The sequence below is a fragment of the bacterium genome (assembly GCA_019912885.1).
Classification (GTDB): Bacteria; Lernaellota; Lernaellaia; order JACKCT01; family JACKCT01; genus JAIOHV01.
In genome coordinates this window covers 1-50,141 of sequence record JAIOHV010000091.1, presented here as the reverse complement: position 1 = coordinate 50,141, position 50,141 = coordinate 1, and the positions used below count along the sequence as shown (strand labels likewise).

The following is a 50,141-nucleotide window of genomic DNA, read 5'->3' as shown; positions in this document are numbered from 1 at the left end:
CTCTACGCCCGTGCCGACGCGTTTGTCATGGCGAGCCGTTCCGACGGCGACGACGTCGAAGGCTTCGGCATCGTGTTTGTCGAGGCGGGCGCGTTCGGCGTACCGGTCGTCGGCGGGCGATCCGGCGGCGTGCCGGAGGCCGTGCGCGACGGCGAAAGCGGATTTCTGGCCGATCCGCTCGACCCCGCGGATATCGCCGGCAAAATCGCGCGCATCCTCGACGATCGCGCCCTCGCGCGCCGCCTTGGCGACGAGGGCCGGCGCCTGGCATCGGAGGTTTTCACCTTCGAAGCCATGACGCGGGAGATCGCGGCGGCGCTGCACGTCGCCGAGCCAATGTAGCGTTCGCGATGTCAGGGCCGCAAACGAAGCCGCCGCAGGCGGCGGAGTGCGCGGTCGGCAACGGTCGCGAAGTCAGGGCCGCAAACAAAGCCGCCGCAGGCGGCGGAGTGCGCGGTCGGCAACGGTCGCGAAGTCAGGGCCGCAAACGAAGCCGCCGCAGGCGGTGGAGTGCGCGGTCGGCAACGGTCGCGATGTCAGGGCCGCAAACGAAGCCGCCGCAGGCGGTGGAGTGCGCGGTCGGCAACGGTCGCGATGTCAGGGCCGCAAATAAAGCCGCCGCAGGCGGTGGAGTGCGCGGTCGGCAACGGTCGCGATGTCAGGGCCGCAAACGAAGCCGCCGCAGGCGGTGGAGTGCGCGGTCGGCAACGCATCAGGCGGAACGGTATATTGATCGGCGATGCTGGGGCGGTATCGACCGCGCACTTCGCCGCCCCGCTGGCGCGGGGCGACTGCGTTTGCGGCCCTGACGCCTCAACCGTTCGCATGGACAAAACATCCGCCATGCACACAATGTCCGCGATGACCGATACGCGCCCGCACCATGGGGACTCCACTCAATCCTCAATCCTCGATCCTCAATCCTCCCTAAAAGGACACGACATCGTATGCGTCGCGTCCTCGAACTGGGATGGTCTCTGGGTGAACGCGCAGCATCTGATGTCGCGTTTGGCGGAACGCAATCGCGTGCTTTACGTCGAGAACATGGGCCTGCGCGCGCCGGCGGCCACCGGTGGCGATCTCGCCAAAATTGTCCGCCGCGTGCGCACGTGGATGGCGGGTGCGCGGCCGGTGACGCCCAATCTGCACGCGCTCGCGCCGATCGCGCTGCCGTTCCACCAGTTCAAAAGCGTGCGCGCGATAAACCGGTGGCTGCTCGTCCGCCGCATCCGCCGCCACGCGCGTCGCCTCGGCATGACGCGCCCAATCCTCTGGTCGTTCCTGCCGACGGCCGATTCGCTCGTCGGCGCATTGGGGGAAAAGCTCGTCGTGTATCAATGCGTCGACGATTACGCCGCCAATCCCGGAGCGCCGTTCGTGGCGATCCGCGAGGCCGAGGCGCGCATGGTCGATAAGGCCGATCTCGTCATCGCGACGAGCCCCGTGTTGTACGATCGCTTGAAGGATCGCGCGCGCCGCTGCCTGTATTCGCCGAACGCAGCGAACGCGGAGCACTTCGCGAATCCGCCGACGGCGCTTCCCGACGGCGTCGCGCATCTTGCGCGCGGGCGGCGTGTCATTGGATACGCGGGCAACATCAGCGCGTACAAGACGGACATCGCGCTTCTCACGAAGGTCGCCAGGGCCTTTCCCGACGACCTCGTTCTGCTCGTCGGTCCGATCGGCGTCGGCGACCCGACGACGAACGTAGGCGACCTGCTCGCGCAGCCCAACGTGCGTTCGCCCGGCCGCGCCGACTACGATGACCTGCCGGCGATCGTCTCCGCGTTCGATGTGGCGATTCTGCCGCTGGCCGACAACGAATCGACGCGGGCGAGCTTTCCGATGAAGTTCTACGAATACATGGCCGCGGGAAAGCCCATCGTCGCGACTGAACTGCCGAGCTTCGCCGACTACGCGGATCGGCCGGACCTCGTGCGCCTGGCGCGCGGGGCCGATGCGTTTGTCACCGCGGTTCGCGACGCGCTCGCCCATCCCGGCGATGAACGCGTCGTCCAGACGCGCCGCGAGGAGGCGCGCCGGCACGACTGGACGGCGCGCGTGTTGGCGATCGGCCGCGAGACGAACGATGCGCTCGCGAGACGCGCGCCGCGCGTCGCGCTCGTGCACGACTGGCTGACCGGTATGCGCGGCGGCGAAAAGGTGCTGGAGGTTTTCGGCGAGCTGTGGCCGAGCGCCGACCTGCTGACGCTGCTGCACATCCCCGGCAAGGTCTCGAAGACGATCGAGAATCGGCGCATCAAAACGAGCTTTGTGCAGCGCCTTCCGTTTTCCGAAAGCAAATACCGAAACTACCTGCCGCTGTTTCCGTTTGCGATCGAGCGGTTCGACATGTCGCCCTACGACGTGGTGATTTCGAGTTCGCACTGCGTCGCCAAGAGCGTGAAAGTGCGGCCCGGCGCGCTTCACATCAGCTACGTTCACACCCCGATGCGCTACGTGTGGGATATGTACGACGCCTACTTCGGCCCGGAGCGAATCCCATTCGCGCCCGCGCGTTGGGCGATCGGCCTTGTGGCGGCGTGGTTGCGCCGCTGGGACGCGACAACCGCCGATCGCGTGCATCACTTCGTCAGCAACAGCCGGCACGTCGCGGAACGCATCCGCCGTTGCTACGGCCGCGAGGCGACCGTCATCTGGCCGCCGGCGGACATCGCGCGATTCGCGATCCGTAAAACGCCGGGGCGTGACTATCTCATCGTTTCCGCGCTCGTTCCGTACAAGCGCATCGACCTGGCCGTGCGTGCGGCGGCGATTGCGGGATTCGGCCTGAAAATCGTCGGGACCGGGCCGGAGATGGAACGCCTCAAGGCGATGGCCGGGCCGAACGTCACGTTCCTGGGCTGGCAATCCGACGAGGCGCTGCCGGCGCTGTACGCGAATGGCCGCGCGTTCCTGTTTCCGGGCGAGGAGGATTTCGGCATCACCCCGCTCGAGGCGCAGGCGTCCGGCCGCCCCGTCATCGCCTACGCGCGCGGCGGCGCGCTCGAGACGGTGCGCGGCGTGCGCCCGGGCGAGGCGATTCCGAAAGATGCGACGGGCGTTTTCTTCGATGAGCCGAACGTGGAATCGCTCATCGGCGCGATCGCGTTTTTCGAGGCGAACGAGTCCGCGTTCGACCCCGAAGCGATTCGCGCCAACGCGTTGCCGTTTGCGCGCGACCGCTTCCGCGACCAGTTCCGCGCGTTTGTCGAGGCGAAAATGCACGAGCGCGGTATGATCGTGGATACCGCGGCCAGGGCGGCGTCATGACGATCGCGCGGCGCCGCACGTTCGTGCTTTCGCTGGCTGCGGTCGCGGATATCGCCATCGTCGTGGCGGCGTGGCTCGCCGCGTATCCGATTCGTTTCGACCTCGGCGTCATTCCGCTCTTTGTCGATCACGTCCCGCGCTTTTCGGAATACGCGTGGCTCGGTCTTCTTGTCGCGTTCATCTGGACGCTCGTGTTTTTCGGCTCGCGCCTGCACGCGCAAAAGACGATTCCGTCGCTGTTTCGCGAGGTCTATCGCGCCCTGCGCGCGCATGCGATCGCGTTTTCGCTGTTCGTCGTCGCCACGTTCTTCCTCGCGCAGTACAAACCGAGCCGCGTCGTGTACGCGATCTTCGCGCTGATCTCCACGATCGGCATCGCCGCCAATCGTGCCGCGTTTCGCCAGGCGCTTCTCGCGCGCCGCCGGCGCGGTATCGGCGTGCGCCGCGTGCTGGTCGTCGGCGCGGGCGATCTCGGGCGCGAGGTCGCCGCGCGCCTTGCGCGTCACCGGGAGCTTGGCCTTCTGCCGATCGGCTTTCTGTCAGACGAGTCGCCGGGCGCCCCGAGCATCGACGGTCTGCCGGTGTTCGGCGCGCCGACGGACGTGGAGCGCGTGATCGCCGCGCAAAACGTCGAGACCGTGTTCGTCGCGCTGCCTCTTTCGGCTTCCGACCGCCTGCGCGCGGTGCTCGATTGCCTGGGCGAGGAAATGGTCGATGTGAAGGTCGTGCCCGATCTGTATCAATACGTCACGCTGCGGGCCGGCGTGGAGGAGTTCGACGGCCTGCCGGTCATCAGCCTGAAGGAGTCGCCGCTCTACGGCTGGAAGGCGCTTCAAAAACGCGCGTTCGACCTCGTCGCGTCCGCGCTCGGTCTTATCGTCCTGTCGCCGCTGTTCGCGCTCGTGGCAATTCTCGTCAAACTCACAAGTCCCGGCCCCATATTCTACCGCCAGGAGCGCATGGGCCTGGATGGCCGCGTGTTCGACATCCTGAAATTCCGCTCGATGCGTCAGGACGCCGAGGCGCAGACCGGCGCCGTGTGGGCCAAAGAGGGCGACCCGCGGCGCACGCGCTTCGGCGCGTTTTTGAGAAAGACGAACATCGACGAGCTGCCACAGCTTCTCAACGTGCTCAGAGGCGAGATGAGCCTTGTCGGCCCGCGCCCGGAACGGCCCGTTTTCATCGAGCAATTCCGGCGCGAGATCCCCAAATATATGTTGAGGCACCGGGTGAAAGCTGGTATTACCGGCTGGGCGCAAGCAAACGGCTGGCGCGGCGATACGGACCTGCGGCGCCGGATCGAATGCGACATCTACTACATCGAAAACTGGTCGTTTGCCCTGGACCTGCGCATCATCTGGATGACGCTCGTTCGGGGCTTTTTCGATAAAAACGCGTATTGAGGCGCGTGGAAAAAGGACGCGATCGACATGGATATCTGCGTTGTGGGCACGGGTTACGTGGGGCTTGTCGCCGGCACCTGCTTTGCCGAAACCGGCAACGACGTGGTGTGCGTCGACGTGCGGGCCGACATCATCGACAAGCTCAATCAGGGCGAAATCCCCATCTTCGAGCCGGGGCTCGAGGAGCTGGTGCGGCGGAACGCCGATGACGGCCGGCTCTCCTTCACGACCGATCTGGCCGAGGGCGTCCGCAAGGCGAAGTTCATCTTCATCGCCGTTGGAACGCCGCAGGACGAGGACGGCCGAGCCGATCTGCGCTACGTCGTTGAGGTCGCCGGCGACATCGGACGCGCGATGAACGGCAAGGACGTCGAAGCGTTCCCGAAGATCGTCGTCGACAAAAGCACCGTGCCGATCGGCACCGCGGACATGGTGCGCGAGACGATCGCAAGGCACACCGACAAGCCGTTTCACGTCGTCTCGAACCCCGAGTTCATGAAGGAAGGCGCCGCGGTCGACGATTTCCTGAAGCCCGACCGCGTCGTCATCGGCACGGACGACGGCGAGGTCGGCGAGGCGATGAAGCTTCTCTACAAGCCCTTTGTACGCACCGAAAACCCCATCATCGTCATGGACATCCGCTCCGCGGAGATGACCAAATACGCCGCCAACGCGCTGCTCGCGACCAAGATCAGCTTCATGAACGAGATCGCCGGCCTGTGCGAAGAAGTCAACGCCGACGTGGACATGGTGCGCAAGGGCATCGGCCACGACCGGCGCATCGGCTTCCAGTTCCTGTTTCCCGGCGCGGGCTACGGCGGAAGCTGCTTCCCCAAGGACGTGAAGGCGCTCTTGCGCATCGGCGAGGAAAACGGCCGCGGCATGCACATCGTGCGCGCGGTGGATGACGTCAACGCCGAGCAGAAGGCCGTGCTGGTGCGCAAGGCGCATCGCGTTTTCGGCGAGGATCTCACCGGCAAGACGTTCGCGGTGTGGGGCCTCGCGTTCAAGCCGCAGACCGACGATATGCGCGAGGCGCCCTCGATCGTCACCATCCGCGGGCTCATCAAGGCCGGCGCGAAGGTGCGCGCGACGGACCCGCAGGCGCTCGAGGTGGCCGCCGGCATGTTCAGGGAAGAAATTGACGCGGGCGCCGTCACGCTCGTGGAAGACAACTACGCCGCGCTCGCCGGCGCCGACGCGCTCATCGTCGTGACCGAGTGGAACGAGTTCCGCCGCCCGAACTTCGCCAAAATGAAGTCCGCCATGAAAGGCGCCGTCGTCATCGACGGGCGCAACATCTACGAACCGGCGCTCATGCGCGAGGCCGGGTTCGAGTACCACAGCATCGGGCGGCCCTCCTGAACATGCCGCGCGTTCTCATCACCGGCTGCGCGGGCTTCATCGGCTCGCACCTGTGCGATCACTACACGGGCCTCGGTTTCGACGTAATCGGCATGGACAACCTGCTGACCGGCAACATGCAGAACATCGCGCACCTGTCGGGCCAGGAAAACTTCTCGTTCATCAAGCACGACGTGACGAACTACATCTTCGTCGACGGCCCCCTCGACTACATCCTGCACTTCGCCTCGCCGGCCTCGCCGATCGACTACCTGGAATTGCCGATCCAGACGCTGAAGGTCGGCGCGCTCGGAACGCACAAGGCGCTCGGCCTCGCCAAGGCGAAAAAGGCGCGCTTCCTGCTTGCCAGCACGAGCGAGGTCTACGGCGATCCGCTCGAGCATCCGCAAAACGAGTCGTATTGGGGCAACGTCAATCCCATCGGGCCGCGCGGCGTGTACGACGAGGCCAAGCGCTTCGCCGAGGCGATCACGATGGCGTATCACCGCTTCCACGGCGTCGAGACGCGCATCGTGCGCATCTTCAACACCTTCGGCCCGCGCATGCGCCTGCGCGACGGCCGCGTCGTGCCCGCCTTCGGAACGCAGGCCCTGCGCGGCGAGCCGCTCACCGTGTTCGGCGACGGCTCGCAGACGCGCTCGTTCTGCTACGTCTCCGACCTGGTCGACGGCATCCACCGCCTGCTGATGAGCGATTACGCCGAGCCGGTGAACGTCGGCAATCCGCGCGAGATGACCGTGCTGGAGTTCGCCAAACGCATCCTCGCCATCACGGGAAGTACGAGCGAAATCGTCTTCAAGCCGCTGCCCGAGGACGACCCCAAGGTGCGCCAGCCGGATATCGCGCTCGCGCGCAAGCTGCTCGGCTGGGAGCCCCGCGTCACGCTGGAAGATGGCCTCAAACGCACGCTCGATTACTTCGCCGAGGCGCTGAACGGCTCCGCGAAAAAGGGGCCCACCGCGTGAGCGTTCCTGTCACCTCTGGGTCCGCCGAACGCTGGGAGCGCAGGCGTCCCGCCTGCTTAGGGTCCGGGTCCGCCGAACCTCCCGCAACGCAACTTGCGACGGAAATTCCCAATACCACATTCCCCATTCCCAATTCGCGCGACCTTCCAGCCTTCGGGCCTTCCAGACTTTCCGTCTCCGTCCGCGGAGCCCTCCCATGAGCGTCCTTGTCGCCGGCGGCGCGGGATACATCGGGTCCGTCACCGCGAAGGTCCTGCTCGGCGCGGGCCACAAGGTCGTCGTCTACGACAACCTCTCGCGCGGGCATCGCGCCGCCGTTCCGCACGGCGCGGCGTTTGTCGAGGCCGATTTGGCAGACGCCGTCATCCTGGCGCGCACGATCCTGACGCACAAGGTCGAGGCGGTCATGCACTTCGCGGCGCACAGCCTCGTGCCCGAGTCGATGCAAAAGCCGGAGCTGTATTTCGGCAACAACGTCGCCACCGGCCTCGTCATCCTGGAGGCGATGCGCGCGGCCGGCTGCAAACGCATCGTCTTTTCGTCCACGTGCGCCACCTTCGGCGTGCCCGAGCGCGTGCCCATCGCCGAGAACGACCGAAAAAATCCCGAAAGCCCCTACGGCGAAAGCAAGCTGATGTTCGAGCGCATGCTGCACTGGTACGTGCGTATCCACGGGTTCTCCGCGGTGGTGCTGCGCTACTTCAACGCGGCCGGCGCGTTCGGCGAGACCGGCGAGGATCACCGGCCCGAAACGCACCTCATCCCGCTCGTGCTGCAGGTCGCGCTCGGCAAGCGCGAGGCGATCAGCGTCTACGGCACGGATTACGACACGCGCGACGGCGCCGCGATCCGCGACTACATCCACGTGCGCGACCTGGCCGAGGCGCACCGCCTCGCGCTCGAAAAGGCGGGGGAGGGCTTTGAGCACTACAACCTGGGCGCGGGCAAGGGCTACACCGTGCGCGAGGTGATCGACGCCGCGCGCCGCGTCACCGGCCACGCCATTCCGTCGATCGACGCGCCCCGCCGCGCGGGCGACCCGCCGGAACTCGTCGCCTCACTCGGCAAGATCCGCGACGCCTGGGGATTCGAACCCGCGCACCCGGAAATCGACGAGATCGTCACCTCCGCCTGGCAGTGGGCGAAGGCACACCCGGACGGCTACCCGGACTGACGCCGCCTTGTTGGGCACGCACCTTTGCTCCTCGTCATTCCTCGCGTCCTGTCATTCTGAGCGAAGCGAAGAATCTCGCTCCGCCTCCCTTGGGACCGTCTTGTCATTCTTCGCGTCTTGTCATTCTGAGCGTCCTGTCATTCTGAGCGAAGCGAAGAATCTCGCCCGACCGTCCTGTCATTCTGACCGTCTTGTCATTCTGAGCGAAGCGAAGAATCTCGCCCCGCCCTGGCACAGCCGCTCTCGGAACGGGGTCCCGCCTGTTTTTACCACCGCAATTTTGTTCACGCCCAGCTGCGGAGTGAGCGGAGCGCGTCGAACGGAGCCGCGCGCGCCCGCCGTGCCGAAGCTTCAGCGAAGGCGGGTAAGCAAGCGGTCGCCCCATTCGCCTGACAAGTCGGCTGTCGAAAGAGCCTCGCACTTCCCGAAAGCCCGGGAACGCCGAGTTCCAGCTCGGCATTTGTTCGCCCGGAAGCACCGTCAATTCGCGCGAAAAACGCCTATACCCGCAACTCGAGGATCCGTGTTATCGTCTGCTCCGACGAAAACACGAGGCTCGCGATGATGTGCGATGTGTGGCGCGACAATAACAACGCAATCACGGAAAGCAGCCCAACCAACGCGGCAGACCGGGAGCCGACCAAGACACGCGCGCCACTACCGACGGTTTTGCCTGCTTGAATTACGCCGGCATTGATGAAGTGACTCGCATTGAAGGGGTTTTTTCAATGTCCGACCAACTGTCAAGGCTTTTCGGCAAGGCCAATGAAGAAGAGTCGCCTCAATCTTCGCGGCTGGAGCGCCGCCCATCTGTTTCAAATAGGAATTCTGGACGGCGGGAGCCGCCAACCGAGCTTGATTGGTCAAAAGCAGAATACATCCCACTTCCGCCGTCCCCACCCCCCTGGGAAGTTGACGGTCGCGACGAATTCAACCGCGAATACGACGATCCGTTGATTGGCCCAGTGATTCGGGCAGGGTTTAATGGGGAGCATACGAAAGTCGTAAAGCTCGCCGCGAACTTGTCCCGCGAACAACGACAAGGTTATGTCGGCGACATAATTGGTAAGGCGTACCGCAAGCTCATCCTCCAGCGGATGCAGTCCGGAAAACTAATCGCTGCTGCGAAACAGTGCGTCGACCTATTTGAGCTGGTTCCCGATGACGTCAAAGATGTCGATCGCAACCGATTTAATAAGATCCTTGCGCAAATGGACAAGGCCGGAACAAAGCACGACTACACTCCCGTTGACGTTCTAGGCCGGTCGTCGTTGCCGCTATTCACGGTGTCGGAAGAATCACCTTGGAGTCTTGCGAGGGTACGAGCGCTCAATAAAGACGAGCGCCCCGACCCGGCGTTCGAGATCGCGGCAATCGACGAGGCTGGCACTTGGTTTCTCGATCGTTCGGGCTCGAGCGTAAAACGCCGAGCGGTAAAATGCGTCCTTCGCCGCGTTGACCGGCACGGGCGCGTCGTCGGGGAACTTGGGTTGCAACATGACGCGTATCGCACAGGGATTGGTGCTGCGGGTTCAAGTATCGCGATTATGGACTCGAGCGGATTCCTTCACGTTTACGACGCCGCGTTGAAAATCGTCGTCGAGACAAACCTTCGCGACGATCCGCGAGTCGTCGAGCATTTCCGGACGATTGATACGAATTATTGGGGGGAGTTCAAATCTCAGGTGCGAGCGGTTGACATCGCCCAAGAGGGCGACCGTTATCTATTCACGTTAGCTGACGAGGCGTGGTGTTGCACATTGGATGGTCGCGCCGTTTGGGGTTTGGTGACGCCGCTAAACGAGGGCTGGAAGCGGGTTGTCGGACGCAGCGAACGATTCGGAGTAGGTTGGGAAGTCGATGCGGCACTTCAGCTCCTTGGTTTATCGCTGCCTGTTAGTCCCGCGGAAATCAAGCGAAGATATCGCACTTTGGCTCTCACTTGCCATCCCGACCGGAATCCCGGCGATCCGGCGGCGGCAGAAAAAATGAAGGCGTTGAACAGAGCGTTCGAGGTTCTGACAGGTGTCGACCCGAAGTCACTCAGTTTCGACGAATCTGATGTCACGTACTTCGCTCGTACGGCGCCCGATTATGTTTGGGAAATCGATGGCGCCCGGTTGGAGTTTTTCTGTGGGACGCCTCAGGATTGGATTTACGAAGCCAGCTTCTCTGGTGACGATGGTGGAAGTTACTTGGCAACATATTCCGGCAAGGTGATTCTGGTTTCAAGAAAGGGCGAACCGATAATCGTATACGATGTTGGGACTTGTCCAACCGAAATTGTCGCCGTCGGACAGTTCACTTACTTCTTGACGCCGACCCGGCTATACGTCGTCGAGAACAAGACCAAACTCGCTGCTTTCCTCGACGTTTTCCATCAAGGACGAATGATCATTTCACGGACGGGGTTTGGGCTCCTTACAAGCAAACGATTGAGGTGGTTCACAAAGGCTGGCGAAAAGATAGGTGAGTTGAATACGCGTGACCCGATCCGGGCAATTTACGCTGTCGACGGAGGTGCGGTCGTGCAAACGCGCCAGCACCAAGTCGTCGTGAACGAATTGGCGTTATAAGCGGCCCGAGAACTTTGGATTACGAAAGTGAATCTGGATTCGAAAGCACATCATTCTTCCATTGTACTCGTAACCCACACATTGGTCTCGCCATTGGCACGCAATTCTACGTATGCCACGCGCACCGCGCCGGTCGGAAGCAAGGCATTAACAAAGTTCCGCTGTCTCGTCGTGAGCGGGGCCAGTGTTTCACCAGCAGCGCGATCGCCAACCAATACGAACAGATTGCCGTCGTTTGATTTCACCTCAAAATCGTGAACCGAGCGATCGGAGCGCGGAATGTGAAGTAACGACGTTACTCCAACCTTGTCCACGAAATACTTTTTTGCGGCCTCAACCAAATTGGTGCGAATAGTCGGCTCATTCGACCAGTCGTCTCGGATGGCAACGGTCTGCGGGTCGTCGTTGGACCCAGGCGCCTTCGGAGAAAACTCAATACCGGCCTCGCGAAACAGCTTTCTGTGGCCGAAGGTTTCGAGAATCAATTCAAAGGTTGGGAAATCAACGAGCGTTCGCTCCGGAACGGCCAGCCATCGTGTCAGTTTCATCAGGGCGTTGCGCATGCTCGGAATTATGCGGAAGTAGTCGCGCGGGTGAAGCGACGTCACGTCGTCATGCGTGACCGCGCGCACCATGGCCTCGCTTTTCCGGTTCATGGTCGTGTAGACATACGGGTTCACCATTACGAGGTACTGGGACATCATGGAGATTTCGAGTTGCGGGTTATCCGCGGCCAGTGCCTCGCAGATCGCGCGGTCGGCCACGCGCACGCTGCTTGCCCGTTCAAGGAGATTCAGTAACGCGCAACAAAACGCCGGATTCGCAGGCGCCATCTTGTTCGCGCTACGCCGCATTTGACCGTATCGCCCTCTTCGGTCCATCAGTTGCCGGTTCAAGGAATAACGATAGAGGTCTTGCAACTCGTCAACGAGAGCGGGCGGCAGCGGCGGATCGTAGGTGAACGTTAAATTGGCGACGGGCTGCTGAGTATCCGCTAGTTTAGCGAGGACGGGGACGATTGCCGAATCCAGCCACCGCTTCTCATGGCGCAGATGTCGCACCACCAAACGGAATGCCTCGGGCGTTGGGTCGAGTCGTCGATAGATCGCCTCAGGATTTGTTCGAAGAAAATTTAGCAAGTCTTCGCGTAATCTCGTCACGACGAAATTTCCTTTTGATCTACGTGCTCTCCGAATTCGAACGACTCGTTCCGGGTTCGGAACGGCCACCGGACGATCGCCTTTTGGCGTTTTCGATCGATGATCGTTGCAAAAAAAGCGGGGAGCCGCAACAGGCGCAGTTGGGGCGCGTAGTGGTTGGAGGCGCGTGCATTCATTTCTGCGCGTCGCGACGGAAGCGGGGTTGGGGTGTTCCGTGCGGATCGGCAGCGGCCCCGTGCCGAGGATACCGCGCGCCGGCAACCCCCTGTCGCGGAGTGTAGCCGTCGCGATTCGGACGAAGCGACGCGGTATTTGAAATCGGTATGCCGGGGCGGTGCGGACCGCGCACTCCGCTTCGCTGCGTTTGCGGCACTGACGTCGCAGCGTAGCAATCGCCTGGCAAGCTGTGAAGGCCGGTCGCTGGCGTTTACGGCACGACCATCGCCGCACGCCCCGCGCGTCTTGCATCCCCGCGCCGCATCGCTTAGGAATAGCCCGCCCGCGCGAAATGCGTTCGGGCGCTTCCTCGTATGCCTCAAGCCGCCGCCCACGAATCGTCCCCCGGCAAGACCGCTCGCGAAATCGCCGACGAGCGTCTCGCGCCCGCGCGCATCCCGCTGCTTCATCGCGGCGTGACGTGGATGCTCCTCGCGCAGTTCCTTTTCGCGATGATGAGCGTGTTCACCCGAGTGGGCGCGAACAGCGTGCCGTGGCCGGAGATCGCCGCGTCGCGTTTCGTCGTCGGCGCGCTGCTCGCGTGGGGCTTTGCCGTTTCGCGCAACCGCTCGCTTCGGATCGTCAATCACAAGGTCGCCTGGACGCGCAGCGTGTTCGGCACGCTTTCCGCGGTCACGGTGTTTTACGTGCTTTCCAACGCACGCATTCCGCTCGGCGACGCGGTGACCATCCACTCCACCGGCCCGATCTACGTCGCGCTGTTGTCCTGGCCGATCCTGAAAGAGCGCGTCGAACCGCGCGTGGCGTGGGCGATCCCGTTCGCGTTCCTGGGCATGGCGCTTGTCGTCAAGCCGACCTTTCAAGTGGCGATCGACCTCGCGCTCGTCGCCGCCGCCGGCGCCGTGGCGTATTCGGTCGCGATGGTGTCGCTGCGCATGCTCGGCCCCGGCGAGACGCGCGAGGCCATCGTGCTGCATTTTTCGATCTTCGCGTCCGTCGTGTTCTGCGTCGCGTCGGCGCTGACCTGGGAGACGCCGAGCGCCGAGGCCGCGGCCTATCTGCTTTTGACCGGCCTCACCGGCGGCCTCGGCCAGCTTGCCATGACGACGGCGTATTCGCTGGAGCGCGCGGCGAAAATCAGCTCGCTGTCTTACATCGGCGTCATCATGGTGCACCTCCTGGCGATCCCCGTTTTCGGCGAGCTGCCGGGCGCGTGGCAGATCGTCGGCACGCTCCTAGTCGTCGGCGCCGGCGCGATGGCCACTCTGAAGCTGGGATTCGAGCAGCAGGCGCGCAGCGGGTAAGCGAGAAAATGCGGATTGCGGATTGCGGATTGAATCGCATTTCAACACGAAGAAGACACTGAGAGCACGGCCTTGCCACCCTGAGCGAAGCGAAGGGTCTTCGCGGTCAAATGGCGAGATCCTTCGCTGCGCTCAGGATGACAGACACTCAATCCTCAATCCTCAATCCTCGATCCTCGATCCTCAATCCTCAATCCTCGATCCTCGATCCTCGTCCGATCGTTTGACACGCCAACGCTCGCGACTAAACTCCTTTCCGCCGCGCCGCCAAGGTGGCGAAACTGGTATACGCACGAGACTCAAAATCTCGCGTCCGCAAGGACATGCGGGTTCGATTCCCGCCCTTGGCATTGCATGCAAGAAGATTCCCATCGCGATCGGTCCGTCGATCGCACGGGGCGGCGTTTGTCCGCCGAACGTGACGCGGCCGGGCTCGGCGCGCCACCGGACGGGTTAGGGACCGCCGCGATCCCCTGGTGGCGATCCGATGCCGCGGGCCTTTCGCTCGTCGTCGTCGCCGCGCTGATCCTTCTCGCCCTGAGTTATACGACGCTTCAATCGTCGTCGTATCCGACCGGCAAGGACGTCTATGGGCATCTCATCAACGTCCGCCTCATCGAATATCGATTGAACGAAGGCGGCGAGGCCTACGAGCCTCCGCTGTTCGACATCCTTTTCAACCGGCACGTGCGCTATCCTCCGATCCGTTACGTGCTCGCGATCGCCGTTCGCGACCGACTTGCGGAAAAAGTCGGCTTTTACGTTTCGACCGTCGCCTCGCAATATCCCTTTTTCCTTCTGCTGATGTTGTCCGTATACGGACTCGCGCGCGCGTACGCGCCGCCGCTATACGCCGCGGGCGTTACGGCCGTCGTCGCCATGTTGCCGGAGACGCTTCCGGAGCTTTCCCAGTTCACGCCGGCCATGCCCCTGGCCGCGACGACGCTGGCGGCGCTTTTCGTGTTGCTGCGGATGGATGTATTCGTCCGGCGCCGCTCGACGCTCGCCTTCGCGGCCATCTGCGGCGGCGGAGCCATGACGTATTACCTCTTTGTCATTTACATATTTCCGATCACGGCGTTGACGTTTGCGCGTCGATGGCGAGCCTCGACCCCTGGGCTTCGCCGGAACATCGTTCGCAACGGCCTGCTTGCGTTTGCCATCGGTCTCATTATCGGCGCGCCGTATTACCTGAATCCCGACACGATCTACCCGCTTCTGGGCGAATACGGCCGCGAGGCATCCGACATCATCGACGACATCGAATTCGACGACGCGGACGACGCGCTCATCGCCACGAGGCCGTTTCGCGCGTTTTACCGATATGCGCGAATCCTCCTGGAGCGCAGTTGGCCGTTTTCGTTATGGCCGCTTCTCATCGTTTTTCTCCTCGCCCGGCGAAGGTGGCGCGACAACCACTTCGGCCCCTTCGTCGTCGTCGCCGCGTCGGGGATACTCGTTCTGCTCTTTTTTTATGGCACCTTCGAGGACTACCTCGCGCCGCTGTTTCCGTTGGGCGTCGTCGTCGCGGCGTCAGCCTTTCGCGGCATGAATCGGGTGCTGCGCCTCGTCCTGGTACTGGCGACCGTCGTCGGCGGCGGGCTCACGGCTTATCGAAATATCGAAGACGTGCCGAAGATCGGGCGCGGCACCTATCTGCGTGCCGCGAAAATCGTGTTTGCCGGCTGCGACGAGGAGCGGACGCGCCGCGTCATCTGGGGCAACTGCCGGTTCACCGACCGGGCTTACATGTTCGGCCGCGTCTGCGGATTCGATATCGAAACACTCGAGACCGCGGCGCTCGACGACAATCCGCGTTCACCCGACGAAATCGATTTTATCGTTGTGGATGGTTACAGCGTCTTCGAGCAGATCGTCCCGTGGAATCGGCTCTTGCCCGATTTGGCGGCCTGTCGTCTCGAAGTTCGCCACGATCGCGTGACTGATCGCATGTCGCTCTTCTTCAACGGCGTCAACGTGCGCGACCGTTTCGAGCGCGTGCCGATCTATGAGGCGCCGCGCCGTTTCGATCGCGTCCAGATGCGCGTCTACCGGCGCAAGGGATTCCGGCCATTCGGCCCGCGCGCCGCGAACGCGTGGGGCGCCGCTCAGCCGTCGTCGGCGCCGCCCGTGTTATCGGCCGCGCCCGAATCCTTGGCCGCGCCCACGCCATCGCCCGCCGGCGCGACCGCTCCCGAATCCGCCAAGCCACCGCCGGGCTCCACCTTGTAAACCGCGTATTTTTTGTCCGACGACCAGAACACGCGCTCGAACGCGATGCCCCGCCACGTGGCGAGCCGCGCCTGTTCCGGCAGGCGCATCAGCGGCGCGAAGTCGATGGGTGACCCGTATTGGTACGCGAGATAGATGGGTCCGCCTTCCGATAACCGGCGATGGACCTGGTCGCCGTCGAGCCTTCCGGTTGCGTCGCTGATGTCCGCGCCGATCGCGCGCTCGCCGCCAAGTTTGGCCTCGACTTGCAGATAACCCTTGTCGCTCGTCCCGATCATCACGCGGCCCTCGTCGATGCCGGACAGGAACGCCGCCTGCTCGGCCAGACCGCGCGCGGCGGCGAAGCGGCGATTGTCCTTCACCGTCACGGACAACGACCACACCGCGACAAGAGTCAGCGTCGCCGCCGCCGCGATACGCCCGCCGCGCGATCCGCGCGCGAGTCTTTCGAGCGCGCGCCCGGCCTGCGGAATCATCATCACCACCACCGGCATGACGTATTTGGTTTCGTTGGTTCCCATCGAACCGCCGGCCGTGCGCGCCATGAAAACCAGAATCGTGGCGATCCACGCAAAAAGGAGAGGGCGCGCCGCTCGCGAGCGCCACGCAAGCCCAATTGCCGCCAGCCCGAGTAGCAGCGTTGGCAACGGCGCGTAGCGGGCGAGGATGACCGGCCACTGGACGATCCGCTCGGCGACCGACAGATCGCCCATGTGCACTTCGGCGACGCGCCCGGCGACCGCGAGAAAATGGAACGGCCTGCCGCTGTAGTCGTAGTTGTACGCGAGCCAAGCCACCGGAAACGCCGCGGCGCATGCGTTGAAGACAAGGCCCGTCGACACGCGGCGCACAAGCGCAAACACGCCGGCGATGGGGAGCACGATCCATCCGTCGAAACGCGTCGCGGCGGCGAGCGTGAACAAAAGGCCGGCCGCGAGCGCGTCAAACGCGCGGCCGTCGCGCGTCTCGAAACGCGCGAGGGCGGCAAAGCCGGCCACCAGGAAAAACGCGTAGGGCATCATCTCCAGCCCTACGACGGAAAGCCGGATCCCATGCGGATGAAACGCGAGCAGCAGCGTCGCCGCGATCGCCGCGCCGGCGCCCCAAAGCCGCCGCGTCACGAGCCACACGACGATGAACAGGGCGATGGAAGAAACGAACGCCAATACGCGCGCGGCCAGAGTCGGGTCCGGCACAAACGCCATCGTCGCGGCGATGAGATAAAAGCTCGCCGGCCCGTACGTGATGTCCGGAACGATGCGTTCGCTTGTCACCCACTCGGCGACAAACAAGCCCCGGTCGTAAGCGTTGTGATGAAAGTCGATGCCGTTGTCGGACTGCGTGAAGGTCCAAACGCGCAGCACGACATACAACGCGAACACGCCCGCCGCGATGGCGCCCTCGCGCGTGCGTGTCATGCCGCGGGCGCTCGGAAGTACGTCATGACGATGACGCCAGGTAGTCCGCGAGCGCCGCGTCCCACGCGCGCGGGCGATATCCCGTCAGGCCGACGAGACGATCGCACGAGAGAACCGAATTCGCCGGGCGCCGCGCCTTTTGTGGATATTCGGCGGTGGTGCAAGGCGTCAGGCGCGCCGCGTGCGGCTCGAGTTCGAGAATGCGGCTCGCGAGCCCGAACCACGTCGTCGCGCCCGCGTTCGTCGCATGCACCGTGCCGCGCGCATGGCTCGCGACGCACGCGAGGATCGCGGCGGCCAGATCGCGGACCCACGTCGGCGAGCCGCGCTGATCGTTCACCACGCGCAACTCCTCGCGCTCGTCGGTAAGGCGCCGGATCGTGTCGACGAAATTCCGACCGCCCGCGCCGTAAAGCCATGCCGTGCGCACGATGAGATGCCCGTCCGGCAACTCGCGGCGCACCGCCTTTTCCCCCGCGAGCTTGCTGCGCCCGTAAGCCGATCGAGGATTCGCCGCGTCGTCTTCGATGTAGGGCTCCGCCTTCTCGCCGTCGAAAACGTAGTCCGTGGAAATATGCACGAGCCGCCGCCCGTTTTCGTGGCACGCGCGCGCCAGGTGTTCGGGAATCAGCACATTGCCCGCGCGAACGGCACCGGCGTTCGCGGGATCCTCGCAACCCTCCACGTCCGTGAACGCCGCGCAATTGATCACGACGCGCACCCCCGGAGCGCGGACAAGATCGTCGGCCGCGCCGCCTTCGGCGAGGTCGCCGTCCGCGTGCGTATGCGTTCGGGGCTCAAAGCCCGCGTCGCCGAGCGCGGCAACGACGGCGCGCCCCAGCATGCCCGTGGCGCCCGTCACAACGCACCCCGTTAGTCTCGTAGCCGGCATCCGTAAGCGCGATAATAGGTCACGCGCCGCGGCGCGCACAGGGGGCCGCCATGATCGATGGATTCCGCGAAGTCTCCCGGCATCGCTGGGAGATCCCGCGCGAGCCGGGCATGAACGTGCCCGGCATTCTCTACGCGTCCCGGGCGCTTCTCGACGCCGCGCGGAAGGACAAGGAGGTGCTGAACCAGATCCGCAACGTCGCTCGCCTGCCCGGCATCGTCGGCGCCAGCATGGCGATGCCCGACGCGCATTGGGGTTATGGCTTTCCGATCGGCGGCGTTGCCGCGTTCGACGCGAAGGACGGCATCATCAGCCCCGGCGGTGTGGGATACGACATCAACTGCGGCGTGCGCCTGGCCGCGACCGGCATCGACGCGAAGAACGTGCGCCCGATCCTCGAACGCGTCGTGCGCGGGCTGTTCAACGATGTCCCGTGCGGTTTGAACCAGCGCGGTCCCGTCCACCGCGCCGGAAAGCAGCTTGACCGCGTACTCGTCGAGGGCGCGTCGGCGATGATCGACGACGGCTTCGGCCGTGCGGACGATCTGCGGCGCACGGAGGCGGGCGGCCGCCTGCCCGACGCCGACCCGGCCGAGGTTTCGATCCGGGCGCATGAACGGGGCGGCGATCAGATCGGCACTCTCGGATCAGGCAACCACTTCCTCGAGATCGACGAGGTGGATGAAATCTACGACGAAGCGTGCGCCAGGGCCTTCGGCCTGCGCAAGGGACAGCTCGTGCTTTTCATCCATAGCGGCTCGCGCGGCCTTGGGCATCAGGTCTGCCAGGACTTCGTCGCGCGCATGAAAAACATCGACAGGGCACAGCATCTTCCCCTGCCGGATACGCAGCTTGCCTACGCGCCATTTGCCGATCCCTCGGGGCAGGCGTACTTCCACGCCATGTGCGCCGCGGCAAACTTCGCCTGGGCCAACCGGCAGACGATCATGCACCTGGCGCTCGAATCGCTGAAGCGGACGATCGGCGTTGGCGACGACGAACTCGCCGCGCGCCTCGTTTACGACGTCGCGCACAACATCGCGAAGATCGAAGAGCACGAGATTGACGGCCAAAAACGCACGGTGATCGTGCATCGCAAGGGCGCGACGCGTGCATTCCCGCCGGGCCATCCCGAACTGCCAAAGGAGTACCGCGAGGCCGGCCAGCCGGTCATGATTCCCGGCGACATGGGCCGCGCGAGTTTTGTGCTCGCCGGGCGGCCCGGTTCGATGACGCAGACTTTCGGGAGCTGCTGCCACGGCGCGGGGCGGCGTCTTTCCCGAACGCAGGCCCGGAAGATCGCCCAAGGGCGATCGATCGCCGATGAGCTTGCGGCCAGGGGGATCGTTGTCGAATGCCACGACAAACGCGCGCTTGCCGAGGAAATGCCCGAAGCCTATAAGGATGCGGCTGACGTCGTTCGCGTCATTCACGAGGCCGGGATCGCGGCGCGTGTGGCCAGACTGCGTCCCATGGGAGTGATCAAGGGGTGATTCTCGCCTATTTCGGCGTATTCCGGCGCCGCTTCCTTTATCGCGCCCGCGCGGCGTCCTGGTTTGCGGCGGTCGCTTTTCTGTTTGTGCAGGCGCCGCAAGTCTTCGCGGCGGGCGCCGTCACCGGCGCCGTCTTCGACGACGAAACGCTCATTCCCCTTGCCGGCGCCGAGGTTTCCCTCGAAGGAACGGATTTCTCCCAAACCACGGACGACGAAGGCGCCTTCACGTTCAAGGACGTCCCCGACGGAGAATACGTCGTCGCCGTCGAGGCGCTTGGTTTCGAGCGTCGCACCGCGCCCGTCACTGTTGCGGGCGGCGAGGCGAAAATCGAAATGCTGCTTTCCCCCTCGGCCGAAGGCGCGCGCCTCGCGGAAGTCACCGTCAGCGCGCGCCGCGAAACGGTGGACGTCGCCAAACAGACGCTCTCCGGCGAGGAGATCCGCACCGTGCCCGGCGCGGCGGGCGATGCGATCCGCGTCGTGCAGTCGCTGCCGGGCACCGCGAATCTCGGCCCGAGTGCGTTTGGACAAAACGGCCTTGTCATCCGCGGATCAAGCCCGGAAGACAGCCGCTACTTTGTCGACGGTTTCGACATCCCGCAGCTCTTCCACTTCGGTGGTCTGTTGACGGTCGTCAATTCCGAGTGGCTCTCGTCGCTCGATTATTACGCGGGCGGCTACGCCGTGCGTTACGGCGAGGCGATGGGCGGCATTGTCGATCTGCGTTCGCGCCCGCCGGTGCACGACGATTTTTCGGGCGTCATCGATGTGACCAACTACGCGAGCTTCGCGCTCATCGAATCGCCGCTCTCGAAAAACGGCGAATTCGCCGGCGGCTTCGCGATCCGCCGCAGTTTCATCGACTTCATCCTGCCGGAGTTGATCCCGGAAGATGAGGCGCAATTCACCGTCCTGCCGCGCTTCTACGACTATCAGGCGGCGGTAGAATATACGCCGAACGAACAGAACACCCTGCGGGTCTTTGCGTTCGGCTCGGACGATCAGCTCGGGCTCGTGCAGGAGGAAACGGACGAACAGCGCCCCACGGCGACGCAGTCCTTCGACCTGAACGCCTGGTTCCATCGGCCGATCCTCTCCTGGGGGTTCACACCGTCCTCAACCTTCGACAACCGCCTGGCCGTCGCGCCGGTCTGGCAGGATGTGCATATCGCGATATTCGACGACAACTTCTTTGAAATCAGCGGCGAGGACATCGAGATCCGCGATGACCTCGTCTGGCGCGTCGCCGAGTGGAACACGATCGGATTCGGCCTCGAGGGCGCGCTTGCGCGTTTCAACGTCCGCGCGGACATCGTGCGCCCGCCCAAGGAAGGTAACCCCGGCGGCGCGGACCTTTTCAACGAGCAGTCGTATCTTTACGACGAGGAACTCCGCTTCGCGTACGGCGCGGCATACATCGAGGACTCCATCGACCTGGGCGGCGTCGCCACCGTCACGCCAGGCGTGCGCGCCAGCACGGGAGGATTCGAATCGGACACGCAAAGCGGGCGGCTGTCGCACGTCGATCCGCGCGCGTTCGCGCGCATCTACGCGACCGACGCGCTGACATTCAAGGGCGGCGCGGGTGTTTATCACCAGTACCCCGAGCCGGACGAGTTGCTCGACCCCTTCGGCACGATCGATCTGGTCTCCGAGCGCGCGGTGTCCTTTTCCGCGGGCGCGGAATACGTGTTCGAGGATTCGTGGTTTGTCGACGTGCAGGGTTACTACAAGAAGCTCGATCGGCTCGTCGCGCGCACCGGCGCCGACGATGAGGAGCCGTACGACAACGCGGGCATCGGCCGCATCCACGGCGCGGAACTGCTCGTGCGCAAGGAGCTTGTCGACCGGCTCTACGGCTGGCTCGCGTACACCTATACCGTCAGCGAGCGCCGCGACCGCCCCGGCGACGACTGGCGCTACTTCGATCAGGACCAGCGCCACAACGTCGTCGTGCTGGCTTCCTACAAGCTCGGCGAAACCTGGCGCGCGGGTGCGCGGTTTTCGTACGCGACCGGCCTGCCGTACACGGAAGTCGACAACGCGATCTACAACGCCGACACCGACTCCTACATCCCGATCTTTTCGGAGGACGTGAACGCGAAGCGAAATACCGAATTGCATCAGCTCGACCTGCGCGTGGACAAGACCTGGCCGTTTCAGGCTTGGACCCTGGCGACTTACCTCGATATCCATAACGTCTACGCGCGACGGCAGCCGGCCGGCTATCTCTACAATTTCGACTACACCGAGCGCGAGGCGGTGACCTTTCCGACCTTCTACCCGACGCTCGGCGTGCAGGGGAGGTGGTGATGCGTCGATTCGCCGCGCCGCTGGCCGTCGCCGTCCTGGCGTTTGCCGCCTCCTGCGGCATTCCGGAGTTCGATGCGCCGAATATCGTCGAGAGCCGGCGCATCCTCGCGATCCGCGCCGAGCCGCGCGAGGCCGCACCTGGCGATACGGTGACGATCGAAGGTCTGGCCGTCGAAAAGGACGGCACGCCGTATGTCGGGCCGGTCGCGTGGATCGTCACGGGATCGCTCGACCTCAACTACGGCGAAGCCGATACGCCTGACGAACTGCCGGCCGGCGAGGCGTATTTGCAGCCGCCGGACGGCCCGCCGTTTACGTTCACGGTTCCCGAAGGGCGTGATTTCGTCGAGCGCCTCGGCGAATACGATCCCGCCGGCACGGTCCTGACGATCGCGATGGCGATCGGCGATCTGAACGCCGATCCGACGATCGCCATCAAGTCGCTCATCGTCTCCGACGCCCCGGTCAAGCAAAATCCAGAGTTTCACGAGATCCGCGTGATCGTCGAGGGCAAGGACGTGGCGCCCGGCGAGGACGGCATCACCCCCGTGGGCCGCGCCGGTCAGATCAAGCTCGTCGCGGACGTGGAGTTTCCCACCGGCGGCGACGCCACCTTTCACTGGTACTCGGCGACGCGCGGCATCGACTTCAATGTGGAAAAGGCCACAAGCTGGCGCCTGCCCAAAAAGGCCGGCCTCTACGATCTGTATTGCGTCGCGCGGGAAAACTCCGAAACGATCGTCGGCAAGGCGGGCGATATCCGCATTCGCAGCGCCGGAGTGGACTGGGAGCGCGTCACGGTGGAAATCGCGGACGAATAACGATAAATTCTGCGGTTTCGCGGCCGCGCCGCCCCACGAAACTCGCCCGATCCGGCCGATCGCGGCGAATCCCGCCCCTTTCGGAGAAACCATGACCCTGAAAAAGCGGCCCGTCAGCGCGAAAAGCGTGTTGAACGAGGCCTACGACTACGAAAACCCGGTTCCGTTTTCGCGCGCCTATCGCGTGGATGCGAATGGCGTGACGCACCTTTACATCAGCGGCACCGCGGCGGTGAACGAGCGCGGCGAGTCCGTCGCGCCGGGAAACCTTGCGGCCCAGGCCGCGCGCATGTTCGAAAATGTCAGCGAACTGCTGACGGGCCAGGGCGCATCGTGGAACGACGTCGTTCGTACGACGTTTTACTTTCGCGACATCGATCGCGACTACGGCCCGATGAGTCGCCTGCGCTCGGAGTTTTTCAAGAGTGTCGGCCTGACCGCATTTCCCGCGAGCACGGGCATCGAGGCGCGCCTGTGCCGTCCGGAACTGTTGATCGAGATGGAGGCGCTGGCCATTTACGAGACGCCACCGGATACGGCCTGAAGCGCGCGCTCGCGGCGCGGGGGAATTATCCCCGCGTTGTGACGACAATGGCCGAAAATGAGAACTCGCAAGTCGGATTCTACTTATCCGGCTCGCCCGGCTTCAATTTTGATGTCGAATTCGCCTGGCGGGCCCGAATGAGGCCGGCCGCGAATGGCCCTGGCGGCGCGCCCATGCGCAAAAAATTCCCAATGGGAACGGCGATAAACGAAAGCGCTTGAAAGACGATTCGTTTTGGTGATAGCGTGCCATAGCGCTCGATCATCTTTAATTTTCCACCTACTTCATCGTTTCCGCGGAGGGGATCGTATGGCCGGCGAATTGACAAAAACTTTGCAACAGGAAATTCGGAATCTCAATCGTGATATCGAGGCGTTAGAGTTTCAACTGGCCGAAAAACGAAAGTCCCTCGAGCTGCTTACGGAACTCACCGAACGGTTGCGCAAGGAAGTCAAAAAGGCCCGCCGGCGCAGCAAGCAGCCTATCTCGCCGATGATCATGAAGGTGCTCTCCGGGCGAAAAAAGCCGGCGAATCCCAAGCAGATCGGCGAGGGTTTGCAGCGCGTCGGCTACGTTGGATCGCCCGCGGTCATGTACGCGACGCTCGGCCGCCTCGTTCGCGCCGGAAAGCTCACGCGCGACGGCAAGGGCCATTACAGCCTGGCCGCCGGCGCCTGATCGGCCGCCGGCGCCGACGGGGCGCCGGTGCGCGTTTTCGCATACGCTGATACGCGATGATCGATTGGCTCATCATCGGCGGCGGCGTTCACGGCCTTCATCTGCTGGTCGTGCTCGCCGCGCGTCTTGGTGCGGCGGGAGCGCGCGTTCGTCTTGTCGACGCGCACGGCACGCCGCTTGCGCGCTTCAACGAATGCGCCAGCAACACCGGGATGACGCATCTGCGTTCACCGTCGGTGCATCACGTGGCCCTGCGCGATTTCCCGATCGAACGTTTCGTCGCCACGCCGCGCGGTCGCGGATTTCGCGACTTCGCGGGTCCGTACAGCCGTCCGTCGCTGGCGTTGTTTCTGGCGCACGCGCGGGCGGCGATCGAACGCTATCGCGTCGCGCCGCTCATCGAGCGCGCCACCGTCTCCGGGCTTGCGCGAATGGGCGGCGGCTTGCGCGCCGAAACGGATCGGGGCGCCATCGACGCGCGGCGCGTGTTGCTGGCCCTTTCGCCGACCGACACGCCGCGCGTGCCCGAGTGGGGCAGGCATCTTTCCCCGCGCCGCGTTCGGCACATCTTTGAGCCAGGCTTCTTGCGCGAGGAATGGGAGCACGAAAGCCCCGTCGTGGTGATCGGCGGTGGGCTTTCGGCGTACGACACGGCGATCAACCACGCCGTGTCGCGCCCCGGCGAGGTGACGCTCATCTCGCGCCGCGAATCCGAGGTGCACGATTTCGACAGCGATCCCGGCTGGCTCGGGCCGAAATTTCTGCGCGGATTTCATCAAGAGCCCGATCTCGTCCGCCGGCGCGAGATCATCGAGCGCGCGCGGTATCGCGGTAGCGTCACGCCCGACGCGGCCGAGCGCCTGGAGAGCCTCGAACGAGACGGGCGCGTCACGCATCGGCTCGGCGCGGTCACGCGGGCGACCGAAGATGCGGATGGCGTGACGCTGGCGCTTTCCGACGGCCGCGAGGTGCGCGCCGGCTCGGTCATTCTCGACACCGGATTCGGAGAGAAGCGGCCCGGCGGCGCGTGGCTCGATCGCGTTATCGACGATTTCGGCCTGCCCCTTGCGCCCGACGGATTTCCACGCGTTAATTACGATCTTTCCTGGGGCAACGGTATCCACGTGACCGGTGCGCTTGCGGAGCTCGAACTTGGCCCTGCCGCGCGAAACATCGCCGGCGCTCGCGCCGCGGGCGAGCGCCTGGCCGCGATCGCGGAGATCTGATGCGCCAAATCACACGACGGATTTTCATTCTTCTGGCCCTTTTTGCTATCTCGTTCGCCTTGGCATGCGCGGACGATCCCTCCGGCGGCGACACCACGCTCCACGGCGCCAACCTCGCCGGCGATGACACCGCGGGCGCCGGCGACGACGACGGCGGCGACGTGGTGGATGACCCCGTTCTGCCCAAGGGCGACGTCCATCTCGTTTTTCACCCCACGTCCTCGCGCCCCACGACGCACCTTGTTGGGTGGAACGTCGGGCGCGGCACCTGGTACGCGCCGCCGGACGATCCCGTCCACCCCGAGTGGCGCACGCCCGCGCTGACGGAAGCCTTCGCGCGGCTTGCGCAGGTTCGCGCCGCGAGCGGAAATCGGCCGCTCGTGCGTTTTTCGGGATTGCAGATCGACGGAACGCTCGGCGGCGACGGCTATCACTTCTGGGATCTCGTGCGCCAGGACCGCGCTGTCACGCCCGAGGACAACATGGCGCCGTTCGAGTTCTTCGCGATCGTCGACGAGATCGACGCCGATCCGCGCGTGACGTTGAACTTCGGCTCCGGCACCGCGGACGAGGCCGCGCGTTACGTCATGCACCTGAATGGCGAGTCGGCGGCGAGCGACGCGGCGCAAGCGCGGCAACATTGGGGCCATCCCGCGCCATACGACGTGCCGGTTTTCGAAATCGGCAACGAGTCGTACGGATTCTGGAACACGGGATTTCTCACCTATGGGCCGTATTCGTACGCCAATCCGCTCGCGATCGGCGGCGGCGATCCGGACTGGCACGGCCGCCCCGCTTCAGGCGCCGCGAACTTCTCCGCGCGCGCCCTGGCGTACATCGACGCCGTGCTCGCCGTCGAACCCGCCGCGCGGTTTCGCGTTCCGCTGACGCAGGCCTCGATGACCGGGTGGGGCGGTTTAAACAAGGCGCTTGGGGCGCTCGAGCCTTTATTGCAGCATCCAGCGGTCGAGGCGGTGGTGATCCACCACTACCAGGTCGACGACGCGGCCGAGCTCGGCTACCCGGAACGCAACGCGCCGGCGATCATCCTGGCCGGCTCCGAAATCTTCGCGCCGCTTTTTCACGAGCTGCGCCTTGGTCTTGCGGCGATTCCCCGCTTCGTGCCGCTCGATATCGTCGTCACGGAATACCACGTCGCCGGCGCGTTCTCGAAGCTGGGGTTCAAGCTCGGCGATACGGCGGCCGTGGGACTCGGCATCGCCGACATGCTGCTGCTCTACGACGAGATGCGTATCAAAGACGTGTGCCAGCACATGGCGATCAATTTCGACGATTCCGGCGAATTGTTGTTCGAACCGTGGTACAACCCGTTTCGCATCGTCGACGGAGAGCTTGCCGAGATGCCGTCTTACCGCGTCACGCGCATGATCGCCGAGCGCCTTCATGGCCGATCCGCGAAGGTGGACGTGCAATCCCCGCTTCGCGCCTTTGATTCGAAAACAAAAACGCTGAGTTACCCGATCGCGCGCGCGGCGGGTTTCGTCGATGTCATCAACCGCCACGCGTCGGTCATCGTCCTCAACCGCGAATTTGTCGATCCGCGGCCGCTGACGATCGACGCGCCGGAAGAATGGTCCGTCGCAAGCGTGACCGCTTATGCGCCGGGTACGGTCGATAAGCCCGGACCCGCCGCGGCGCCGGTCGAGATCCCCTGGACAAGCGCCGGCGCCCGCACGTCGATGACGGCGCCGCCGCACGCCCTGATCGCAATCGACCTCGTGCGCGAACCCTGAAGCCCAGGCGAAATCGCTTCTTGCGCCGAAGTCGCGGTTTCAATGGTGCGCCGTCGTGCTATGCTCCATTCATCGAATTCAGGCCGGGTAACGACATCGGGGATCTATCTTGAAACGCCTATTCTCTGCTTTTACGGTGCTGCTTTTCGCGGCAGTGGCCGCCATCGCCGCGCCGGGTCCGGGCGGCCATCTGGCGGCGAAGGCTCGCGCCATGCGCGACGCCGCACCGAAGATTTCGCCCTCCGTTGAGGTCCAGGCGACGCGCGCGCGCCTCGCGCGCCTTTCGCGTCTTATGAATCGCAAGGCGGGCAAGGCCGGCAATCCGCTTTCCGCCGTTTCGATCGACGTGTCGATCGACGCCGACGAAGCCACGGGCTCGATCGCCGTTGACACCACACTCGTGCTGGCGGCGGAGGAAGACGGCGTCAATGTGGCCGAACTCTATCTCGATAACCTTGGCACGCTCACCGTCACGGACGGCGACGCCAACGCGCTCGATGTCATCTGGGTTCCCGAGGACTTCGTCGCCGTCGTTACGCTGCCCGCGACGCTGAACGCCAACGACACCGTCACGCTGCACGTCTCGAATGCCGGCGTCCCCGCATGCGACCCCGACGACTTTTTCGGCATGACGTTCTGCTACGTGAGCGAACAGATCGTCTTCACGCCGATCGCCGATTGGCTCGCCGTGCCCGCGCCCTATCTCATCGAAGAGCTCTACATGGACGCCGCGATGGCGCTGCATATCGAGACGCCGCCGGGCTACATCGCCGTCACCACGGCCGATCTTGTCGAGATCGAGGATCTCGGCGACCGGCTCGTGCATCATTTCGAGGCCGCGTTTCCCGTGACGTACGTCGGTTTCGCTTACGCGCCGTTCGAGACGTTCGATGCGGTCACGCCGGGCGGTGTGCCCGTGACCGCGCTCGTCCACACCGGCGCGCTCGACTTCGGGCAGGCGTGGGCCGATATCAGCGCGGATATCATCGACTTTTACGAGTCCGTCTTTTCGCCCTACATCTTCAACAAGCACGACGTCGTGCAAACGATCGACGAGCTCGGCGGCGGCGTCGGACCGCAGTCCGCCACGTTCTACTACGCCTCCGCGCTCACCACCGATCCCGAGAATTTTTCCTCGGAGTCGATCTTCTCGCACGAGATCGGCCACCAGTGGTGGGGCAACATGATTCGCCTCGGCGACACGCAGTCGCCCTGGCTGAACGAGGGCTTCGCGGAATACTCCTCGCGCCTGTACGGATACGAGGTCTGGCCCGCGTATTACCAGGACTACCTCTACGAATTTTACTTCCGCTACTTCCAGATCGTCATCGCGCCTGACGGCGAGGCGACGCTCTCCGGCGACGGCGCGTTTTCGTCCGACAGCCTGCGATACCAGGCCGCGACGTACTGGAAGGGGGCGCACTTCCTGCGCATCCTCGAATGGCTGCTTGGGGACGACTTCTTCGTCGCGATGTCCGAATACGCCTCCGAACACTCGATGGACGCCGGTGGCGCGCTCACCACGGTGGACGCTTTCCGCGAAAAGCTCGAAGAGGTGTCCGGCCGCGATCTCACGGAACTTTTCGAGCGATGGGCGTACGGCCGCGGGTTTCCCATCTACAGCATCGCCATGGAGTTCCCCGGCGAGGATGAGCAAAACCCGAACCTGATCCGGGTGCGCATCAAGGAGACGCAATCCGGCGAGCCGTTCGATCTGCCCGTGGAGGTCGCCCTGTATGACGCCGCGAGCGACGAGCCGGGCGTTATCCGGCTTCCGCTTGAAAACGGCGTCGCGGATGTCGTGCTGCCTCTCGACGGGCGGCCGCGCGGCGCCGCCGTCGATCCCTCCTTCCGCATCTGGGGCGACAAGGTTTTCGCGCTCGCCGGTGACGTAGACGGGTCGAACGTCGTGGATGGCCTCGACCTGGTTTACGCCGCGTGGACCTGGGGCGGCGAGGCGTTCAGCGGATCGAAATGGAATTATTTCGCCGAAACGGATTTCAACCGCGACGGCATCGTGGACGACGCGGACGTCGCGCTCGTAACGGGCAATTTCGGGCGGGAGGGCAAGATCGATGGCTGAGCGTTTCCGGACCATCGCGCTGTTTGCGCTCATCGTTGCGCTTCCGATATTCGCCGCAAGTTGCAGTTGCGGCGTCGGCGATAACGGCGGCGGGGACGACAAGGACGACGGCCCCGCGTTCGCCGTCGAATTCACGCCGGACGAAGCGGGCGGCGACGGCGAAATCCGCCTCACGTTCGGCGAGGCCAAATCGAACACGTTCACGCTGCGCCTCGTCGGCGATGCCGTCTCGCTCTATGGCCTGGGCGCACGCCTTGCGTTCGAAACCGACATCATCGAACTGACGGCGGTCACCCCCGACGCCGCCCTCGGCGCGGACGGCGAGTCGATCGCGCACGGCGTCGCGACAAAGCCCGGCGCGGTCCTCGGCGCGTCGCGCGCCGGCCGCGTTCCGAACGTGATGCTGGAGGTCGGCGAGCCCGCCGCGACGCTGACATTCCGCATCAAGGTCGCCGGTTCGACCGACATTTCCTTCGACGAAGAGCAATCGAGCGCGCTCGACGAAAACCTCGAACCCGTCGCGATTTCCGCCTGGCGCGGCGGTCACGTCACCATCGTCCCCGCGTCGTAACCATCAGCGCGCCGCGTCGTTCGCGCGCAAGATCATCGCGCGCGCGGTTTCGCGATAGATCGTCTCGGTATCGTAGCCGAGAAACAAATCCTCTTCATAATAATCCGGGTGCGCGCGTGTATGAAAATCGCCCTCGGGGATGAGATACCCAATCTCGTTGCCGCAAAGGCCGATGTGCATCGCGACGGGGGCGGCGATGTCCTCGACGAGCCCGCGAATCGCGCCGAACGTCTCCTCGCCCCAACCCTCAAAATCGATCGTCGTCTCCTCGCGGCCGATCCACGTCTCCGCAAACGTCTCGCCCGGCGAGCTGACAAGCATCAACGGGCCGACGCCCACGACCGCGAGCCGCTCCGACGCGCAGCCGAACGCGCCGCACAAACCCGGCATGTCGCGGCGAAGATCGCGCGCGTCGTATTCGATCAGCCCGGTCAGAAACGCGAGCTTCAGGACGATGCTTTCCACGGGCATGACCAGCTCGCGGACATCGACGTATAACCCCGGATCCACTTCGGGCGTCGCCGCGTCGAGCGCGTCGACCGCGAAATCCGCGAGCACGACGCCGAGGCTTCGCGCCTTATCCCAACTCGGCGCCGTCAACATCAGCGGATCGCCGCTGTCATCGACGATCGGATCGCCGGCCTCGTCCCTCGCGGGCACGGAAACGCCCGTCGGCGTCGCCAACCCTCCGACCGCGCCGGAAATGTAAACGGCCACGCCGCCGCGCCGCTCCTCGACGCGCCGCCGCAGCCAACTCGGAAAATCCGACGACACGAGCGTCTCGTTCAGCATCACCTCCGGATGCGAATGCCCGTTGACGACCGTCGCCACGACGCGCCCGTCGTCGGCGACGAATTCCATCGCGCCGATTTCGGGCACGACGACAATCGGCTCGCGAAAATCGTTTGTCAGCGCCGCGAAGTTGGAGGCGTCGATTTTGACCGTCGCCGCCGTCGCGGTCAGCGTCACCGGCGTCAGGTCGGCGAACGCGCGCAGCACGGCGTCCGCGACGGCGTCCTGCACGAAACGCATGTAGTCAGGCGAAACGCCGCTCGTGAAAACATCCGGCCCGAAAACACCCAGCGTATCCGGCGCCTCGTGCGTGTGCGTCGCGGCGATAAGGACGTGTTCGGGATCGATGCCGAAGGCCGCGAGCGACTCCTGAATCTCGCGCCCGCGCGTCCGTGAAAATCCGAGCAAATCCAGGCTCACGATCGCCACGTGCTGGGCGCCGCGGGCCAGCACGACAACCGACGCGAGCAGGTCGTCGTGCACGCCGGTTGCGACGCGCGAGGGAAACAGACCGCCCAGATAGATCGTCTCGGGGTGATTGCCGGCATTGGGCGTGATGACCGCCCGCGACGCGCCCGCGTATAGCCGCCCGTCGTCCGGCGGAAAAATCGACGCATCGCCGCCGGCATTTGCGTCGTCATCGGGTGATGCGAGTGCCGGCGCCGGCTGATTTGTCGCCGCATCGTCCGTGTAGGCGCAGCCCGCGAGAAAAAGGACGGCCGCGGCCAACGCGGCAAAAAAACGCACGCGATCAGCAGCCGCAGCAGCCGTCGTCGTCGTCATTATCGTCGTCGTCGTCGTCGTCCGCCGCGTCTTCGGAGTCGTCGTCAAACGCATCGTCGTCGTTGCCGTCGTCATCGGTTGCGTCGTCATCCGCGTCGTCGTCGGTGTCGTCATCGTCCGCGCTGTCATCATCGTCCGCGTCGTCGTCGTCGTCATCGACCGAGGTGAATGTACATAAACCATCCTCGCACGTGTCGTTCGTTCCCGCGTCCTCGTCGTCGCATTCCTGATCGACAACGCACTCGAAAATTCGTCCCCACACGTCCTGCTCGTCCGTATCGCCGGCCCACGACTTGAAGACGACGACAAAACGCGTCTCGGAAAACATCGCGACCGTGGCTTCGTTCTGGTCCGACGCGGTCGTCACGTTGACGCGAAACTCGTCGCCGACGGCGTCGCCCGTGCCGTCGAATTTACGCGCGTACACGCCGTATCCGTCGCCGTCCTGTTCCTGCGAACTCCAGGCGACGACAAACGATCCGTCATCCGCGATGGCGATCTGCGGCGCGGACTGCTGGCCGGCCGTGTAAACGTTGACCGGCAACTCGGTCGTCAGCGCGACGCCCGCGGCGTTGTATCGCTGCGCGAAGATGCCGTATCCGTCGCCGTCCTGGCCCTCGGAGTGCCACACGATGACGAAATCGCCGGCGGCGTTCATCGCGATCTCCGGCTGCGCCTGATGTCCGCTCGTTTCCGTGTTCACCAAAACGTCGTCGGCCGAAAGCGGCGTGCCGTCCGCGTCGAACCGGCGCAGGAAAACGCCCCAGCCGTCGCCGTCCTGCGCGAGCGATTGCCACGCGATGACGAAATCCCCGTCCGCGTCCATGCCGATCACCGAACGAAACTGCGAGCTGTCGGTCTCGACATTCACCCGCCATTCGTCGGCGTCGACCGGATCGCCGTCGGCTTCGAACATGCGCGCGTAGATGCCGTCACTCGATCCGTCCTGATCCATCGACGACCACGTCACGACAAACGTTCCGTCCGGTGCGATCCCGATTTGCGGGTAGTACTGATGAAGCGCCGTGTAATCGTTGAGCCCAAACTCGCCGCCGTCTTTCGCGTTCGTCGCATCGAACAGTTGTGCGTACGCGTCCGCGTCGCCCGTGCCCAGCCCCATGTGCCAGGCCGCCAGAAAACCTCCGCCGGGCCGCATCACGATCTCGGGATATTCCTGGTCCTCCGGGTTTGAGGTGTTGAGCAATATTTCGCCGGAAAGTGGCGCGCCGTTCGTGTCGAAGCGACGACCGTAGGAATTGATGAGATCCGCCGTCATGGTGTGCGATTCCCAGACCGCGACGAAATCGCCATTCGGAAGCGCCGCCACGTCCGGGCAGCCCTGCGGATGTTCCGTAGAGGTGTTGATGGCGAACTCCGGAGCGATCGGCGCGGCGCTCGCGATGGGCGCGGCGCCGGAAAACGCCGTGAGCGCGCCGGCAAGCAAAATTAAAAAGACACTCCAACGCATGGTACGTCCCTTCAAAAAAACGGGGGCGGATGATCCGCTACCCGCGAGATTGCATATTCCGACTGCCCGTCCGCGCGATTTCGTTTTCGATGTCGCGCACGCGCGTTTGCATCCATGCCGGATCAATCGCCGGCCGCGCGTGAGCGCGTGCGGGAATAAAACTCATCGCGCGCTCCGCGATCGCGGTGATCGTCAGGCTCGGATTCACGCCCAGGTTCGCCGGCACCGCGGACCCGTCGCACACGAACATGTTCGGATAGCCGAACACCTCGTTCTTGTCGCTGATGACGCCCGTCCGGGCGGTCGCGCCCATCGCCGCGCCGCCGAGGATGTGCGCGGTGATCGGCGTGCCGAACGCCGCCTGCGTGACCGATGTGCGCGCCACGCCGTTGCGACGCGCGGCGAAGCGCCGCGTCACTTCGTTGCCGATCGGGATGTACGACGGAATCGGCGGGCCGTCGCCGATATCCGTGTCGAGCGATCGCCCGAAAAGATTGAACCAGCGGCGGCGAAGCACAAAACGCATCGAGCTATCGATTGTCTGCATGACGAGCAGGATCGTCGTCCGCCGCGCCCACCCGAACGGAATCAGCATGCGTAAAAACGCGCCCGGCCGTTTCATCACGGCGCGCGCCCAGGAGCGAAACCGAGGCCCGTCGCCATCGCCTTCCGGCATCACTGTTGTGATCCCCGCCAATAGATCGCTACCCTTGCTGTATCGAACCACCTCCACGTGCGTGTGCTCGTCCGGGTAGATCGAACTCGTGATCGCAATGCCGTGCGAATGATTGACGTCGCCGGTCTCCGTCACGCTGAGAATCGACTCGCTGTTCGTGCGCACCTCGTCGCCCAGGCGATCGGACAGGTTCGGCAGGCTGCCGCGCTCCTTGCACCTGAGCAACAGCCGCATCGTGCCGAGCACGCCCGCCGACAGCACCACGCCTCCCGCGCGCGTCACCCGGCGGTCCTTCAAGAACCACGCGCCGGTGCGTTCGTGGTGGATCGCGTACCCGCCGTCCTCGAGAGGACGGATATCCGTCACCGTGCGGCGATCCAGGATTCGGCACCCGAGTTTTTCGGCGAAGTGGAGATAGTTTTTTCGAAGTGTGTTCTTCGCGCCGAATCGGCAGCCGGTCATGCAACCTCCGCAAAAGTTGCAGCCGGTTCGATCGGGGCCCGCGCCGCCGAAGAACGGATCGGAAACCGTGCGGTTCGGCTCGCCGAAATACACGCCGACGGGCGTGCGGATGTAAGTATCGCCGACCCCCATTTCGTCGGCCACCGCGCGCAGCGCCGCGTCGGCCGGGCCTTCGAAGCGATTCTGCGTCACGCCGAGCATCGCTTGCGCCGTGCGGTAAAACGGGCGCATCTCGGCGAGCCAGTCGCGCCCGTCGGGCCAGTTGGCCGACCGGAAGACGTCATCCGGCGGCACGTAGAGCGTGTTCGCGTAAACGAGCGATCCGCCGCCGACACCGGAACCCGAAAGGATAAACACGTCGGAAAACAGCGATAAACGCAGGATGCCGAAGCACTTCAGCATCGGCGCCCAGAGATACTTGCGTACGTTCCAGTTTGTTTTGGGAAACTCGCCGTCCTCGAATCGCCGCCCGCATTCGAGGATCAAGGTTCGGTAGCCTTTTTCCGTCAGGCGTAGCGCCGACACCGAGCCGCCGAATCCGGAGCCCACGACCACGTAATCGAAATCGAAATTCTGGTTCAACGCGCCTCCCAATTCATCGACGCATTCTATTCATTTCCCGATTTCATCGCGAGCAACGGAAAATTCCCGGGGGCGCAGACCCGCCGCTGTCGTCATCCCGCCGCTGTCGTCATCCCGCCGCTGTTGTCATCCCGCCGCTGTCGTCATCCCGCGGCTGTCGTCATCCTGAGCGAAGCGAAGGATCTGGCCACGCCCCGGCAAACGCGTTGTCCCGCACGCGAGCGTCGGTCGATTGCCTTCCAGCCCTTCAACCTTCCGAATAAAATCCCGTAACCCGTATCCCCTCCCGCGCCGCCGCTCGCGCTCGCGGCAGCATCGTCGCCTCGTACGTGTCGGAACTGACGACGATCGTGTCAATGTCAAGCGCGTTCGCCTGCGCGAGCGCCACGACGGGAATCCCGAGCACGCTCGTGCCGCAAACGGCGTCGTCCTCGTCGAGGATCGCCACGATGCGCACGCCGGAAATGTCGACGCTCCCCAGCAATCGAAGGGTGTGCCGGCCCGCGCCAAAAAGCGCGATGCGCCGCGCGCCCCCCGCGGCAAGGCGGACCAGACGCCGCCGGATCCGACGCGCGAAGTCGCCGCTCGTGTGCATGTCCTCGGCAAAACGAAGGGTCGCCGACGCGCGCGCCGCGCGCTCGAGAATCGCCGCATCCGCGGGCCGCGCGTTTTCGTACACGTGCTCGAACGTCAAGGCGTCGTCATCGCTCGTGCGCAATATCGCCGCGCCGCTCGCAAGGTGCTCGCGAAGTGCGGTGTCGCCGGCAAGACGCGCGATCGCGTCCGCGAGATCGTCGGCGTCGCCGGTTCGGAACAGCAGGCCGTTTTCGCCGTCGCGCACGATCCCGGTCATCCCCGCGCCGTCGGCGCACACCACCGGCGTGCCGAGCGCGAACGACTCCAGAATCGTCACCGGCGCATTTTCCGGCCACACGGAGCAAACGATAATCGCATCGATTTCGCGATGAACCTCCGATAGCCGCTCCGGAAAAAACCGTCCGGCAAGCGTCACGTTCGGCAACGCCTCGGCGCGCCTCGCCTGCCGGTCGGCATACGTATCGCGGCTCCATACCTCGCGCTCGCCATAGAGCGTCAGGCGGATCGGCCGATCCGCGAGCCGTTCCATCGCGTCGAGCAAGACGTGCAGACCCTTGATGCGATTCCATCGGCCGATGAACGCAACTCGTAACACATCGCTTGTCAATTTCTGCGGCTGATCGTTTGCCAACTGCGCGGGCACGCCGTACGGCCATACGCCGATCGACGCCGGATTGGCGCCGACATGTTCGATCTGCCTCGCCATCAGCGCGCACGGCGCGTGATGAAACGCGAAGCCTTGCGCGAGGATCGCGTGGATCTCCCGCCGCATGTCGCGAACGCGCATCCAGATTTCGTCGGGAATATCCGGGTTGCACGCGCGGCAATCGGCGTCCGGCAAACCGCCGCAGACCGCCCCGTCGGGTAACAGCAGATGGCTTTCGCGGCACGCCCAGATGAAATCGACGTGCGTCGCGATGACGGGGATCCCCATTGACATCGCGGCGAACGCGAACGCGGACATGAACCACGCATTCGTCACGTGCACCACGTCCGGTCTTTCGCGTCCAAGCAGATCGCGCGCCTCATCCTCCAGGTCGCCGAAATACTGCATCGTGTAGTGAGCCGGCGGGCGATAGTCGAATGTGAAGGCCAGGCGCAAGACGCGCACGCCGTCATACCGGTCCTCGACAAGTCGCCCGCGCTTCTGCGCCAGATCAAGCGTCGCCACCGTCACGTCGTGCCCGCGCCGGGTGAGTGCCCGCGCCAGGTGATGCGTGTACACCTCCGCGCCGCCGAACACTTCGGGCAGATAGCCCGTGATGGCAAAAAGAATCTTCATGCCGCGTCCGTCCCGTCGTCCGCGTCCGGCAACTCATTTGGCCCGTCCCAGAGGATGTCCTCGCCGGCGACGATGCGCTCGCAAATCAGGTCGATTTCCGGCCGGCCGCCGGGCATGAGATCGTCGATATCGTCGATGGCAAGCCTTGCGCCGTCGCGCGTGTCGATGGCGCGAAACGGCACGGCGCGGCGGAAGTTGTAATGATACGCGTATCGGCGCGCGCGCTCGCGGCGCTCCGGCGCCGGTCGCGCGATGTCCGCAAGCCGCGAAAGCAGATCGTCGTATTCTTTCGTGGAGCGTGCGTCGAACGTGAATCCCTTGTTTGCGTAACGCGCGTCGCCCGCGGTGATCACCGGCATCCCGCGCGCGGCAAGCTCGTGCCCGAGCGTCGTCGTGTACACAAGCGCGGCATCGAGCGTGGGCGCAAGGTCATACGTCGAAATAGGCGAGTCCGGCCCGACCAACCGGATGTGCGGCGGCAAAGAGGCGAATCGTTCGCGCACCTGTTCGAGGATCGGCTCGGCCGTCCGATGCGCCGGGTGTCGCGTCTCGGCCGGGTGGACGCGCACGATCAGTTCAACGTCCTTGCGGTCTTTCAGGCGCTCGATCGTATGCATCACCCACGCGGTCATGTCGTCAAAAGCGGACGAGGAACTGTGAATCGCCGCGTCCCACACGACGTTCGTGAATAACCCGACACGCAAGCGCCCGGAGATCGCGGCATCGGGCGCGGCCCGCGCGGCGCGTCGTGTCTGATAGCGGTGTTCGTTCATGTCGAACGCGCCGTCGTCTTTTGACGCGAGATAGCGGTCGAGAAGCGCCTCGTCCCGCGCCGAAAGCGGACAATCCGCCCAGAGCGAGACGGGCTCGCGCGCCAGGGCCGCTTGGAGACTCGTGTCGTGCGTCAACACGACGCGGTCACGCAGATACGCGCGGCCCCACGTCCAGAAGGTCACGCGAGCCTCGGCGAGCGCGGCGGCGGGGGCGCCCCACAGCGCGTAGATCGCGTGCGAGAGCAGCGCGCGCGTCGGAGCGAAACGTCGGATCATCTCGCGCGTCGCCGAAAGTTGTACGCGCGCGGTCTCGGCAAACGCGCGCATCGTCGCCTCGTGGCGCGCGTCGATCGTACCTCGCGCCAGATGGCGGCAAGAGGACATGCGCGCGAGTTCGCCGACGGGAATGCCCGCTTCGCGTTCGGAAAACAGCGCACGGCCAGGAATGCGTTCGGCGGCGCTGCGGATGACCTCGCGCTCCTTCACGCCGACAAGCGCGCCGATATTCACCGCGTCGATGCGCGCGTGCGCCCACCAATCCTTCGCCGCGCCCGCGCATGTCACGCAAAGCGCGGCCTTGTCCACGTGCGCCGGGGCGTTGTCGCAGGCCGGCAGCGATCCATCGCACACCAGCGCCGCGACGTCCGCGCCGCGCAGCCGCATGGCCGTCGCGACAAGGCTCTCAAACAGGTTCACGTACGATACCTGGCCGCGCATCGGTACGACCAGAAATCGTTGCCCGCGCGCGATGCCGTTCGGGTCGGCGCGCGACGCGGCCTTCTCAAACAGGACGCCGGCCGTGGCGATTGGATCCCTCATGCGGACGCGTCGCCGTTTCGAACAAAAGACGTCGCGGTGACAAGCGATATCGGCGGCGGTGGATCGAAATGCACCGCGCGAAAGGCGTCCAGCCGTGCCAAAGCCTCGAAAGCCGGCGCGGGCAGGGTGTGCACGTCAAGCTCGCGCCAATCCGGGCCAAACAACGGCTCCGCCGCTTCGTCGCCGAAGATGCGATGGATGACGAGCACGCGCCCGCCGGGGCGAACCACGCGCGCCAACTCACGGGCGTATCGACGCGCGGCCGCCGCATCGAGCCACACGAGGACGGCGTCGAACGTCGCGTCATAAAACGGCAGCGTGCGGCCGGGCGTCCGGGCGGCGCGCACGCGATCGAAGACCGGCGCGATCTCAAATGCCGCGGCGTGCGCAAACGCATGTTCGTGACGCGCGCTAAAAAATCGCGGGTCGGTTTCGATCACGTCGAACCCCGCGGCCACCACATTCGCGCCTCGCGCCGCGAGCGCCGGCGCGATCGGCGAAAACGCGCCGCCGAAGAGTTCGAGCACGCGGTCGCCATGGGGCGGCAACGCGCGGTAGAAGTCGATCGCGGGCGCGGCGATCGCCGCGACGTCCGGCGGAGGATGATCGATCTTCCATTCTTCAAACGCCGGCATCGGAAGGCGAACGATCCGGACGGCGTCGCGGAGCAAGCCGCGCCGCGCCGGCACGGAAAGGCGCGTAAGAAACGCCTCCTCGTGCGCGTCCGTCGAAAGAATGATGTGATCGATCGGGCGGTCGGCCAGCGCGCGTTCGGGGGTCGCGCACGGCAGGCCGGCGAGCGACGGCGGCGGAGCATCGTCGAGGACGGCCGTCAATATGCGGCCGTCCGCGAACAGATCGCCGTGATCCAGATCGTCGAGCATGCGGCGCGTGAAACGCCCGGCGCCGAAAAGCGCATAACACGCACCCGCGGGCAGACTGGCGATGGCCCGGGCGAGCGCGTTCATGCACCGGCTCCACGCGCGCCAAATCGCGGCGCGCCGAACGATGCCTCGACCCGGGTGAAATACGCGTCGTACATCGCGGATATCTTACGGGCGTCGAAGTTTTTGCGCACGTGTTCGCTCGCGCGGAGCGCCATGGCGGTCGCCTTGTCGGGGTGGCGTGCGGTTTCGAAAACGGCGTCCAGGTAGTCGTCGATCGAAGGCGACGCGAGAAGGCGCGCGGTGTCGTCGTTCAGATATTCGCGCACGCCGCCGACGTCCGTGGCGACAATGGGCGTCCCGGCGACCGCCGCCTCCAGGATCGCGGCGTTCGCGGTCGCGTGAAGGAGCGGAAAGACCGCGCACGTTGCGGATTTCAGGAGATAATACAGGTACGTCTCGGAGACGCCCGAGACGATCGCGGCGCCGGTATCCGCGACAGGTGCGCGGCGCCACGGCGGCAAAACAATCGAAACGCGCAGGCCCTCGCGACGCAATCGCGCGATGATCGCTCGCGTCGCCTCGAAATCGCGAAGCCACTGGCCGACAAACACGACGTGCGGCGGCTTGCGCTTCGTGGATGCGGGCACGCGGTCCGCGGCACGCGGATCGATGGCAAGCGGAATACATTCGACGGGCCCGCTCACGCGCTCGCGCACGTATTCGAATTGCGTTTGCGAAACGACGACCGCTGCGTCAAGCGCGCGAAGATTGTCGGCCGCGCCGGGCAGGCTTTCGAGAATCGAAACAGGCTGGTGCACGGTGCCGCTGAAAGGAACGCGGAATAACGCGGCGTCGTTCCTTCCCCGCCGCGCCGCAAGTTCGTGAAAATGATTGTGCACGTTGAAAAAGTGAACGAGCGCGGGAGCGGACGCATTCGCGTCAATCGCTCGCGTGACCGCGCGCTCGATGCACGCTTCGTTCGCGCCGTACCATTCGAACGCGACGCCGGGAGTCGCGTCGTCGTCGTCCGCCGCGACAACAAGCGCCAACGGCGCATGCGATGTCGACGCCGCCAAAGGTTCGATGACGGCGTCGATCGACGCCGCGTTTCGGTTGTGTGCCAGCCGTTCGGGCACAAGAAGGCGCGGCGCGCCGCTCATGGACGCGACGAGTTCGCGGGCGCGCGAAGCTGCAAGCGATCCGCCCCCCGCCAGCGCGCTTCCGCGAAAACGATGGTAGTCGTGGACCATCGGCACGCCGACCGCTTCGCGGAGGTGAAAACGCGTATGCGCGTTCATCGCGGCCGTGCGAACGGACGCGCCGCGTTCAATGGTGTCGGACCCCGCGATCGGATAGTCCGGCGCGCGTCGCCTGGCGGCAATGGACGCGGGCCCGCCACCCCGTGCGACGCGAGAAATCGAAAACGAAAGCGCGAGCGGCATCGCGCGATACAGGCGGCCCGTTTCGCGAAATATCGCTTCGGTGAACGCGCGTTCGCGGCGCCGAGGGAGATCGTCACCGGGTAGATCGACATAGACGATACCCGTCTCTTCAACGACGACCGGCGCGGTTGGCGCCGCGGCGCGAACGTCATATCGATCGCGCAACACGCGGGCCAATTCGATCGCCATCGCGCGCGTCGCCTCGGCCGCGGCGTCGAGGGCGCGCGCAAGATCATCGGCGAATAAATCGCTCGCCGCGTCACCCGGCGCAGCGCGAATTCGTTCGCGCAGGTCATCCACGCGGCGCGTCAGCGCCGTTACGCGGCACATGGCAGCTCCCGACGCGATTTCAAAAAGAGCGTTCGCGTGACGAAGCGCGTTCAGAAATTGCAACGCCAGACGAACGGGAATGCGCCGCGTCAGCAAGGGCGCCAAAAATACGTCCGGGTAAAACCATGTGACGAGATCGCAGAGGATCAGCGAGGCCGACGCGGGCGAAGGAACGTGCGGCGGCGCAATGTCGGCGCGCTGAAAAAGGCAGGTCGCGCCATTCACAAAAAAGATATTGGAGTAGTCCGGCCAGACGGACACGGGAATGACAAACGGAGGATGACGGATCGTGGCGCGGATGTCGGCGTCATCCGCCGCGAACGCTTCGGATAGCGGGTACGTCAGCTGGTCGTTCGTCACAACCAGAAAATCGAGGTCGCTGACACCCGGCGCGCGCACCTCGCCGAACCCGAACACGGCCAACACATCGGCGTGCGCGGACAAACGCTCGATAATCGTAACGCGGGCGCGGTCGTAGGCCGCAAGATCGAGAGCCGGGGGCAGGTCAAAGAGTTCGAACGCACTCACCGCGCGTCTCCGGTTTCGACGGGGACGCCGGCATGGTCGACGATCGCAAGCGCATCGTTCGCCAGACGGCGCATGGCGTCGATCCACGACGCGGCGCGGCGGTCGAAGTCGCCAAACGTCCCGGCTTCGCGATAAGCGCTTTCGATCTCGCCGTTGGCGCGCGCAAACCACGTTCGGTCCGCCGCGTCGCCGGCAAGATCGATCGCATCGCCGCTCGGTGCGTACGCAGCGAAGGCGGAACGAAATGCGCTGATTTCGTCGATGACCGAGAAAACGTCCGGATCGAAAAACGGACGTGCGAACCCGAACGCCTCGCGCTTGTAGCAAGGGCGGCCGATCGCCTGCGTAAAAAACAGCGGAAACGAAAGCGCGCGATGCACGAACCAGAACTTTGCCTTGATCGGCCACGCATCGGGCGTCGCGCCATATAACGCCGTCATCGGATCGGGTCGGTCGCCGGTGGTTGCGAAATCGCCGTGGGCGTTATGGATAAACGCAGCGCGTGCCGCGTCCGGCGCATCAAGCGCACGAACGCGGATCGGCGCCTGCTCGCCGAGAAGCCGGCGGGCGTGAACGTAGAGAAGTGGCGGCCGGTAGGTGAGCGCGTACGCATCGTGCTCATGCGCGGACATCGCGAACGTATGGTGAAGCGCGAGCGGACAGACCGCGAGCTGGTGCGGGATGAGGTTCATGAGCACCGTGCGCGCGGCGCGCAGCGCTCCGGGATCGGATACCGTTTCGCGGCGGAGCGTGACGAAAAGATCGACATCGGAAAACCCGTCGATCGCGTCTCCGGTCGCAAGGCTGCACGCAAGGTCGGCCGATTCGAACAGAGACGCATTCGCAAGGAGAATCAAACGAATCGCGTCGATAGCCTTGGCGACGCGTGCGTTGCGTTGCGGATATTCGGCGTCGTCAAATGGCGCCGGCGGCTCGACCGGTACGGGATCACCGCGGGACGCCGACCATTCGTTCGCCGCGGCGGCGTCCCACGCCAAGTAAAAGCGCGTAAGAAACGCGGGCATTTCCGGTTCGGACAGAAACAGGCGTTTGGCGACAAACGAGGACGCCGGTTCAAAAGCGGGGTGCTCTCGCGCCAAACCCGCAAGACCCCCGGCGAAGTCAGCCGTCCCGACGGAGGGCGGACGCAAGGCATCTTCCGGCGTGAAATTCCGCCACGGATAACCGTTTAGATAAAGGTAGAGGGCATTTCGAGCGGCGTCTCGCACGCGCGCGAAGCGTTCGACGAAGGCGGCGTCACGGGATGTCAGCGCGCGCCCTTTCGCGTCACCGTCAGTCGATGGATTCGCATGGAACGATTATCCGCGATCCAGAGCGTATTTTTGAAGGCGACAACGGCGGAGGCATCCATCGGGATGATATCACCGGGAAGAGTTCGAACGATTTGCGGTTCATCTCCGACGGTTTCGAAAAGCGCCAGTTCGCCGTCGCCGGTTCCAAGCGCATAAAACTCCGCGCCGGCGGCGACAGAAACCGCGCCGGACAAATCAGTATGCGAGGTGTTTTCCGATTCGTTTCGCGCGCTCGCGAGATACCGAAACCGTCCGTTTTGGAGAACGGAGAAGCCGTCGCCGCGCGTCGCGAGGCGTGCCGGGGACTCGTCGATCGTCACGGCCTGTTCATGGCCCCTATCGACATCGAGAACGCGGACGGCGTTCTCGTAGCGGTCGATGACGGCAAACGCGTTCGCGGCGTGGATGACGGCTGCATCCTCATAAAACGCCGGTTGTGCGAGTCGGGACATCGTGCGCCAATCGGCGTCGCCGTCGCGCGAGACGATCTCGCCGGTAGCGCCGTTGGCGATGTACGTCTTCCCGTTTCCGAATGCGACGGCGCTTGCGTACGCTTCGTCGCCGGATGGAAAAAGATCCACGCGTGACCAGCCGCCGGCGGTCTCGCTATAACAAAAAGTCTTCGCGCCGTGCGTGATCGCGACGAGGCGTCCTTCGTTGTCGACAAGAAGTTTTCGTATCGAACGCGCGCCGTCGGGCGGCGGGTCGAACGAGTTGCCCAGCGCGATCGAAAACGGACCGGACGTCGCCGGTTTTTCGAACGCCGCGAGAAGACGCGCCGCAAGCGCGCGCCTCGCGCCGGGTTCATACGTATCGATATTGCCGAGCGCCTGACGCGCGCCGGCGCGGTCGCCGTCTGCCAGCGCGAGGCGTGCACGCGTCAGGCGGACAAGATCGCGCGTCCAGGCGTCGTCGCCTGCAAAAGCAAGCGCGCCGCTCGCCTCGGCAAATCGCGACAATCCCGCCAGCGTCCACGCGCGCTGCGCCGCGATGCGGCCGGCGAGGACGGGGCGGTCAATGTGTCGGCGCGAATCGATTTCCGTGCGAACAAGGAACGCCAGCGCTGCCTCGCGGTCGCCGGCGGCGTCAGCCACGCGAGCGGTTTCGAAAAGCAGCCAGCGCGATGCGCGCGCGGATTCGGCGAAAGGCGTCAGTTGCAATAGCGCATGACCGGACCAATGCGCGCGCACAAGCGCGAAGGCGGCGGTGAGGGCGTCGGCTTCCTTATTATTAAGGTAAGCGCCAAGGCGGGAGCGGTCCTTGCGCCGGCGGCAAATCGCGTCGTCGGAATACGCGCGCCGATGGAGCGGCGCCATCGCGCGGGATGACGCGAGCGTCTTGTCGACACGCGCCTTTTGATCGGGCGTAAGCGGCGCGTCGCTTCGCGCAAGACGAGTTGCCGCGCCGGAGGCGTCTTCGCCGAACCGCGCGGCGTCAATCAAACGAGCCAATATCGGATCGGCATCGTTGTTGCGCGCGTCGGCGATGGACATGTCGATAGGCCAGGCGGAAGCGCCGAATTGTTGTTGATAGGACGCGAGCGCGTCATAGCGCGCGCGTGCGGTTTCGGGCGCGTCGCCGGAGGCAATGAGGTGCTCGATCCGCAGCAGGACGCCAAGCGCGCGGGGGTCTTGCAGGCCTGCGTCGACGAGGCGTGCGATCGCGGCGCTCTCAATGTCGGCGTTTGGCATTGCCGTGTTTTCGCGCGCGGCGACGCGCAATCCCTGGTAGGTCAGGTAGGCGTCCACGCCGCGATCGTAGGTCGCAAGCGAAAAAATTCGCTCGCGGTTGCGGGCGACGCATTCCGCCCGCGCATCGGGATTATCGAGGAAAAAGCGAAGGCGCTCGGCGAATTCGTCGCGTGTCGAGAATGTCATGCCGGCGAGGTCGAGAACGCCGAAGTCCGGCGCCTCGCGCACCAGAAAAAATCCTCCCGCCGCGAGGCCATCCATGATGCGCGGATGATCGATGCCGAACTGATTGACGTGCAGGTTGATCCTCGCGGCGCGATAGATCGCCGCGAGCGCGGGGCCGTTCTCGGCGATGCCGCGCGCGTATCTGGAAAGGCGCGGATGCGACTGCCAACCGCGTCCCCATAAAGCGAGATCGATGCCCATCTGGGCGGCCCAATCGAGCGGCGCGTTGCGGACAAGCGGCGCGACGACCTCGTGATGCACGCGGAAGGCGATTTCCTCCGTGCGTTCGGGCGCGATTCCGTGCGTGGCGAGGATGGGGTGCACAAGTTCGACGAAGTCCGCAAACGCTCCGACGGCGGCATCATCGCCGGCAAAAATGCGATCCGCGATGGATCGCACGGCACGTCGAAATGGTTCGTCCGTGCATTCCGCGAGGATGCGGTCGAGGCCCTGTTCCGCGGTCCAGGAAATGTTGGATACGTAGGCGAGTTCCGAGGATCGAGGATTAAGTATCGAGGATTGAGTGTCGGGCGGCGGGTTTATCGCAGGGGCGGAACCACCCGCTCCCTCACGGTCGCGGCTCCGATCGGGCTGCCCGAAATTGTAAACGCGCGGGTTGGTCAGGACAGGAAGTTCGAAGATGGCGTCGGGCGGATAGCCGCGCGAGACGAGGCCGCGCGTAGCGCAGACGACAAGGTCGCGCTCGCCGAGCGTGCGCCCTTTCTCCTCGCGATAGACGGCATGCATGAAATCCTGAATCCAGGAAATGATTGGAAGCCCCGCGGGCAGGGCGTCGGTGAGTGCGCCGCGAAGGAGATTGATCGATATCAACGCGTGCGGGCGAAAGTCGGCGACGGTTTCAAGCAGCAACGGAACCGTCAGACGGTCGATCGGCGATTTTTCCTCGATGACGCGCGTCCCAACGTTCATGTGCTCAAGGGCGTCGACGATGTCGCGCACGGCGTAACGGATAAACCACGAGCGCGCGTTGGAAATGACGAGCACGCGCATGCCGTCGCGCGTTAGAAACGCACGCGCGAGGTTGGCGCCGGACAGCGCGGCGTAATGCGCGCCGGCGGCCTCGCGCGCTCTTGCCGCGCGGTCGAGGGTTTCGCGTTTGATCCGGCCGATCGCTTCGGCTACCCCTTGCGCGGCCTCGACGTCCGGATTCGGCAGGACGCGGGTGGGCAGGGGGCGCGCGAGATCGGCGAGAAAAAAGTCGCGCGCCGTATCCGTCGCGTTCGCGCCGACAAAAAATACGACGCGGCCGGACTCGAAAACGTCGGTCCAGTCCGCGGCGGCGAGGTTGATCCGGAAGAGATCGAGGTCGGGTTCGAACACGAAGATCGGCCGCGGCGTGCGCCAGTCCTCGCGGGAATCGAGCTGGAGGATTTCGCGAATTTCAAATCCGGCGAGCATGCCGACAAGGGCGATCGGCTCGTCGGGCGAGATGTCCGCAAGGCGCGCATCGGCGAATGTTCGCGCGCGCCCGGCCGCGTCTTCCACGACGGAAAGCGCGGTTTGCGCGCCATCCACCTCGCGCACGATCACGACCGCGCCGTTGACGCGCGCGTATCGGTAGGACGGATCGGCGGGGCTGCGCGCCATCTGGTCCACGAGGCTCGGGCGCGTTTTCGCGAGCGCGAGCAGGTTGCGTTCAAAAACGTCGTTCAACGCGGCGGTTCTCGTTTTGCCCGTGACGGGCGACAGGATTGTGGATCAAGTTTCCGCTCTCCAGGGACGATGGACATGATGGACAGGATGGACCCGATGGACAACATGGACGGCTGCGCCGTACGGGGTAGCCGGTACGCGACGGTTTCCCTGCCGAGGCGCAATCGGCAATAATGGGCGCACATTCCTTTGAGGGCGTGGCATGGAACTGCCGGAGTTTTCCGAGTTCAAGATCATCAACCACCTGGATCGCGTGCAGGCGGTTTTGCGCGGCGAACTCGCGCCGCCGGTGACGCTCGAGATCGACCCGACGAACGTATGCAACCACGACTGCGTCTGGTGCATCGATATCGACAATCGCACGACCTACAACACGCACCTGAAGCGCAAGGCGATTTTTGATGTCTTGACCGAGGCGCGTGAGCTTGGCGTTGAGAGCATCGTCTTCAAGGGCGGCGGCGAGCCGATGATCTACCCGCGATTCGACGGGCTATTACGGCACGCCAAGGACCTGGGCTTCGAGATCGGCGTCATCACGAACGGCGAGAAGATCATCGACTACGCGGATGCGCTGGCCGAGACGTGCGCCTGGCTTCGCGTTTCGCTCGACGCCGGCAGCGCGGAGACGCACCGGCGCGTGCATCAGCCGAAACGCGCACGGGCGTATGAGCGCATCTGGGAGGGCATCGACGCGGTGTCGCGCCGCGTGTACGTGGGCGTGATCTACATCATCCATCCGGTGACGTACCACGAGATGACGGTCGCGGCGCAACGCGCGAAGGAGACGGGTTGCCGCTACATCGGCTTCAAGCGTGTGGTCGCGGACGCGGAGTTGTTCGACGCCGAGCAATACATGGCGATCGAGGCGAATTATCTGGTCGCGAAAAAGGACCTCGAGGACGCGAGCTTCGGCGTGATGGGATTTCGCATCTACAATTTTTCGAAAGGCCCGAACGCGACGCCGTACGACCTGTGCCTGGGGCATCACCTCATCGGCATTTTATGCGCGAATGGCGAGATGTACGCGTGTTGCAGCACGCGCGGGAACCCCGCGTTTTCGTTCGGCAGCGTTTACGAATCGTCGCTGACGGAGATCTGGCACGGAGAAAAGCGGCGCGAGGTGCTCGCGCGCATCAACGCGAAGACGTGCCGGCATATCTGCGTCGGCCATACGTCATACATGCGGTACGACCACTACAACGATTTGTTTTCGTATCTGGCGCGAGGCGAGAAACCGCACGGGAAATTCTTGTAAGAGACGGAAAGGCTGGAAGGCTGGGAGGCTGAAAGGTCATCGCAAATTGGGAATTGGGAATGGATCGCAAATCGGCGGTACACCCTTCGGCTTCGCTCAGGACAGGCTCCGCGCACGGCGGAGACACGGAGGACACGGAGGTCTTATCGGGTTGGAACCGCGACCGTGAGGGAGCGGGTATGAATCGCCGTTGGATTCAATCGTCCTTGTCGAGCAAGGCCACGGCGCCGGTGAACCCCAGGCGCGCGAGGGCTTTGCGTTCGTTTCGCGTCTCGCCGGGCGACAGCGAGGCGATGACGACCGGACCGGGCGGCGCGGCAAGCGTGTCGCCGTGGAGGATCGGCACACCGCGCACGCGGATATCGCACGCAAAATAGCTTTGCTGCGCGTTGGCGATCGCGCCGGCGAGTCCGACGTTGTTTTTCCGTGCGCCGCGGACGATGGACGCGAAATCCTTTCCGACTCCCCAGAGAACCACGTCCCTTTCGCCGCGCGGAAACAGGCGCCGCCACAATCGCGCGGCGACGCGCTCGGGCGAAATCTCGGCGAGCGCCGTGTCGGGCAACGTGCGTCCGAAGGCGACGCCTTTCATCGCGCGAGGCAGGCCGCGCCACTTGCCGCGTCGCGCCGCGCCGGCGAAACCTTTTTCCGCCGCGATGCGCCCGTAGCGCTCGACGACCCATCGAATTGTGCGCCAGGCTTCGTCCGCGGGTAGATACGCGGCGTACAGGCGCATGTTATTGCGCACAAGATTTGCGAGGATCTCCGCCTCGTCGCGGCCTTCGAGCGAGCGGCGGTGTTGTACGATCGCCTCCGTCGCCTCGCGCACGCGCCAACCGGCACCGGCGAGGCGGAAGCACACGTCGTACTCCTCGGCGTAGTAGCCGAAGCCGCGCGGATAGCCGCCGATTTCGCCCAGCGCCTCGGCGCGCAGCATCGCGCCGCAACCGATGAACACGCCGCGCGATCCGCCTGGCTCGTCGTGGCCGCCGGCCAGGAGAACGCGCATCGCCACCGCGCCCATGCGCGCATGCGACGCGAGCACGCGCGCGGCCTCGTCGATCGCGCCGGGTTCCGGGTGCGAGTCCGAATCGAGCATAAGGATGAACGGCGCGTGTGCGGCGTCGATGCCGGCGTTGCGCGCGGCGGAGGGATCGTTTTTTTCGTGGCGCACAAGGCGCGGACGCAACGGGTGCGTCTCGAGAAGGCCCAACGTGCCATCGGTGGAGCCGTTGTCGACGACGATGATTTCATCGCCGGGCGCGATCGCGCGAGCGAGGCGATCGAGCGTGATGGCGATTTCGTCGCGCCGGTTCCAGGTCGGGATGACGACGGAGACGCGCGGGCGTTTGGTGTCGGTCACGCGTTTTCCGCGCGGGGCGGGGCGCCCGTCGCGTCGTCCCAGATGGCGAGCGTCTCGGCCATCGCGTCCGCGAGCGAGTGGCGCTGCGCGATGTGCGCGGGGCCGTGGGAAGCAGCGCGACGCAGCGGTTCGGGATCGCGCGCGAAATTCGCGATGGCGGCGGCGAGCGCGGAGGCGTCGTCCGGCGGAACAAGAGCGCCCAGCCGCCCGCCATCGAGCGCCGCCGGAATGCCGGAGACGTTCGTCGCGATGACGGGAACACCGGCGGCGAGCGCCTCGAGTAGCGCGAAGGGCTGTCCCTCGGCACGGCTTGGCAGCACGAAAAGATCGGCGTTCGCGATCAGCGCGGGCACGTCGTCGCGCCAGCCGGCGAATTCGACGAGCGGGGCGACGCCAAGCTCATCCGCGAGCGTTCGAAGAATATCCGCGTCGGGGCCGTCGCCGGCGCATGTCACGCGCAGCCGCGAGCGGGTATCCACGTCAATCGTCGAGAGCGCGTGCAGCAGCACGTCGACGCCTTTCTGAGGCGTCAGGCGCGCGACGCACAGCACGCGCACGAGATCGCCCGTGCGCGGCACGGGCTTGCGCGGCGCGGTCGCGGGCGCGACGGCATTCGGGATGACGCGCAGCCGCTCGCCGGGGAAGGCGAATTCGTCGGTCAAAAGACGCGCGTTTTCGTCGCTGACGGCGATGACGGCGTGCGTCTCTCGATAGAGGCGTTCGATGCGCGCACGCACGGCGGGGTCGAACGTGAAATTCGGCGCAACGTATTGTTCGGTGAAAATGAGCGGCAGACCGCGCGCGATGGCGGCCTCGCGCGGGATGATCGTCGTCCACGGCGCGCCGCAAACAGCGTGGACGATGCGGGGATCGAATCGATCCATCACCGCGCGCGTCGCGCCGGTGCGTACGATCTCCGGATGGGCGCGATGGTAGAGCGGCGCGCGCGCGGGCCCGGTTCCCGCGCCGGCCAGCAGGACGGCCAGGCGATCGGCGCCGGGGGAATCGTCGAGCATGACAGCGACGTTCCACCCCGCGTCGTGCGCGGCGTTGCGCAGCGCGAGCACGTAAGCATCCACACCGCCGGGCTGCGTGACGTCCGTGATGATGAGCGCGCGGCGGGAGTCGTTCGCCGTCATTCCGCCGATTTGACGCACCGGAAACCCGATGCCTGGAAGAGCCCGGATTGGTGATAGGCGAACCGCTGCGCGCACAGGGCGAAGTCGGCCTTGCCGTCGTACGCGCCGCCCTTGAGCACGCGAAACGCGGGGGCGGATTCGTGGCGCGTCGCCGTCCACTCCCACGCGTTGCCGGCCATGTCCATGACGCCCATCGGGCTTTTCCCCGCGGGGTAGGCATCCACCGGCGTGGTGACGCCCATGCCGGACTCGAAGGTGTTGCAACGCTCGGGAGCGAACTCATTGCCCCAGGGGTATTGGCGGCCGTCCGTTCCGCGCGCGGCCTTTTCCCATTCGGCCTCGGTGGGCAGGCGCTTGCCGATCTTGCGCGCGAACTGCATCGCCTGTTCCCAGGAGATTTTCACGACGGGATGACGCGCCTCCTCCGGCGGAAAAACGTGCGCGGGGAATACGCGCGCGTACTGCTCGTTCGTCACCGGGTATTTGTCGATGTAGTACGCGGGCAGATCGACGCGCTTGCCCTCGGGTCCGAAGCGAAACGGCCCGGCGGGGATGAGGACCATCTCCTCGCCGAGGGCGCCTTTGATCGCCTGATCGTGCGCCAGCGGGCGCGCGGCAGGTCGCCGGCGTCGCCGC

At 64.8% G+C, this 50,141-nt stretch carries 33 protein-coding genes and 1 tRNA gene; 19 read left to right on the top strand and 15 right to left on the bottom strand.

Annotated elements, in window-relative coordinates; genetic code table 11:
• The 7 genes from K8I61_08050 to K8I61_08020 form a co-directional block, all read left to right on the top strand.
• Positions 1-342, top strand: a 342-nt coding sequence (locus tag K8I61_08050; protein MBZ0271974.1) for a glycosyltransferase family 4 protein, incomplete at its 5' end; no start/stop codon positions are given.
• 519 nt (positions 343-861) lie between these two features.
• Entirely contained in the window at positions 862-3,273 is a 2,412-nt protein-coding gene (locus K8I61_08045) for a glycosyltransferase (GenBank protein MBZ0271973.1), read from the top strand.
• Entirely contained in the window at positions 3,270-4,676 is a 1,407-nt protein-coding gene (locus tag K8I61_08040) for an undecaprenyl-phosphate glucose phosphotransferase (GenBank protein ID MBZ0271972.1), read from the top strand. The genes K8I61_08045 and K8I61_08040 overlap by 4 nt, the downstream gene beginning before the upstream one ends.
• 27 nt (positions 4,677-4,703) lie before the next feature.
• On the top strand, positions 4,704-6,041 hold the full coding sequence (locus K8I61_08035) for a UDP-glucose/GDP-mannose dehydrogenase family protein (protein MBZ0271971.1): 1,338 nt from the start codon (positions 4,704-4,706) through the stop codon (positions 6,039-6,041).
• 2 nt (positions 6,042-6,043) lie between these two features.
• Positions 6,044-7,006 (top strand): SDR family oxidoreductase, encoded by a 963-nt coding sequence (locus tag K8I61_08030; protein ID MBZ0271970.1) that lies wholly within the window; start codon positions 6,044-6,046, stop codon positions 7,004-7,006.
• Between the two features lie 196 nt (positions 7,007-7,202).
• Positions 7,203-8,180 (top strand): UDP-glucose 4-epimerase GalE, encoded by a 978-nt coding sequence (gene galE, locus K8I61_08025; protein MBZ0271969.1) that lies wholly within the window; start codon positions 7,203-7,205, stop codon positions 8,178-8,180.
• A gap of 1,547 nt (positions 8,181-9,727) precedes the next feature.
• Entirely contained in the window at positions 9,728-10,756 is a 1,029-nt protein-coding gene (locus K8I61_08020) for a J domain-containing protein (protein MBZ0271968.1), read from the top strand.
• A gap of 50 nt (positions 10,757-10,806) precedes the next feature.
• Here K8I61_08020 and K8I61_08015 read toward each other — a convergent pair whose 3' ends face one another.
• Positions 10,807-11,916 carry a hypothetical protein gene (locus K8I61_08015; protein ID MBZ0271967.1) on the bottom strand — a complete coding sequence of 370 codons (1,110 nt, stop codon included), beginning with the start codon at positions 11,914-11,916 and terminating at the stop codon, positions 10,807-10,809.
• Positions 11,917-12,446: 530 nt separating this feature from the next.
• Between K8I61_08015 and K8I61_08010 the strand changes: the two genes are divergently transcribed.
• Together K8I61_08010 and K8I61_08005 are read left to right on the top strand one after the other, a co-directional pair.
• Positions 12,447-13,397, top strand: coding sequence for a DMT family transporter (locus tag K8I61_08010; protein ID MBZ0271966.1), 951 nt, complete (start codon positions 12,447-12,449; stop codon positions 13,395-13,397).
• 266 nt (positions 13,398-13,663) lie between these two features.
• A tRNA-Leu gene (locus K8I61_08005) sits at positions 13,664-13,747 on the top strand.
• A 1,758-nt stretch (positions 13,748-15,505) separates the two neighbouring features.
• Here the strand turns inward: K8I61_08005 and K8I61_08000 are convergent.
• Together K8I61_08000 and rfbD are read right to left on the bottom strand one after the other, a co-directional pair.
• A complete protein-coding gene (locus K8I61_08000) occupies positions 15,506-17,047 on the bottom strand; it encodes a glycosyltransferase family 39 protein (GenBank protein MBZ0271965.1) in 1,542 nt (513 codons plus the stop codon).
• 22 nt (positions 17,048-17,069) lie between these two features.
• Positions 17,070-17,909 carry a dTDP-4-dehydrorhamnose reductase gene (gene rfbD / locus K8I61_07995; protein ID MBZ0271964.1) on the bottom strand — a complete coding sequence of 280 codons (840 nt, stop codon included), beginning with the start codon at positions 17,907-17,909 and terminating at the stop codon, positions 17,070-17,072.
• Positions 17,910-17,989: 80 nt separating this feature from the next.
• On the opposite strand from rfbD, the gene K8I61_07990 reads away from it, so the two are divergent.
• The 4 genes from K8I61_07990 to K8I61_07975 all read left to right on the top strand — a co-directional run bounded on the left by K8I61_07990 (position 17,990) and on the right by K8I61_07975 (position 23,112).
• Positions 17,990-19,432: an RtcB family protein gene (locus K8I61_07990; GenBank protein ID MBZ0271963.1), complete on the top strand. Its 1,443-nt coding sequence runs from the start codon at positions 17,990-17,992 to the stop codon at positions 19,430-19,432.
• The gene (locus K8I61_07985) at positions 19,429-21,747 is read left to right on the top strand and encodes a TonB-dependent receptor (protein MBZ0271962.1); all 2,319 of its coding nucleotides are present in this window, start codon (positions 19,429-19,431) and stop codon (positions 21,745-21,747) included. The genes K8I61_07990 and K8I61_07985 overlap by 4 nt, the downstream gene beginning before the upstream one ends.
• Entirely contained in the window at positions 21,747-22,568 is an 822-nt protein-coding gene (locus K8I61_07980; protein MBZ0271961.1) for a hypothetical protein, read from the top strand. The genes K8I61_07985 and K8I61_07980 overlap by 1 nt, the downstream gene beginning before the upstream one ends.
• 91 nt (positions 22,569-22,659) lie before the next feature.
• Positions 22,660-23,112, top strand: coding sequence for a RidA family protein (locus K8I61_07975; protein MBZ0271960.1), 453 nt, complete (start codon positions 22,660-22,662; stop codon positions 23,110-23,112).
• 79 nt (positions 23,113-23,191) lie between these two features.
• Here the strand turns inward: K8I61_07975 and K8I61_07970 are convergent, their stop codons facing one another.
• A complete protein-coding gene (locus tag K8I61_07970; protein MBZ0271959.1) occupies positions 23,192-23,377 on the bottom strand; it encodes a hypothetical protein in 186 nt (61 codons plus the stop codon).
• Between the two features lie 44 nt (positions 23,378-23,421).
• On the opposite strand from K8I61_07970, the gene K8I61_07965 reads away from it, so the two are divergent.
• The 5 genes from K8I61_07965 (at position 23,422) to K8I61_07945 (ending at position 29,424) form a co-directional block, all read left to right on the top strand.
• Entirely contained in the window at positions 23,422-23,790 is a 369-nt protein-coding gene (locus K8I61_07965) for a hypothetical protein (GenBank protein ID MBZ0271958.1), read from the top strand.
• A 56-nt stretch (positions 23,791-23,846) separates the two neighbouring features.
• Positions 23,847-25,016, top strand: a complete 1,170-nt coding sequence (locus K8I61_07960) for an NAD(P)-binding domain-containing protein (protein MBZ0271957.1) — start codon at positions 23,847-23,849, stop codon at positions 25,014-25,016.
• Positions 25,016-26,770 (top strand): hypothetical protein, encoded by a 1,755-nt coding sequence (locus K8I61_07955; protein MBZ0271956.1) that lies wholly within the window; start codon positions 25,016-25,018, stop codon positions 26,768-26,770. The genes K8I61_07960 and K8I61_07955 overlap by 1 nt, the downstream gene beginning before the upstream one ends.
• 109 nt (positions 26,771-26,879) lie before the next feature.
• The gene (locus K8I61_07950) at positions 26,880-28,853 is read left to right on the top strand and encodes a hypothetical protein (GenBank protein MBZ0271955.1); all 1,974 of its coding nucleotides are present in this window, start codon (positions 26,880-26,882) and stop codon (positions 28,851-28,853) included.
• On the top strand, positions 28,846-29,424 hold the full coding sequence (locus tag K8I61_07945; protein ID MBZ0271954.1) for a hypothetical protein: 579 nt from the start codon (positions 28,846-28,848) through the stop codon (positions 29,422-29,424). Before K8I61_07950 ends, K8I61_07945 begins: the two co-directional genes overlap by 8 nt.
• A gap of 3 nt (positions 29,425-29,427) precedes the next feature.
• Here K8I61_07945 and K8I61_07940 read toward each other — a convergent pair whose 3' ends face one another.
• From K8I61_07940 to K8I61_07905, 8 genes are all read right to left on the bottom strand, one after another.
• Complete coding sequence (locus K8I61_07940) at positions 29,428-31,089, bottom strand: hypothetical protein (GenBank protein ID MBZ0271953.1); 1,662 nt, start codon at positions 31,087-31,089, stop codon at positions 29,428-29,430.
• 1,415 nt (positions 31,090-32,504) lie between these two features.
• Positions 32,505-34,199, bottom strand: coding sequence for a GMC family oxidoreductase (locus tag K8I61_07935; protein MBZ0271952.1), 1,695 nt, complete (start codon positions 34,197-34,199; stop codon positions 32,505-32,507).
• Between the two features lie 235 nt (positions 34,200-34,434).
• Positions 34,435-36,066: a glycosyltransferase gene (locus K8I61_07930; protein MBZ0271951.1), complete on the bottom strand. Its 1,632-nt coding sequence runs from the start codon at positions 36,064-36,066 to the stop codon at positions 34,435-34,437.
• On the bottom strand, positions 36,063-37,658 hold the full coding sequence (locus K8I61_07925; protein MBZ0271950.1) for a hypothetical protein: 1,596 nt from the start codon (positions 37,656-37,658) through the stop codon (positions 36,063-36,065). The genes K8I61_07930 and K8I61_07925 overlap by 4 nt, the downstream gene beginning before the upstream one ends.
• Entirely contained in the window at positions 37,655-38,626 is a 972-nt protein-coding gene (locus K8I61_07920) for a methyltransferase domain-containing protein (protein MBZ0271949.1), read from the bottom strand. Before K8I61_07920 ends, K8I61_07925 begins: the two co-directional genes overlap by 4 nt.
• Positions 38,623-40,845, bottom strand: coding sequence for a glycosyltransferase (locus tag K8I61_07915; protein ID MBZ0271948.1), 2,223 nt, complete (start codon positions 40,843-40,845; stop codon positions 38,623-38,625). Before K8I61_07915 ends, K8I61_07920 begins: the two co-directional genes overlap by 4 nt.
• Positions 40,842-41,996, bottom strand: coding sequence for a hypothetical protein (locus tag K8I61_07910; protein ID MBZ0271947.1), 1,155 nt, complete (start codon positions 41,994-41,996; stop codon positions 40,842-40,844). The genes K8I61_07915 and K8I61_07910 overlap by 4 nt, the downstream gene beginning before the upstream one ends.
• 116 nt (positions 41,997-42,112) lie before the next feature.
• Positions 42,113-45,748, bottom strand: a complete 3,636-nt coding sequence (locus K8I61_07905) for a glycosyltransferase (GenBank protein MBZ0271946.1) — start codon at positions 45,746-45,748, stop codon at positions 42,113-42,115.
• 202 nt (positions 45,749-45,950) lie between these two features.
• On the opposite strand from K8I61_07905, the gene K8I61_07900 reads away from it, so the two are divergent.
• Positions 45,951-47,003 (top strand): radical SAM protein, encoded by a 1,053-nt coding sequence (locus K8I61_07900; protein MBZ0271945.1) that lies wholly within the window; start codon positions 45,951-45,953, stop codon positions 47,001-47,003.
• 196 nt (positions 47,004-47,199) lie between these two features.
• Here K8I61_07900 and K8I61_07895 read toward each other — a convergent pair whose 3' ends face one another.
• The 3 genes from K8I61_07895 to K8I61_07885 form a co-directional block, all read right to left on the bottom strand.
• Positions 47,200-48,366, bottom strand: coding sequence for a glycosyltransferase (locus K8I61_07895; protein ID MBZ0271944.1), 1,167 nt, complete (start codon positions 48,364-48,366; stop codon positions 47,200-47,202).
• The gene (locus K8I61_07890) at positions 48,363-49,505 is read right to left on the bottom strand and encodes a glycosyltransferase (GenBank protein ID MBZ0271943.1); all 1,143 of its coding nucleotides are present in this window, start codon (positions 49,503-49,505) and stop codon (positions 48,363-48,365) included. Before K8I61_07890 ends, K8I61_07895 begins: the two co-directional genes overlap by 4 nt.
• Positions 49,502-50,141: formylglycine-generating enzyme family protein (locus K8I61_07885; GenBank protein ID MBZ0271942.1), on the bottom strand; the 640-nt coding region annotated here is incomplete at its 5' end. The genes K8I61_07885 and K8I61_07890, both read right to left, overlap by 4 nt.

What these genes read in the sequence shown, in the direction of transcription:
- K8I61_07970 (MBZ0271959.1), bottom strand. Translation starts at nt 23,377, where the DNA reads ATGATCGAGCGCTATGGCACGCTATCACCAAAACGAATCGTCTTTCAA.
- K8I61_07900 (MBZ0271945.1), top strand. Translation starts at nt 45,951, where the DNA reads ATGGAACTGCCGGAGTTTTCCGAGTTCAAGATCATCAACCACCTGGAT.
- K8I61_08030 (MBZ0271970.1), top strand. Translation starts at nt 6,044, where the DNA reads ATGCCGCGCGTTCTCATCACCGGCTGCGCGGGCTTCATCGGCTCGCAC.
- K8I61_08045 (MBZ0271973.1), top strand. Translation starts at nt 862, where the DNA reads ATGACCGATACGCGCCCGCACCATGGGGACTCCACTCAATCCTCAATC.
- K8I61_08040 (MBZ0271972.1), top strand. Translation starts at nt 3,270, where the DNA reads ATGACGATCGCGCGGCGCCGCACGTTCGTGCTTTCGCTGGCTGCGGTC.
- K8I61_07940 (MBZ0271953.1), bottom strand. Translation starts at nt 31,089, where the DNA reads ATGACGACGCAACCGATGACGACGGCAACGACGACGATGCGTTTGACG.
- K8I61_08000 (MBZ0271965.1), bottom strand. Translation starts at nt 17,047, where the DNA reads ATGACACGCACGCGCGAGGGCGCCATCGCGGCGGGCGTGTTCGCGTTG.
- K8I61_07980 (MBZ0271961.1), top strand. Translation starts at nt 21,747, where the DNA reads ATGCGTCGATTCGCCGCGCCGCTGGCCGTCGCCGTCCTGGCGTTTGCC.
- K8I61_07945 (MBZ0271954.1), top strand. Translation starts at nt 28,846, where the DNA reads ATGGCTGAGCGTTTCCGGACCATCGCGCTGTTTGCGCTCATCGTTGCG.
- K8I61_07960 (MBZ0271957.1), top strand. Translation starts at nt 23,847, where the DNA reads ATGATCGATTGGCTCATCATCGGCGGCGGCGTTCACGGCCTTCATCTG.
- K8I61_07965 (MBZ0271958.1), top strand. Translation starts at nt 23,422, where the DNA reads ATGGCCGGCGAATTGACAAAAACTTTGCAACAGGAAATTCGGAATCTC.
- K8I61_07990 (MBZ0271963.1), top strand. Translation starts at nt 17,990, where the DNA reads ATGATCGATGGATTCCGCGAAGTCTCCCGGCATCGCTGGGAGATCCCG.
- K8I61_08035 (MBZ0271971.1), top strand. Translation starts at nt 4,704, where the DNA reads ATGGATATCTGCGTTGTGGGCACGGGTTACGTGGGGCTTGTCGCCGGC.
- K8I61_07890 (MBZ0271943.1), bottom strand. Translation starts at nt 49,505, where the DNA reads ATGACGGCGAACGACTCCCGCCGCGCGCTCATCATCACGGACGTCACG.
- K8I61_07975 (MBZ0271960.1), top strand. Translation starts at nt 22,660, where the DNA reads ATGACCCTGAAAAAGCGGCCCGTCAGCGCGAAAAGCGTGTTGAACGAG.
- K8I61_07925 (MBZ0271950.1), bottom strand. Translation starts at nt 37,658, where the DNA reads ATGAGGGATCCAATCGCCACGGCCGGCGTCCTGTTTGAGAAGGCCGCG.
- K8I61_07955 (MBZ0271956.1), top strand. Translation starts at nt 25,016, where the DNA reads ATGCGCCAAATCACACGACGGATTTTCATTCTTCTGGCCCTTTTTGCT.
- K8I61_08010 (MBZ0271966.1), top strand. Translation starts at nt 12,447, where the DNA reads ATGCCTCAAGCCGCCGCCCACGAATCGTCCCCCGGCAAGACCGCTCGC.
- K8I61_08020 (MBZ0271968.1), top strand. Translation starts at nt 9,728, where the DNA reads ATGGACTCGAGCGGATTCCTTCACGTTTACGACGCCGCGTTGAAAATC.
- galE (MBZ0271969.1), top strand. Translation starts at nt 7,203, where the DNA reads ATGAGCGTCCTTGTCGCCGGCGGCGCGGGATACATCGGGTCCGTCACC.
- K8I61_07930 (MBZ0271951.1), bottom strand. Translation starts at nt 36,066, where the DNA reads ATGAAGATTCTTTTTGCCATCACGGGCTATCTGCCCGAAGTGTTCGGC.
- K8I61_07920 (MBZ0271949.1), bottom strand. Translation starts at nt 38,626, where the DNA reads ATGAACGCGCTCGCCCGGGCCATCGCCAGTCTGCCCGCGGGTGCGTGT.